Origin of the sequence: Burkholderia sp. Ac-20365 (assembly GCF_017104715.1) — a bacterium.
GTDB lineage: Bacteria > Pseudomonadota > Gammaproteobacteria > Burkholderiales > Burkholderiaceae > Paraburkholderia.
In genome coordinates, this window is record NZ_JAAGPI010000033.1 from 1 (window position 1) to 57,115 (window position 57,115).

Sequence of the window (57,115 nt, forward strand, 5' to 3'; positions counted from 1 at the left end):
TCCGGTACCGGCGCCCGTGGTGGTTGCGCCGCCTCCGCCGGCTGCCGTAGTGGTCGCGCCGGCTCCCGTCGTCGTGCCGCCGCCGCCCGCGCGTGTCGTAGTCGTCGCTCCGCCGCCCCCGCCGCATGTCGTGTATGTCGCGCCGAAGCCGCGCATCGCGGTGTACGTGCCGGGACACTGGATCGGCCGCGTGTGGGTTCCCGCGCACTGGGCGTGAGGCATACGCCAGAAGCAGAACGACAAACGGCGCATGACGCGCCGTTTGTGTTTTGTGGGAAGCGAACGGTCAGCCCGGTTTCATGCCCGGCCCGACCGTCACGGAGGGATCGGCAGGTGCAGGCTCTGCGATGACGCTCGCCGGTGCGAGCGTTTTGCTGCGAAAGCGCGCACGAATGCGCCGGCGCATCGGCTCTTCGAAATACCGGAACACGACGACGCTGAACAGCAGCGTGAACGCGAGCGGAATCCAGCCGTTGCTCATGCGAAAGCCCGCCAGCCACGCAACGTTCGCGATCGGCACGTGAATCAGGAAGAGCGCATAGCTCGCTTCGCCGAGGCGCACCAGCCAGCGCTGATTCAGCAGGCCGAGCACAGGCCTTTCGAGCAGTGCGAGACCGAGAATCAACGCCGCAAAGAACGGGCTTTGCACGTAGAACACAGGGTTTGAAGGCTGCCATAGCGCGAGTACGATCAGCGCGACAACAGAAGCGAGTACCAGCGCGATGCCGCGTCCGTGCATCGACACGCCGCGTGTGCGCAGGCCCTGAAACGCGAGCGCCGCACCGATCCCCAGCGTGAACTCGGCGATCCGGCACAAGGGCAGCGTACCGGCGAGAAAGTGGCTGCGCTGCAGCGGCAGGGCAAGCGCGAAGAGCACCATCATCAAACCTTGCGCGATCCAGACAGCGAGCAGCGTGAGCGCGAGCGTCGACGCGCGCATCTTCACGAAGCGCGTGAGGATCAACGGAAAGAGTGCGTAGAAAAAGGCCTCGCACGATACGCTCGACGCCGGTCCGTTCCATGGCTGATTGATCGACGCGAACGGAAACCACGCGGTCATCAGCAACAACTGGCAGACGAAGCTCACAACGATCGCGAGATTAATCGACGACTTCAGCGCATACCACTTGAGCAGCATCGCATCGTTGTGCGTGACGAGCAGCCAGGCCATCGCGATCGACGCAATCGCCAGCGCGAACAGAACATTCGGATAGATGCGCGCCACCCGTGCGACGTAGAAATTGTGCGGGCTTTGCGTCGCGAGTTCGTCGCGATAGGTGTAGGTGAGAATGAAGCCGGAGAGCACGAAGAACAGCGACACAGCCGAGCGGCCGCCATCGACGAAACTGAAGAATGCCGCGGGCGTATCGAGCAGTTCAAGCTCGCGGTAATGCGACAGAACGACGGTCAGTGCCGCAAGAAAGCGGATGCTCGTCAGCGCGGGAACGATGCCGTTGGCCTTAGTGGTCGTCGCGTGCATTCGGCCTCGTTTTTGCAATGAAGCGCCAAGGGTTTGTGCATCGACATTGGAGTCTAATGGTCCACTCACGCCTTGTTTGTGAATGCATCCTGCAGTGTCGGAAAACACAGAGACATTGGCCGACCGATCCCCGTTATTCGTTGCGCATGCGCAGCGGACGTCTGCGAGTCAGGCCAGCCGGTCGCGAAACGCCATTGCCTCGCGATGCCCGTTGCATCGCCTCCTCCGACAGGCCGGATCCGATCCAGACAAACCCTGATTGCTGCGCCAAAAGCCCCGCTGATATCGTGCGCAGGTCATGTGGAAGCGCTTCCACTCCGGCTTCCATCCGTCCGACCGATTCGTTCAAACACGCATCCAACATACAGCGAGGGAGGTTCCGTGGCCTACGATGCAGTAGCACCCGGCAGCAGTCAGCAAAGCGACCCGTTCACGCCGTCCGCCGATTCCGTGCTCTGGCGCAAGGACTTTCTGCTCGGCGCGGCAACGGCCTCGTATCAGATCGAAGGCGCCGTCAGCGAGGACGGCCGCCTGCCGTCGATCTGGGACACGTTTTCGGCGACGCCGGGCAAGGTGCTGGCGGGCGACACGGGCGCCGTGGCCTGCGATCACTATCACCGCTGGGAAGGCGATCTCGACATCCTGTCGCGCCTGAATTTCGAGGCGTACCGTCTTTCCGTCGCCTGGCCGCGCGTGATGGACGAAGCAGGGCGTCCGAACCAGAAGGGCCTCGACTTCTACAAGCGGCTGCTCGGCAGGCTCAAGGAAAAGGGCTTGCAGACCTTCGTCACGCTGTATCACTGGGACTTGCCGCAGCATCTCGAAGATCGCGGCGGCTGGCTCAACCGCGAGACGGCGTACCGCTTCGCCGATTACGCGGACCTGATGAGCCGCGAACTGTCGGGTCACGTCGATGCCTGGATGACCCTCAACGAGCCGTGGTGCTCGGCGTTCCTCGGTTACGGCAACGGCCATCATGCGCCGGGCCTCGCGAATCTGCGCTATGCGACGCAGGCGATGCATCATCTGCTGCTCGCGCATGGACTTGCTACGCAAGTGCTGCGCAGCAACGATCCGTCATCGATGAAGGGTATCGTCGCGAATGTGGGGCGTGGCACGGGTGAATCGTCGAGCGAAGCGGACCAGCGCGCGGCGCACCTGTTCGAAGTCCAGCACAACGCATGGGTTCTCGATCCGTTGCTCAAGGGCGAGTATCCGGTCGATCTGTGGGAACTCTGGCCGGGCGCCGAGCCGCTGGTGCTCGAAGGCGACCTGCAGACCATTACCGCGCCGCTCGACTTTCTCGGCATCAATTATTATTTCCGCACCAACGTGAAGAGCGATGGCGCGCATGGTTTCATCGAGGTGCCGCTGGCGGATGTCGAACGCACGCAGATGGGCTGGGAAGTCTATCCGGACGGCCTGCGCGATCTGCTGACGGGCTTTCACCAAACGTATCCGAACCTGCCGCCCATCTATATCACCGAGAACGGCATGGCGTCGGATGACAAGGTGCAGAACGGCCGCGTCGAAGACCCGCAGCGCATCGCGTTCCTGAAGCGCCATCTGGCTGCCGTCGATCAGGCCGTGAAGCAGGGCGTCGATATTCGCGGCTACTTCGTGTGGTCGCTGCTCGACAACTTCGAATGGGCGTTCGGCTACGAACGGCGTTTCGGTGTCGTGCATGTCGATTACGACACGCAGCAGCGCACCGTGAAGCACAGCGGCGAACTGATCGCGAAGTTCATCGAGGCGCGCAAGACACAGCGCTGATACTCGCGCGCAGATACGCAGTCACAGTCACAAGAAGCTGATAAGCAGTCGACCTGATAAATCGGGCATCCAGCCCGAAGGAGACGGAATGAACAGCAGAAAACAGTGGGCTTTGAAAAGCGGTATCGCACTGGCATTGGCCATCACGGGCGTCATCGCGCACGCCGAGCCGTTGAAGGCCAATGTGATTCACTGGTGGACCTCGGGTGGCGAATCGGCAGCCATCCGGCAGTTCGCCGACGCGTACAACCAGGCGGGCGGCCAGTGGGTCGACAACGCCGTGGCCGGCGCGGACCAGGCGCGTGCGACCGCGATCAACCGCATTGTCGGCGGCGATCCGCCCACGGCTGCTCAGTTCAATACGTCGAAGCAGTTTCACGACCTGATCGATCAGGGCCTGCTCAACAACGTCGATGCCGTGGCGACGAAAGAGAACTGGCCCGCCATCTTTCCGCAATCGATACTCGACAGCATCAAGGTCAACGGCCACTACTACGCGGCGCCTGTCGATATCCACATGCCCGCGTGGTTCTTCTATTCAAAGCCCGTGTTCGCCAAGGCGGGCATTTCGGGCGATCCGAAGAGCTTCGATGAATTCGTCTCCGATCTCGACAAGCTGAAGAAGGCGGGCGTGATTCCGCTCGCGTTAGGCGGCCAGCCGTGGCAGGAAAAGATCACGTTCGATGCGGTATTCGCGGATGTGGGCGGCCCCGATCTGTATCTCAAGGTGTATCGCGACCGCGACCAGAATGCAGTGAAGTCGGATGCATTCAGGAAGGTGCTCGCATCGTTCAAGAAGCTGCACGATTATGTCGATCCCGGCTCGCCCGGGCGCAACTGGAACGACGCGACGGCGCTCGTGATCTCGGGCAAGGCGGGCGTGCAGATCATGGGCGACTGGGCAAAGGGCGAGTTTTCCGCGGCGAAACAGGTGCCCGGCAAGGACTTCGGCTGCTTCCCGGGCTTCGGGCCGCGCTCGCCGTATCTGGTAGCAGGCGACGTATTCGTGTTCCCGAAGACGGACAACGCGAACGCGATCAAGGCGCAGAATCTGCTCGCGACCGTGATGACCTCGCCGCAGGCGCAGGTCGCGTTCAGCGCGAAGAAAGGCTCGATTCCGATCCGGCCCGACGTCGACGTGAATCAACTGGACATCTGCGCGAAGGAGGGCATTGCGATCATGAAGGACAAGTCGCGTCAGTTGCCGAACCCCGAAATGCTGCTGTCGCCCGATATGCAGGGCGCATTGACGGATGTCATCACGAACTTCTGGAACAAGAACCAGTCGGTCGACGATGCGCAAAAGGCCTTTGCCAGTGCACTAAAAGGCTGATCCGCGATGGGCACGCTCAAGTCGCACGCATTGCCTGAGATCACGTCTGGGTCCGACAAGTCACGGCGGCCCGTCGCGAAGACGCGCGGGCGGCCGCTGCGCAAGCGCTGGTCGCTCGCCGCGTGGATCGCGCTGATCCCGATGGTGCTGACGGTGATCTGCGCGTACCTCGGCACGATGCTGTGGACGGCGCGCGTGTCGCTCAGCAACTCGCGCACGTTTCCGTCGAACGATTTCGTCGGCTTTACGCAGTACGTGCGGCTCTTTCATAACGACCGCTGGCTCGTGTCGTTGCAGCATATTGCCATTTATGGCGTGTGCTTCATCGTCGCGTGTCTTGTGATTGGCATGCTGCTGGCCATTTTTATCGATCAGCGTGTGATGGCGGAAGGCGTGTTGCGTACGGTGTTTCTTTATCCGTATGCGATGTCGTTCGTTGCGACCGGGCTTGTGTGGCAGTGGATTCTCAATCCCGAACTCGGCGCGCAGTCTCTGCTGCACAAGATGGGCTTCACGCATGCGCGCTTCGACTGGATCGTCGATCAGGACTGGGTGATCTACACGATCGTCATCGCAACCGTCTGGCAGGCGTCGGGCCTCGTGATGGCGGTGATGCTCGCGGGTCTGCGCGGTATCGACGACGAGTTGTGGAAGGCGGCGCGCATCGACGGCATTCCGCGCTGGCGCGTGTATCTGAGCATCGTGATCCCAATGCTCGGGCCGTCGATATCGACCGCATTCGTGCTGCTGTTCGTCGCCGTGGTGAAGCTGTTCGATGCCGTTGTCGCAATGACGCAAGGCGGACCCGGCACGGCGAGCGAAGTGCCCGCGAAGTTCATCATGGACTATCTGTTCGGACGCGCGAATATCGGGCTGGCGTCTGCCGCTTCGATCGTGCTGCTCGCAACGGTGCTCGCGATTCTCGCGCCGTTCCTGTACGCGCGTAGCCGCGCCGCAGCGCGCAAGGAGGTGTGATGAGCACCACGTTCGACTCTCCGGCGCGCTCTGGGCGCGGGCGGCATGCGCGCAGGAAGCGCTTTTCACCGTCGCGTCTGGGCATCTACGGCTTTCTGATCATCGCGGCGTTGTTCTTTCTATTGCCGCTTTACGTGATGCTCGTGACGTCCGTGAAGCCGATGGACGAAATCCGCCTCGGCAATCTGCTCGCGCTGCCCGCACATTTCACACTGCAACCGTGGAGCGACGCGTGGCAGTCGGCCTGTACAGGACTCGATTGCAACGGTATTCGCGTCGGCTTCTGGAACTCAGTGCGTATCGTCGTGCCGAGTACGGTGTTCTCGATCGTGATCGGCGCGATCAACGGTTATGCGCTGTCGTTCTGGCGGCCGCGTGGGGCGGGCGTGTTCTTCGGCGTGCTGCTGCTGGGCGCGTTCATTCCGTATCAGGTGATGATCTATCCGATGGTGCGCGTGCTGGCGAGCGTGCATCTGTTCAGTTCGCTGCCGGGCATCGTGATCATTCATACGATCTTCGGCATGCCCGTGATGACGCTCTTGTTCCGCAACTACTATGCGGGTATTCCGCTGGAACTGTTCAAGGCGGCGCGCATCGACGGCGGCGGCTTCTGGCGCATCTTCTTCCAGCTGATGCTGCCGATGTCGCTGCCGATCATCGTCGTCGCGATGATCCTGCAGGTGACGAACATCTGGAACGACTACCTGCTCGGCCTCGTGTTCGCCGGCACGCGCAATCTGCCGATGACGGTGCAACTGAACAACATCATCAACACGACGACAGGCGAGAAGATATACAACGTCAACATGGCGGCGACGATCCTGACATCCGTGGTGCCGCTCGCCGTGTATTTCATTTCGGGCCGCTGGTTCGTGCGCGGCATTGCATCGGGTGCAGTGAAGGGTTGAAGAGACGATTATGGCAACCGTACCTAATGTGGCAAACGCAAACGTCGCAGTCCGCGATCTGAAAATCCAGCTTGGCGCCAACACGGTGATCGACGCGCTCGATCTCGATGTGCGTGCAGGTGAGTTCGTCGTGCTGTTGGGACCGTCGGGTTGCGGTAAATCGACGTTGCTGCACAGCATTGCTGGCTTGATCGACGTGACGGAAGGCAGCATCGAGATCGGCGGCGAGGATATGACATGGGCCGATCCGAAAGACCGGCGTATCGCGCTCGTGTTCCAGTCGTACGCGCTGTATCCGACGATGAGCGTCGAGCGCAATCTGTCGTTTGCGCTGCGCATCAACGGCACGCCGAAGGCGGAAATCGAACGGCGCGTCGCGCGCGCGTCCGACATGCTTCAACTCGGGCCGCTACTCAAGCGTAAGCCTTCGCAACTGTCGGGCGGGCAACGGCAGCGCGTGGCGATCGGCCGTGCGATCGTGCGCGAGGCGGACGTGTTTCTGTTCGACGAGCCGCTATCGAATCTCGACGCGAAGCTGCGTACTGAACTACGCCGCGAGCTCAAGCAACTGCATCAGCGTCTGGGCGCCACGATGATCTATGTGACCCACGACCAGGTCGAAGCGATGACGCTCGCCACGCGTATGGCCGTGATGAAGAGCGGTGTGATCCAGCAGTTCGGCACGCCCGCCGAAGTTTACGCGCGGCCCGCGAACCTCTTCGTCGCGACTTTTCTGGGCTCGCCAGCGATGAATCTGCTGAACGGCACACTGTATGCTGACGGAGATCGGATGCGCTTTACGGGCGCGAAGCTCGATCTCGACGTGTCGCAATACGCATTCGCTGCGCCGCCGGAGCGGGGCGCGGCGTGCGTGCTGGGCGTGCGGCCCGAGGATGTGCGTGTGCGGATCGGCGCGGACTCGAATCAGCGTGGGCAAGTGTCGCTTATTGAGCCAATGGGCAACCACCGGGTTATCTGGCTCGATTATCATGGCACACAGATAGCGTCGATCGATCAGGAGAAAACGCCCGTTGCCGTTGGCGACTCAGTGGCGTTCGCGATCGATGACGCACATATATCGCTGTTCGACGAGGCGGGCGGGGCGCGCCTCTGAACGGCAGGCGCAACAACACAAGCGGACGGAGACACCGTGGCGACCCTCAAAGATGTGGCGGAGCTGGCGGGCGTGGGGCTCTCGACAGCCTCGCGCGCCATTTCGGGCAAAGGACCTGTATCGGCGGAAGCAGCGGCGCGCGTGAAGGCCGCGATCGCCGAACTCAACTTCCGGCCGTCGTCGATCGGCCGGGCGATGGCGACGCAACAACTGGGCATCATCGGCCTGTTCGTGCCGACCTTTTTCGGCTCGTACTACGGCACGATCCTCAAGCAGACCGATCTCGAACTGCGCTCGGTGCATCGGCACGTGGTAGTCGCGACGGGTTGCGGCGAGTCGACTCCGCGCGAGCAGGCGCTCGAAGCCGTGCGCTTTCTGATCGGACGTGATTGCGATGGTGTCGTAGTGATCAGCCACGATCTGCATGATGAGGATCTCGATGAACTGCATCAGATGCATCCGAGGATGGTGTTTTTGAACCGGGCGTTCGATGCCTTGCCTGATGCGTCGTTTTGCGCGGACCATCGGCGCGGTGGAGAGATTGCAGCCGAGACCTTGCTCGCGCATGGGCATCGCAAGATTGCAGTGATTTCAGGGCCTTACACGGCTTCCGATAACGTCGAGCGGCTGGATGGTTTCTTCGATGCGCTTGCGCGTCATGGGATTACGCGCGAGTCGGTGCCGTTGATCGAGTCGGACTTTTCGCCGGAAGGCGGGTATTCGGCGACGTGCCAGTTGCTGGAATCGAAAGTGCCGTTTACGGGGCTCTTCTGTGCGAACGACACGATGGCGGTGAGTGCGCTGGCGCGGTTTCAGCAGCTTGGTATTTCGGTGCCGGGCGATATATCCGTGATTGGTTACGACGATGACTATTCGGCTGCTTATTCGGCGCCGGCGCTCACGTCGGTGCATATTCCGACGGGTGAGCTTACGCAGAATGCGGTGCGTTGGCTGATCAATCAGTGTTATGGGACCAAGTGGGAGATCTTTCGCGAGTTTCCGGTGACGGTGACGATGCGGGCGTCGGTGGGGCCGGCGAAAGAAGCTTGAAGGGGACTTGGTTGCTGGCGGCGCCGTTGGATTAGCATGAGGGTTCACTTGCGACAGGAGTTTTCATGCAGCGGCCGCCACTGGACAATCCCTTTCTCGAATCGCTCGCGGTCGAACTGACTGAATGGAAGAGTGGATACGCTGAATTTGTTATGCCGATCCGGCCGGATACGTTGAATCGTCAGCGGGTGTTGCAGGGTGGTGTGATTGCTACTTTGCTTGACGCTGCTGCGGGGTATTCCGGGCTTTATAGTGAAGGTGACCCTGTTCATGCGTTTACTTTGTCGCTGACCATCAGTTATCTCGACAAGGGGCTTGGGGAGAAGGTTATTAGTAAAGGGTTTCTCGAGCGCAAGGGACGGTCGGTGTTTTTTGCTCGCGCTGAGGCTTGGGTGGATTCCAGTTTGTTGATTGCTAGTGCGCAAGGGGTGTTCAAATACGCTTGATGTTTTTTTGTGTTGCCTGCGCGGCGCTGGGTGGTTTGCTTTTGGTTTCGCTGGCATCCGCGTTTTGTTTTGCCTGCCTCACGCGTTGCCCCTGTGCGGGGCGGCACCTACTTTTCTTTGCCGCGGCAAAGAAAAGTAGGCAAAAGAAAGCCGCTGAACAACGCCAGTTCTTGTTCCCGCCTGAGGGCCCCCAACGGGTCCTCCGCTTCACACGGCGTTCTGCCATGCAATGCCCGTTGCCAGCGCTTTGAATCGGCGCATCACCCGCTTCACACTCCCGCGTCGCCACATGCGCGATCGCATCGCCCACGTTCTATAGCGGCAAACTGTGTGTCGGCTGTCGCGGCGTATGCGCTCCACTCCGGACTGAAAAACACGATCGGTGTCGTAAGAGCGCTGAGGTGTGAAGCACTACGACCGACACACAGTTTGCCACCTGGGCGGCCGCAACCATTCGCTGCCGATGGCTGTGCTACGGGTGATTGACGCGGGTGAGGCGCTCATTCAAGGCGCTGGCAACGGGCATTGCATGGCAGAACGCCGTTTGAAGTGGAGGAACTGTTGGGGCCTTCAGGCGGAGGTCAAGAACGGGCGGTGTTAGCCCGCTTTCTTTGCTTACTTTCTTTGCGGCGGCAAAGAAAGTAAGTGCCGCCCCGCACAGGGGCGACGCGTGAAGCAGGCAAGACAAATCGCGGATGCCAGCGACAAGCCAAGCAATCCACCCCAGCGTCGCAAGACAAAACCAAACCAAAACCAAACCCAAACCCAAACCCAAACCCAAAACCAAACCAAAACGAAAACCAGGGCCTCAGCACGCTTCCCGCCAATCAGCTAATATCGACATTCCCCTCAGAATTCCAGCCCGCGCGCGCAGCGCGCAAAAAACCAGGAACACAGCATGGTCACATCGAGCAGCTACACCGACACCCGCCTGTTGATCAACAACGAATGGTGCGATGCCGCCAGCGGCAAAACCATCGACGTCGTCAATCCCGCGACAGGCAAGCCGATCGGCAAGGTCGCGCACGCGGGCAAGGCCGATCTGGACCGCGCGCTGGAAGCCGCGCAAAAGGGCTTCGAAGCATGGCGCAAGGTGCCCGCCAACGAGCGCGCCACCACCATGCGCAAGGCCGCCGGCTTCGTGCGCGAACGCGCCGACAACATCGCGCGCCTGATGACGCAGGAACAGGGCAAGCCGTTCGCGGAAGCACGCATCGAAGTGCTGTCGGCCGCCGACATCATCGAATGGTTCGCCGACGAAGGCCGTCGCGTCTACGGCCGCGTCGTCCCGTCGCGCAACCTGAACGCGCAGTCGCTCGTCATCAAGGAACCGATCGGCCCCGTCGCCGCGTTCACACCGTGGAATTTCCCGGTCAATCAGGTGGTCCGCAAGCTGAGCGCCGCGCTCGCGAGCGGCTGCTCGTTCCTGGTTAAAGCACCCGAAGAAACGCCCGCATCGCCCGCGCAACTGCTGCAGGCATTCGTCGATGCAGGCGTGCCCGCCGGTACGGTCGGCCTCGTATTCGGCGATCCCGCCGAGATCTCGAGCTACCTGATCCCGCATCCCGTCATTCGCAAGGTCACGTTCACGGGTTCGACGCCCGTCGGCAAGCAACTCGCCGCGCTCGCCGGCCAGCACATGAAGCGCGCAACGATGGAACTGGGCGGCCACGCGCCTGTGATCGTCGCGGAAGACGCGGACGTCGCGCTTGCTGTCAAGGCAGCGGGCGGCGCGAAGTTCCGTAACGCCGGCCAGGTCTGCATCTCCCCGACGCGTTTCCTCGTGCACAACAGCATCCGCGAAGAATTCGCGGCCGCGCTCGTCAAGCACGCGGAAAGCCTGAAGGTTGGCGACGGCCTCGCAGAAGGCACGCAACTCGGGCCGCTCGCCAACTCGCGCCGTCTGACGGCCATGGCCAGCATCGTCGAGAACGCGCGCGCAACGGGCGCGAACATCGCCACGGGCGGCGAGCGCATCGGCTCGGAAGGCAACTTCTTTGCGCCGACCGTGCTGACGGACGTGACGCTCGAAGCCGACGTGTTCAACAACGAGCCGTTCGGCCCGATCGCAGCGATCCGCGGCTTCGACAAGCTCGAAGACGCGATCGCCGAAGCGAACCGCCTGCCGTTCGGTCTCGCGGGCTACGCGTTCACGAAGTCGTTCCGCAATGTGCACCTGCTGTCGCAGAACCTCGAAGTCGGCATGCTGTGGATCAACCAGCCCGCCACGCCGACGCCGGAAATGCCGTTCGGCGGCGTGAAGGATTCGGGCTATGGCTCGGAAGGCGGACCGGAAGCAATGGAAGCCTACCTTGTCACGAAGGCCGTCACGGTGATGGCCGTCTAAGGTCTTCTGCGCCTCGAGTCTGAACCTCGAAAGCAGCTGAACCGCCCGCCGCAATGGCGGGCGGTTTTCTTTGTCAGCACGCCGGTTCTTCCGACGAATCGAAAGCTGTTGGTAAAACTCCCGATTGGTGACAGCGCCACGCGCTCCTAGCATGGCGATCGATGCCGCGCGTGCGTGCATCGGAATGCTCATGCCGTTGCTTCGTTTTCAAACGCGGCAAATCGCTCCCGTTCTACTACTCACCGTACTTCCGCTGCAAGCTAGGCGCATGCAGTCATCCCGACGTTGCCCGAGCCGCGCGCGTGACAAGAAAAACGACAACGCACGACACGCAGCAAGGTGCCATTGCACCTGAGCGTCGTCGGTCACGTTACGAGTCACTGGAGAGTTTCGATGATTTTTCACGCGTCCATTCCCACGCAAAATCCTGAGCGCGTCGCGCGCACGCTCGCCGAGCTATGGGGCGGTTTTGCCGCGCCGTTTTCGCCATTTGAAGGCGCCTGGATGGCCGTCGCGGGCGACGATCGCGGCACGATCATCGAGACCTATCCGAGCAACCTGACGCTCACGCCGGGCGATACGCGCGAGCCGGTCGGGAAGCTGGCAACCTCACGCGCGCAATACAGCGGCTTTCATATGGCGGTGGCGTCGCCGTTGTCGGTCGAGCAGGTGATCGCGATCGGCGAACGCGAAGGCTGGCGTGCGGTGCGCTGCACACGCGGCAACAACTTCTTCGACGTGATCGAACTGTGGATCGAAAACAGCACGCTGATCGAAGTCCTGACGCCGGAGATGCAGGCGCAGTATCTCGGCTTCGCGACGCCGGAAAATTTCCGCGCGATGGCGGAGCAAGCTTCCGCTTCTGTTGTTGCACCGCAATGACTACACTGCGGTGATGTGCCATCACCGGAGTACACGATGACTGCCGCAGCGAAATGTCCCGCATCGGTTGCGATGTTCAGGAGCGAGCACGGCTTTTCAGTCACGGTGGCGCGCTTGCGCGGCCTGCTCGCCGACAAGGGCATGACGATTTTCGTCGATATCGATCAGGCCGACGCCGCCGCGCAGGTCGGCATGACGCTGCGCCCGACGCGCCTGATCGTGTTCGGCAACCCCAAGGGCGGCACGCCTGCGATGCAGGCCAATCCGTGCGCGGCACTGCTGTTGCCGCTCAAGGCGCTCGTGTGGGAAGACGAAGCGCGCGCGACATGGCTCGCGATCGACGACATCACGAGTACGCTGGTGGACGGCTATGGACTCGAGGCGGCGCTCGTCGAACCGCTGGCGAAGGCGAAGGCATTGATCCAGATGGCGGCTGCGCGCGATCCTGCGTAAGCACTGGCGCCGACCGTTCGACGCATAAGTGTCACGAAGCCTTGCGTGCGTGAAGCACGCGGGCGCGTTCGCGTCTACCATGACGCGTCGCCGCGCACGGCGCTCACGTTCACCACACTCATGCAGCGGATGCGAATTCCAGGGTTGGCTTTTGCGTTGTCAATTTTCATCGGACTGTCGGGCTGCACGACGAGTCCGGCCGTCGCGCTGTCTCAGACGGTAAGCACGCGTGCTTTGCCCGCCCTGATCGCGCATCGCGGCGGCACGGCCGACTTTCCCGAGAACACGCTGACCGCCATCGAAGGCGCGCTCGCACATCATGCCGATGTGATCTGGCTCACCGTGCAACTGAGCCGAGACGGCGTACCCGTGCTGTATCGCCCGAAAGACCTGTCGGCGTTGACCAACGCGAGTGGTCCAGCGGCGAACCTCACGGCTGCGGAACTGGCGCGTGTCAATGCGGGCTGGCAGTTCGAGACGATGCAGGCGCCTGGCGTCAAGCCGTATCGATCGAAACCCGTCGGCATACCGACACTCGAAGACGCGCTTCGCATCATTCCGCACGACGTACCCGTCGTACTCGACATGAAGGCGCTTCCTGCCGCGCCGCAGGCGGCTGCCGTCGCGCGTGTGCTCGATGCGCTGAACGCGTGGCCGCGCGTTACGCTCTATTCGACGGAAGCCGAATACCAGACAGCATTCGCGCGCTATCCGCAGGCGCGCTTATTCGAATCGCGTGATGCGACGCGCGAGCGGCTCTTTGGCGTCGCGCTGACGGGGCAATGCGACGTGCCGCGAGCAGGAACGCGTGCGGGCTTCGAACTGGGCCGCAAGGTCGAACTGATCGAGCGCTTCACGCTCGGCGAAGGCCGTTCGACGTTCGTTGCGCGCACATGGACACCCGCATCGGTGCAATGCTTTCGACGTGCCGCCGACACCTGGCTGGTCGCCTTCGCCGTGAACGACGAGGCCGCTTATCGCGAAGCTGCGTGTCTGCACATGGATGCCGTGCTGGTCGATTCGCCGCAATCGATGTCGCGCGTGCGGGCCGCGTTGCAGGCCGCCCAGCAGACGCTCGATTGCAGCAGTGCTGACAATGGCGGCGGCACGCACTGATGCGCGTGCGTGTTTACTGTCCGCCGGGATTCGCCGCAATCGCTTTCGCCAGCAACGCTTCGAGCTTGTCGGGGCTCGCCAGCCCCGTAATCGCGCCGACCTTGCGCCCGTTGCCGTCATAGACGACGGTGAACGGCACGGCGCCACGCGTATCGCCTTCGCGCAGCATGATCGCGATGCCGCCCATGCCCGCGATATAGAGCGGGTAATTCATGCCGTAGTCGTGCGCGAACGTACGCACGGCTGCCGCCTCATCGAGCGCGACGCCGATGAACTGCGCCTTGCCGCGATACGCGTTCTGCAGCGCGATGAACTCGGGGACTTCGGTTCGGCACGGCCCGCACCACGGCGCCCAGAAGTTGACGACGAGCACCTGTCCGCGATAGCGATCGAGCGATTCGAGTTTGCCGTCGAGCGGCTGCAACTGTGTCTGATAGATGACAGCGGCTGCGGGCGTAGCGGCGAATGAGGGCGCGGCGGCGCACGAGAAGACCACAGCAATTGACGCGGCAAAGCGCGCGAGCGTCGATGAGACCAACTTCATGTCTGACGAAATCTCCATAACGGAAACGGGAGCGCCGAGGATACGAACGGCTGCGCACGCGGCCTATGCTCAGGCGGCTCATCTTCATGCCCGATCGGCTCATCGGATGATGGCGGCGGCTTCGCCGCGGGCTAATGATCCGATCGAGCATGTTGTCGAGACGGCCCGGCATTCGCGAGGAGGGGGCGTCGCCTCTAAAGTGCGTTCCATCGCGCATCGCAGTCGCAACCGTCTGCGGCGCATGGACGAGGAGAGTGACATGCAAGCGAAGACAAACGATACGGTGATGCCCGCTTCCTTCTTCGGCATTGCCGTTGGTTCACTGGCGCTCGCGAACGCGTGGCGCGTCGCGGCGCGGATCTGGGATGTGCCGCACGGCATCGTCGATACGCTGACGATTGCGGCGCTCGCCGTGTGGGTGATCGTGCTTGCCGCCTATGCGCGCAAATGGGTCGTGCAGCGCGAGCAGGCGCAGGCGGAATGGCAGCATCCGTTGCAATCGTCGTTTATCGCATTGGGGCCGACGTCGAGTTTGCTTGCGGCGCTTGCGCTGGCTAACTATTCGCATACTGCCGGGCTTGTCGTATTTGCTGTGGCTGTTGTCGTGCAGCTTGCGGTCGGGGTTCATTTGCAAGGGCGCGTCTGGCAGGGCGGGCGCAATCCGGAACTGACGACGCCGGCTATTTATCTGCCTGCGGTGGCGCCGAGTTTTGTTGCGGCGACGGCGGCTGCATCGTTTGGCTGGCAGCAGGTTGGGATGCTGTTTTTTGGCGCGGGGATGTTGTCGTGGCTCGCGATCGAATCGGTGATTTTGCATCGTGCGGCTGTGCATACGCCGTTGCCTGAGGCGCTGCGGCCTGTGCTGGGTATCCAGGTGGCGCCGCCTGTGGTTGGGGGTGTTGCATATATGAGTGTCACGCACGGCGTGCCGGATCTGTTTGCGTTTGCGCTGCTTGGGTATGGGATTTATCAGGCTTTGTTGATGTTTCGTTTGTTGCCCTGGATTCGTCGTCAGCCGTTTGCGCCTTCTTACTGGGCTTTCACTTTTGGCGCTGCCGCGTTGCCGACGCTGGCCATGCGGATTGTTGAGCGCGGGGCGACGGGGGAGGTTGAGTGGATTGCTGTTGGGCTTTTTGTTGTTGCTAATGGCGTTGTTGGGGCGATTGCCTGGAAGACGATGAGTGCATGGGTTGCGGGGCGGTTGTTGCCGAGAGTTGAGGTGGTGCCGGTGGCGCGGTGAGGTTTGGGTTTGGGTTTGGGTTTGGGTTTGTCTTGCGACGCTTCGGTTTGCTTGTGTTTTCGCTGGCATCCGCGATTTGTCGTGCCTGCTTCACGCGTTGCCCCTGTGCGGGGCGGCACCTACTTTTCTTTGCCGCGGCAAAGAAAAGTAGGCAAAAGAAAGCCGCTGAACACCGGTAGTTCTTGTTCCCGCCTGAGGGCCCCCGACGGGTCCTCTCCTTCATGCGGCGCCGCTCTTCTCGACGCCCGCTGCCAACGCTTCGAATTGGCTCATCACCCGCTTCACACTCCCGCGTCGCCACACGCGCGATCGCATCGCGCACGTTCTATAGTGGCAAACTGTGTGTAGGCTTTCGCGCCGTATGCGCTGCACTCCGGACTGAAAAGCACGATCGGTGTCGTAAGCGCGCTGACTTGTGAAGCACTACGACCTACACACAGTTTGCCACCTGGGCGGCCGTAGTCATTCGCTGCTGCTGGCAGTTGTACGGGTGTTTGAAGCGGGTGAGGCACCGGTTCGAAGCGCTGGCAACGGGCATTGAGTGGGCAGAACGCCGTGTGAAGCAGAGGACCCGTTGGGGGCCCTCAGGCGGCGGTCAAGAACGGGCGGTGTTAGCCCGCTTTCTTTGCTTACTTTCTTTGCGGCGGCAAAGAAAGTAAGTGCCGCCCCGCACAGGGGCAACGCGTGAACCAGGCAAAACATCACGCGGATGCCAGCGACAACACAAGCAAACCAAACCAAACCAAACCAGCATCACAAGACAAACCTATTGAGTCTTCCGATCCCACCCCTTAAGACTAACAGTCAAAAACTGCGCAAACCCATCCGCCGGCGGCGACAACGACCGATCGACGGGTCGATAGATACACACCTGACGAATGGTTTCAGGCTCAACAACCCGCCGCATCGCAAGCCCAAACGTCTGCGCGAGCGGCTTGACATAGAGAGGCGCGAGCGTCACAGCAAGCCCTTGCGCAGCAAGCCCAAACGCGGTAGTCACATTATCGACCACCTCAACAGGCGCGATACGCGAATCCGAAGGCTGATCGGCCAGCATCTGCGCGACGCTAGCTTCATGATCCCGACCCGTCGCAATGATCGGCGTGCCGCGCAAATCGGACCATCGCAAGCGTCGTTTGCGAGCCAGCGGATGATGCTCCGCACACCACAGCACCCACGGGCTGCTAAAAACCGCTTCGCGCTGTACGCGGTCCCCCGTCGCGCGATCGGGGCCCACAGCAAGATCGACGTCGCCGCTTGCCACGCGCTCCACCAGCTGCTCGACAACCGTATCCACCACACGCACCACGACCTTCGGCTTCTGCGCAGCATAAGCTGCAATGGCGAACGGAATAGCCGTGCTCGCAAGCACCAGCGGCGCGCCCACCCGCACGATGCCCGCCGCGCGGTTGCGGATGTCGCTCGCGGTCTGCTCCGCGGCGCGGAGGTATCGCAGCACGGATTCGGCAGAAGAGAGAAAATCACGGCCAGCCGTCGAAAGACTCACGCGCCGCGTGGTGCGATCGAACAGCCGGAAGCCAAGCTCGCGCTCCAGCTCCGCCAGCAACTGGCTCACAGCGGACGAGGTCAAGCCCAGCCGCTGCGCTGCCGCAGCAATGCCGTTCTGATCGACGATCGCGAGAAACGCCTCGAATTGGCGTATGGTGACGCGGGTAAGAGCCATCCGTCGATTCTAAAGCGAAACTTACGAATCATCCAAAATCGATTGATTGTGACTGCGCGCGCTTTTCGACACACTGTTTCGCACACGCCGGCTTTTGCCAGCATGACCTCTCGCAGCATCGAGCAACATCCAGCACATATAGATAGAGACAACATCATGTTCGAACACATTCCTGCCTATCCCGGCGACCCGATCCTGAGCCTCAACGAAGACTTCCAGCGCGACCCGCGTACCAACAAGGTCAATCTGAGCATCGGCATCTACTTCGACGAAAACGGTAAGCTGCCCATCATGTCGGCAGTGCGCGAGGCTGAGGCGGCCATCGTCGCGCAAGGTACGCCGCGCTCCTATCTGCCGATGTCGGGCCTGCCGCAATACCGCGATGCCGCACAGGCACTCGTGTTCGGCGCAGACAGCGCAGCGCGCGCGGCAGGGCGTATCGCCACCGTGCAGACTGTCGGCGGTTCGGGCGCATTGAAGGTCGGTGCCGATTTCCTGAAGCGCCACTTCGCGGGCTCGCAAGTGTGGCTGAGCGACCCGAGCTGGGAGAATCACCGTGTCGTGTTCGAAGCGGCCGGGCACACCGTCAACACGTATCCGTATTACGACGACGCAACCGGCGGTCTGCGCTTCGACGCGATGCGCGACACCATCGATGCGCTGCCCGAACGCAGCATCGTGCTGCTGCACGCGTGCTGCCACAATCCGACGGGCGTCGATCTGACGGCCGACCAATGGCGCGAACTCGTCCCCGTGCTGCAGCGTCGCAAGCTGATCGCATTCGTCGATATGGCCTATCAGGGTTTCGGCGACGGTCTCGAAGAAGATGCCGCGTGCGTGCGCTTGCTCGCCGACGCCGACGTGCCGATGATCGTCGCGAACTCCTTCTCGAAGAACTTCTCGCTGTATGGCGAACGTTGCGGTGCGCTGAGCGTCCTCTGCAAGGATGCCGCCGAAGCGCAACGCGTGCTCGGTCAACTGACCTTCACGATCCGCGCGAACTACAGCAATCCGCCGATGCACGGCGCGCGGCTCGTCGCAGGCGTACTCGGCGATGCGAAGCTGCGCGCGTCGTGGGACGACGAACTGCGCGTGATGCGCGACCGCATCCACGAGATGCGTCATGCGATCCACGAAGGTCTTGCGGGACGCGTCGATGAAGTCATGCGCGCGCGTTATATCGCACAGGTCGGCATGTTCACGTACACGGGCCTGTCCGCGGAACAGGTCGAAACGCTGCGTGTCGAGCACGGCATCTATCTGCTGCGCTCGGGCCGCATGTGCGTCGCAGGGCTGAATCGCAACAACGTCGCGTACGTGGCGTCGGCGATTGCGGCCGTGGCCGGTCCCGGCGCGCGTCAGTAAGGAGATGCGACATGGAGATCATGGAGCGAGACGAACAGGCCGCCGATACGACGGCTACGATGCATCCCGAAGAATGGAAGGCACGCGTTCAATTGGCCGCCTGCTATCGCGTCTTCGATATGCTGGGCTGGACCGAACTGATCTACAACCACATCACGGTGCGCCTGCCCGAAAGCGTGACGGACGGAGCGAAGCAATTCCTGATCAATCCATTCGGCCTGCATTACAGTGAGGTGACCGCGCGCAATCTGGTGAAGATCGATGCGCAAGGGAACATCCTCGATGGCTCGACGTATCCCGTGAATCCCGCTGGCTTCACCGTGCACGCGGCACTGCACGAAGGCATTCCCGACGCGCATTGCGTGATGCATACGCATACCACGGCGGGCGTCGCCGTCGCGTGTTCGGAAGAGGGCTTGCAGCAGACGAATTTCTACAGCGCGCAGTTGCACGAACGCATTGCGTATCACGACTTCGAAGGCATCACGATTCATGCGGAAGAAGGGCCGCGCCTCGTCGAGCATATCGGCGACAAACAGGCGGTGATTCTGCGCAATCACGGCTTGCTCGCGTGGGGCGAAACCTTGCCGCAAGCATTCGCAATTTTGTGGACGTTGAACCGCGCCTGCGAGATTCAGGTCGCAACGTTTGCAATGGGCCGCGCGCGGCCCGTGCCCGAAGCGATTGCCGAGCAGTGCTCGCGCGATGCGCTGCAGTTCGACGTGCGCTACGGCGCGGGACAGGACGTGTTCGATGCGCTGGTGCGCAAGGTCGATCGGATCGACGCGAGCTATAAAGACTGAGGAAGAACAACGATGAAGGTATGCATTTACGGCGCGGGCGCGATCGGCGGATGGATGGGCGTGAAGCTCGCGCAGGCGGGCTGCGGGGTGAGCGTGGTCGCGCGCGGCGCGACGCTCGACGCATTGCGCGAACACGGTCTGCGCCTCGTCGAAAACGGCGAGACGCACTCGGTCCGTGTGCAGGCGAGCGACAAGCCGGAAGCGCACGGCGCGCAGGATCTCGTGATCGTCGCGGTGAAAGCGCCCGGCATGGCGGATGTCGCGAAGCACATCGGGCCATTGATTGGCGCGAATACGCTCGTGCTGACGGCAATGAACGGCGTGCCGTGGTGGTTCTGCGACGGCCTGCAAGGCGAATTCGCAGGCGCGCGTCTCGCTTCTGTCGATCATGACGGCTCGATTGCTGCCGCGATTCCCGCCGAACGCACGCTCGGATGCGTCGTGCATGCAAGCTGCCGTGTCGATGCGCCCGGCGTGATCGGACATCATCAGGGGCGCGGGCTGATCGTCGGCGAAGCGACAGGGCGCACGAGCGAGCGCGTGGCGTCGCTGGTCGAACTGCTGCGCAAGGCCGGTTTCGATGCCAGCGCATCGGATCAGATCCAGCGCGACGTCTGGTACAAGCTGTGGGGCAACATGACGATGAACCCCATCAGCGCAATCACGGGCGCGACCACCGACAAGATCCTCACCGATCCGCTCGCCCGCGATTTCGTCACGCGCGTGATGCTAGAAGCGAAAGCGATCGGCGCACGTTTCGGCATTCCGATCGAGCAGGCGCCGGAAGACCGCCACGCCGTCACGCTCAAGCTCGGCGCGATGCGCACGTCGATGCTGCAGGACGTCGAAGCGGGCAAGACGGTCGAACTCGACGCGCTGGTCGGCGCGGTGTGCGAACTGGGCAAGCTGACGGGCGTCGACACGCCGTATGCAAACGCGCTATTTGGGCTCGCCCGTCTGCACGCTCAGGTGCGTGGGTTGTATCCTTCCGAATGACGCAGCACCTTCAATAACTTAAAGCCCCACGTATCAACGCATGAATTTCTCCGACCTGTCGTCGCCAGCCTATTTCGACAACCCGTATCCGCTCTATGAAGGCATCCGCAGCGAGGGTGCCTTCGTGCCGCTCGCACCCAGCATCATGCTGACCGGGCGCCACGCCGTCATCGACGCGCTGCTGCCCGATCGCCGCATGGGCAAGACCTATATGCCGAGCGTGGTCGCGCGCTACGGCGAGAGCGCGCGTGAGCAGCCGGTGTTTCAGGCGCTCGAACGCACGTTCCTGATGATGAACCCGCCCGCGCACACGCGTCTGCGCGCGTTGCTGATGAAGGCATTCAATGCGCGGCAGATCGAAACGCTGCGAACCATCGCCGAAGAAACGACCGATAGCCTGATCGACGCGATGCAAGGCAAGCCGGAAGTCGATCTCGTCAGCGAGTTTGCGATGCCGCTGCCGTTGCAGATCATCTGCCGGCTGCTGGATGTGCCCGTCGAAGACGGCGTGCGTTTCGGCGAAGCGGCGAGCCTGCTGGTGTCGGCGTTCGATCTCGCGCCTTTATCGCCCGATGCGCTCGCGCGTGCGAATCAGGCGGCGCTCGATCTCGAGCAGTATTTCCGCAGCGTGATCGCGCAACGGCGCGCGGCGCCCGGCCACGATATCGTGTCGTCGCTGATCCAGGCGGAAGAGGGCGGCGAACGGTTGTCGGAAGATGAGATCGTGTCGAACGTGATCTTGCTGTTCGTCGCGGGGCATGAAACCACGTCGAATATGCTCGGTAACGCGCTGATCGCGCTGCATCGGCATCCGGCGCAACTGGAGCGGCTGCGCGGCGATCTTTCGCTGGTGTCGAAGGCCGTGGCGGAATGCGCGCGTTACGACACGGCCGTGCAGATGGTCGTGCGCACCGCGTTCGACGATATCGAAGTAGAAGGGCAGACGCTGCCGCGCGGCTCGATTGTTTTCATGCTGCTTGGTTCGGCCAATCGCGATCCGCAGCGTTTCGACGCGCCGGATACGCTCGATATCGGCCGCGAGCCATCAGGCCATCTGCTGACGTTCGGCGCGGGCATTCACTATTGCCTCGGCGCGCGCCTCGCAATGATGGAACTCGAAATCGCGCTGCACAAGCTGATGACGCGTTTGCCGCAACTGCGCCTCACGAATCTCGACGCGCTGCAATGGCGCAGGCGGAACAATCTGCGCGGCGTCGAATCGCTGATCGCCGCGCTGTGATCTGATCGCGGGAAAGGCGTGACGTCGTGACGACGCTCACGCCATCTCGCGATGCCAGCGCTCCAGTTGCTCGATGGTCGTGCCCGCGCCGCCGCACACGATCACGAGCACGCTTTCGAAGCGCTGCAACGCTTCCGTCTGCTTGTACACGAGCGCCAGACTCGCGCCGCACGCGGGCTCGACCAGCACGCGATGATCGTCGACGAAACGGCGTGACGCATTCACCGCTTCCGCATCCGACACCACCACGCATTCGACGGGATGTGTTTGCGTGAGCGCAAACGCCTGCTCGCAGACCTGTTTCGCGCCCAGCGACGTCGCCACGCTGGTGATGCCGGGCAACTCGATCCGCTTGCCCGCGCGCACCGATTGCGCCAGCGACGACGCACCTTCCGTCTCGACCGCAATCACCGGCACATCGTCAAGACCGTTGCGCCGCAAGCCTTCGATCACGCCCGACATCAGTCCGCCACCGCCCACGGACAGCACCACGGCATCGAATTTCGCACCCGCGCGCACGACCTCGTCGATCATCGACCCATGTCCGTGCCACAGCAGCGGGTCGTCGAACGGATGGATGAAGGCGTCATCGGGGCCGACCTGTTCGAGCGCGAAGGCGTTCGCTTCCTGCCAGGTCGCGCCATGCACGATCACTTCCGCGCCTTGCATGCCGATCAATTCCTTCGCGCGTTCGCCCGTGCTTTGCGGCACGACGACCGTGACGGGAATCGACAGCGCGCGGCCCGCGTACGCGACCGCGATCCCCGCATTGCCACCCGACGACGACACGAAGCGGCGCTTGCCGCGTTTCGCATGCTCTTCGCACGCATAGCCGATGCCGCGGATCTTGAACGAGCCAGGCGGCTGCAACGCGTCCATCTTGAGCAGCACGCGGCGGCCCAGATGCTGGCCCAGCGGTTGGGATTCGAGAAGCGGGGTGTCGATGTGCAGTGTCATGGCGATGGTCTTGCCCGAAGCGGCGCGAAGTGGTTTTCGCTGAATCGATGATCTGAATCGCTGATGATAGCAAGCCTCGCCCGCACGCGGAGGGCGCCATGACGGCGCCCTCCGAAACCACGCGAACGCGCCCTTATCTGACGGCGAACAGCAGCACCGCGAACGCACCGTACAGGCATCCGACGTAAGCCAGCCTGCGGCTCAACACCTGGCGCGCACTGAAGACCCACTGCAGCACGACGATAGCCAGCGCGGTGACGACGGCCGCGAGAATCGACGGCGTAGCCAGATGCCAGGGCGTGAAAAACAGGCCGAACGCGGTGGGGATCGTCGCCTGAATCATCATCGCGCCGCTGATGTTCGCGAGCGCGAGGCGCTCTTTCCCTTGGCGCACCCAGATCACCGCGTTCATGATTTCGGGCAGTTCGGTCGCGATCGGGCTGAACAGCAACGCCGTCAGTTGTGGATCGATGCCGAGCCACGGCCCGACCACCTCGATCTGGCCCACGAACAGATGCGACGCGAAGAAGATCACAACCAGCGCGCCCACCGTCTGCACGACGATCCAGAACATCGCGGGATTCGCGTCGCGCGGACGCAGTTTCAGCGGTTCGAGCGCTTCATGGTCGCCCGTGTCGCCTTCGGCCGTCAGTTCCTTCCAGCAATAGAACGCGTAGGCGGCGAGAAACGCGAGGCCGAGTACGGGCTTGTAGCTGAAGACCACGAGGCCGAGCGCGATCTTGACGACGAAGATGGCGAGAAACCAGATCTGGTCGCGGCGCAGACGGCGCGTATCGGCATCGACTGCGCTGGCGCGCATGCGGCCGACGCGCTTTGCGGTGGCCAGCAGCGCGATGCCGACGACGGCATAGGCAATGGTACTGAGCGCGAGCGGTCCGCCGATCGCAGCGCCGATGCCGATTTCTTTCGTTGCGGGTGAGTTGCCGAATGCCACCGCGACGAGCGTCACGACGCTCTCGGGCAGCGCGGTGCCGAACGCGGCGAGGATCGTGCCCGTGGCCGTCTGTGTCATGTTCAGCTTGTTGCCAAGCCACTCGACACCGTTGACGAAGGTTTCGCAGGAAACGTAGATGACGCCGGCAGAGGCGATGAGCAGGGCGAAGGTCCAGATCATGACGGACGCCCCGTTGTGCGGGATGGGGGAATAGTAGACAACTTGTTATCTCCACGAGCCGGGCACGTAACCAATGACGCATCCTTCGCCCGGCTCGGGTGGAAAGGACACGTCAAAGGTCTCGTCAGGCCGTGGGACGGCTGCCGGCGCCATGGCACGAATGCCAAATATGTTGACGACGGCGCTGCACCGCAAACGGCGCAGCAGACTACTCCCCTAAGACAACGCGATTATAACGCACCGTCAGCGATGCGAAAGCAAAAAGGGGCGCGACAGATGCGCGCCCCTTCGTCCACCTACAGCTGCGAGTTTATTTGCCCGCGATCAGACTCGGATCGCCGGCAAAGCGCTCGTTGCCGCGCACGGCGCCATCGTCGAGCAGACCTTTGGTCAACTCCAGCGCCTGGCGTTCGAACAAGCGCCGGTACACGCCGTTGTCGATACGGATCAACTGCTCGTGGCTGCCTTCTTCGACCACGCGACCCTTGTCGAGGACAAGCAAACGGTCGAGCGCTCGCACCGTCGACAGCCGGTGCGCGACCACCAGCGTCGTGCGTCCGACCATCAGCCGTTCCATCGCCTGCTGGATCAGCACCTCGCTTTCGCTGTCGAGGCTCGACGTCGCTTCGTCGAAAATCAGGATCGGCGCGTCGGCAAGGAACGCACGTGCAATCGCCACCCGCTGGCGCTCGCCGCCCGACAGCTTGACACCGCGTTCGCCGACCAGCGTGTCGTAGCCCATCGGCAGCGCGGAGATGAACTCGTGCGCGCTGGCGAGTTTCGCGGCCTGCACGATGTCATCGAACGATGCACCGGGCCGCGCGTACGCGATGTTCTCCGCGAGCGAGCGGTGGAACAGCACCGGCTCCTGCTGCACGATCGCGATGTGCTGGCGCAGCGACGCCTGCTGCACGTCGGCGATGTTCTGCCCGTCGATCGTGATGCGGCCTTCGTCGATGTCGTACAGACGCTGGATCAGCTTGATGAACGTGGTCTTGCCCGAGCCCGAATGCCCGACCAGCCCGATCCGCTCGCCCGGCGCGATACGCAGCGAGAAGTCCGTGTACAAGGGCTTGCGCTGCGCGCCATAGCGGAACGTCACGTGCTCGAAGCGGATATCGCCTTGCTGGATATCGATCCCGCGTGCACCGGGTTTGTCTTCGATGCCAAGCGGCTCGCGATCCAGCGCGACCAGTTCTTCCATATCGTTCACCGAGCGTTGCAGGTTGCGCACGTGCATGCCGACATCGCGCAGATAGCCTTGCAGCACGAAGAACGTGGTCAGCGCATACGTGATGTCGCCGACACTCGCTTCGTCGCGCAGCCACAACAGCAACGCCGCGCCGAGAATGGCCGCCTGCATCAGCGCGAGCATGCCGCCCTGCACGCCGCCGTTGGTCGTGCCACGCTGCCACGTACGGCGCGTGCGCAGCCGCCACTTGTCGATCACGCGATCGAGCCGCGCTTCTTCGCGCTCTTCCGCGCCGAACGCCTTGACCACCGCGTTGCAACTGACGGCGTCCGCCAGCGCGCCGCCCATGCGCGTGTCCCACAGATTGCCCAGACGCGCGGCAGGCGCTACATAGCCGAGCGACAGCGCGACCGTGACCGCGACATAGATCAGCGAGCCAAGGCCGACCACCGCGCCCATCACGGGCCAGTGAATGCCGAGCAGGATCGTCGAGCCGGCGAGCATCACCAGCGACGGCAGCAGGGCAATCAGCAGCGTGTCGTTGAGCAGGTCGAGCGCCCAGATGCCGCGCGTGATCTTGCGCACCGTCGAGCCGGCGAAGCTGTTCGCATGCCAGTCGGTCGAAAAGCGCTGCACGCGATGAAATGCGTTCGCGCAGATCTCGCTCATCATCTTGAGCGTCATCGCGATGATCGTGCGGTACACCAGTTGCCGCAGCAACGTGCCGCCGATGCCCAGCGCAATCAGCGTAAAGAACGCCACCAGCGCCGGATGCGACGCGACGTCCTTGCCGAGCGTGCTGCCCGACGCGAGCGCGTCGACCAGACGCCCCGCGAAGAGCGGCGTCAGCACATCGGCGAACGCGGCCGTCAGCGCGAACAGCAACACGCCGGCGATGCGCGCGGGCTGCCGGCGCCAGTGATGGAAAGTGAAGCCAAGAACGCTTCTGAACGCTTGCGCGCCAAAGTCGAGTTTTTTGCTAGCCATGTATGTCAGCGTGCGGCGCGAAACGCGCGCAACGCTATCCGGTCAGGAGAGTCGGAAACGGACGACCGATGCCCGCCAACGCGCGGCGGCGATAAAGAAAACCGGTAGTCGGATAAAGGCGCGGGCTGTTGACTGCCTGCGCGGACGGCAACCTAAGCCAGAGCGCCTGGGAAGCGTCGCGACATCCCGCGAGAGACTGCGATGTACGTCGTGTGCATGGAACGCCTCCCGTGGGTGAATGAGTGGATGAAGAAATACTGCGTTGAGGGTTGAATTCTAGCAGGAAAGCTTGCGAAAGGTGTTCTCAATGTGCATTGCTCCGACGCCAGATGCTGGTTTTATGCGCGCTTCATCGAATGGTCATGAAGCGCGCTTGCGACCCGTTGCAACCCGTTGGACGCGTGCCTGATACATGCCGGATACAATGCGGCAGCGCCGAATAACTCTAACTTCGGGTCTCGTGCTCGCTGAAGCCGGGATTCAACCTGACCGACCTCAACACATGTCCAGTTCCACCCGGGCCTTCCTGCTGGGCCCGTTGCTCAAAGGGGTTTCCCGTTCGTTCTATCTGACGCTGCGCATCCTGCCCGCCGGCATGCGCGATCCCATTGGGCTCGCGTATCTGCTCGCGCGCGCCGCGGACACAATCGCCGATACCGCATTGATCCCGCCGGAGCAGCGTCTTGCGTTGCTGCTCGCGTTGCGCGACCAGGTCAACGGCGCAACCGACAATGGCGAACTCGCACGGCGTCTGGCCGATGAAGTGGCGGGCCAGCAGACGCAATCGGACGAAAAGGTGCTGCTCGAATCGATCGCGCCCGCGCTGGATGTGCTGCAGCAACTCGACGCAAGTGATCGCATTGCCGTGCGCGAGATCGTCACGACCCTGACGACCGGCATGGAATTCGACCTGCGTACCTTCCCCGACGAGCGTTCTGGTCAGATCGTCGCGCTGCGCGAATGGAGCGAACTGGACCGCTACACGTATCTGGTCGCGGGCTGCGTCGGCGAATTCTGGACGAAGATGACCTACGCGCATTTGCCAGGCACGCTGAAGACGGACTCCGCCATCATGCTCGAGCGTGGCGTGCGTTTCGGCAAGGCGCTGCAGATGACCAACGTGCTGCGCGATTGCGGCAAGGATCTGCGTATCGGGCGGTGTTATCTGCCGTCCGTGATGCTGGATCGCCATGGCCTGACGCCGCAGATGCTGATGGAGCCGCAAGCGTCGCAGCGCGCGCAGCCGCTGATGCACGAACTGGTGCGCAAATCGCTCGATCATTTCCGCGCCGCGCTCGACTACACGCTCGCGATTCCGCGCTTTTCGCTGCGTTTGCGGCTCGCCTGCGTGTGGCCGATCGTGATCGGCCTCGAAACCCTGCTGCTGCTCGTCGATAACGCGCACTGGCTGGAGCCGGCGAAAGTGTCGAAGATCCAGCGCAAGCAGGTGTACGGCATTCTCGCGCGCTCGCTGCCTGTGTCGATGTCGGATGCGCTGCTGCGCAACTGGATCGACGGGCTGATCGGCGCGATCGAAGCACGCATCGGCGTTCGATAGACAATTCCCGTCACGCGCCGCGTTATTCCCGATTTGTTGAATCACCGATCAAGCGCCTAAGATGAACATCGCACAACCCGAAGCGAAGGGCGGCCCGAGCCGCAATCGACCATGACGGAAATCGCCAGCTGGCACGCGCATGTGTACTTCGACCAGTCGACGCGTGACGCCGCGTGGACGCTGCGCGAAGCGATCGAAGCGCGTTTTGACGGCAGGTTCCAGATGGGGCGCTTTCACGAGCGGCCCGTCGGCCCGCATCCGATGTGGTCGTATCAGCTGGCGTTCGGCAACGATCTGCTCGCGGAACTGTTTGCGTGGCTCACGCTCAATCATGGCGCGCTCGACGTCTTCATCCATCCGAACACGGGTAACGCGCTGGAAGATCATCGCGATCGCGCGGCGTGGATCGGGCGCTCACATCAGCTGAATCTCGCTGCGCTGGGCGGATAACGCGCGTTCGGCCCGGCGCATCGTCGCGCGCGCGGCGCGCGTGGAGGTCTGGTCATGACGGTCACCAATGCGGTGTCGGGCACCAACGTCCATGAAGTGGCGGACGGCATTTACCGGATCAACACGCCTGTGTATTTCGAAGGCGGCCCCGGTGGCTTTTCCTTCAACCAGTATCTGATCGCCGACGACGCGCCGCTGCTGTTCCATACCGGTCCGCGCAAGATGTTCCCGCTGGTGCGCGAGGCGGTGGCGTCCGTGTTGCCGCCCGAACGGCTGCGGCATATCGCGTTTTCGCATGTCGAAGCGGACGAATGCGGCTCGCTCAACGACTGGCTCGACGCCGCGCCTGAGGCGCTGCCGCTGTGCAGCAGCATCGCCAAGCTGGTGTCCATCGACGATCTCGCCGACCGCCAGCGCGCGGCCTCGAAGACGGCGAGACGGTCGATATCGGCCGCCACCGGCTGCGCTGGCTCGCGACGCCGCATCTGCCGCACGCATGGGAATGCGGGATGCTGTTCGACGAGACGACGCAGACGCTGTTCTGCGGCGACCTGTTCACGCAAGGCGGCGCCGAACTGCCCGTGATGACGGGCGCGGATATCCTCGGTCCGAGCGAAGCGTTCCGCCGCAGCATGGACTACTACTCGCACACGAAACACGGCGACGCGATGCTCGAACGGCTCGCCGCGCTCGCGCCCGGCACGCTTGCGTGCATGCACGGCAGCGCATGGCAGGGCGATGGCGCCGCCTTGCTGCGGGCGCTGGCGGCGTCGCTGCACGAGTAAGCGGGGACACTCGCCGCAGTGCAGCACAAGTTTTTTCGCGCGGGCTGTCGATTCCCGTTGCCGCGACTCGTCGTCTGAGTGAGCGGACATGTCGTCCGCTATCCGCCAGCAAGGACGACGACGATGACCTTGAAGCTCTACGCCCATCCGTTTTCTTCGTATTGCCAGAAGGCGCTCACCGCGCTCTATGAGAACGGCACACCGTTCGACTATCGCCGGCTCGACGAACCCGGCGCGATGGACGAACTGGCCGCGCGCTGGCCGATCCGGCGCTTCCCAATGCTCGTCGACGAAGGCCGCACGATCGCCGAGGCGACCATCATCATCGAGCATCTCGCGCTGTTTCATCCCGGCCCCGTGAAACTGCTGCCCGACGATCCGCGCGCCGCGCTCGACGTGCGTTTCATGGATCGTTTCTTTGACAACTATCTTGCGACGCCGCAGCAGAAGATCGTTTTCGACGGCATGCGCGATGCAAGCGAGCGCGATCCGCGCGGTGTCGCCGATGCGCGCGCGCTGCTCGAAGTCGCGTACGCATGGCTCGACAACACGATGAAAAGCCGCGAATGGGCGGCGGGCGAGCGCTTCAGTCTCGCGGACTGCGGCGCCGCGCCGTTTCTTTTCTATGCGGACTGGACGCACCGGATCGATCCGAAGTTTGAGCATGTGATTGCGTATCGCAAGCGTCTGCTGAAACGGCCGTCGTTTGCGCGCGCCGTCGAGGAAGCGCGGCCTTATCGCCATCTGTTTCCGCTGGGCGCGCCGGATCGCGACTGATTTGCTCGACCATGACTTTCAACCCTGACCTTTACGAAAGGGAGGCAAGGATGTCTTCAGCACCTTCTCTCGTGCCCGCCGCCGAACTTGCGAAGCGCAATGGCCGGCACTATCCGAACGAAAGCGTCGAATACCGCCGCGCGCGCGATGCGCTGCTCGCGGAGGAAATCGAATTGCGGCGCCATATCGAACGCGTTGCCGGGCAGCGGCGTGCGCTGCCGCCGGGCGGCGACGTGACGGGCGACTATCGTTTTGTCGGCGAAGCGGGTCCAGTGGACTTCGCCGGGCTGTTCGGCGACAAGGACACGCTCGTGATCTACAGCTATATGTTCGGGCCGCAGCGCGAGCGGCCGTGTCCGATGTGCACGTCGCTATTGAGCGCGTGGGACGGCGAGGCGCGCGACATCGCACAACGCATCGCGCTGGCCGTCGTGGCGCGCTCGCCGATCGAGAAACTGCTGGCGTTCAGGCGGGAGCGCGGCTGGCGCGATCTGAAGCTGTATTCGGATGCGAACGGCGCGTATAGCCGCGACTTCGGTGCGATTGCGGAGGACGGCGGCGACGAGCCGGCGTGTCAGGTGTTCACGCGCCGCGACGGCGTGATCCGGCATTTCTATGCGGCGGAAATGGGTTTCGAAACCGCCGATCCCGGTCAAGATCCGCGCGGCGCGCCCGATCTGATGCCGATGTGGACGATCTTCGATCTGACGCCGGAAGGGCGTGATCCGAAGTGGTATCCGAAGCTCGATTACGGGAAATGAGAGCGCAGCAGAACGCGCCGCATCGCGCGGCGCGTGTCGGACTTCAGACGCGTTGGACGCTTTAGACGCTTAGTCGGCGAGACGCTTGTCGGCGAGGGCGCGTTCGCAGTCGCCGAGCACGGTCACGACGAGGCGGGCTTGCGCGTCGAGTTCGTCGGTATCGAGGATTTCTTCGACGGCATCGCGCGCCCAGTCGGCTTCGACAAAGGAGGCATGACGCTGCGCGATATCGAGTGCCATGGCGGACAGCCGCGCGATGCACAGCCAGTCGGCGGTGCGCCCGTGCCGGTCGAGCCACTTGTGCGCGGCTTCTACGTGAAAGGACGGTGAGGGCCAGGTCTCGTTCAGATACCAGGCGCCCAGGCTTCCGCACGTGAGCCAGCACAGCAGCTCCACGCGGTCGCGTTGGCTCAGAAGATGGCGTACATCACTCATGGCGACGCTCGCGAAGGTAACGGATATGACGTGAGTTCCGCGTAGCAAAGCTCGAACCCTTGTGTGTACGACAATAACACGACGTTGTGCCCCGCACGACAGGGTTTAACCGGATGCCAGGCCTATCGGGTGATGCTGAATGTGGGCTGGCCGACAATCGTGCTCACGTGCCGCGCTGGATTGCACTCGCACAGTGCAGCGCAAGCTCGCAGTTTCACTGCGCGCACGTGCCGGGCGAAGCAGTCGTATCGTCGAGGCGGATCATCTGGCCGTGATGAAGAACGGTGAACGCATCGTCGGGCAGGCCGGCTTTGCGAGTCGCTTCGGCGAGTTTGCGCGGCGGCTCGTCGAGCGCTTCGTCGGTCAGTTCGAACGTCCCCCAGTGAATGCCGATGCCTTTCTTCGCGTGGATGTCCTCAAAAATCTGCACGGCCTGCTGCGGGTCCACGTGCTGAGGTCCCATGAACCAGCGCGGCTCGTACGCGCCGACGGGAATCAGTGCGAGATCGATGCAGCCGAACGCAGCGCCGATCCGTTTGAAATCGTTCGAGTAGCCGGTGTCGCCCGCGAAATACACCGAGAACGGATGCGCGGCGCCTGCGGGCGTCTTCATCACCCAGCCGCCCCACAGCGTCTCGTTGCGATCGGTGAGGCTGCGCGCCGACCAGTGCGTCGCCGGAACGAACCAGAAGTCGAGGCCCGGCACGCTGGTCGGATCGCCCCAGTCGAGTTCCTGAACATTCGTGATGCCTTTCTCCGCGAGCCACACCTTGATGCCGAGCGGCACGAGAAAGAGCGGCGGTCCACCCGGCTGCGCGTTGAGTGCTTTCACGCTCGCGGTGTCGAGATGGTCGTAGTGACTGTGCGAGATCACCACGACGTCGATATGCGGCAGTTCGTCGAGCGCAAGACCGGGCGGCACGCGCCGTTTCGGACCGGCGAACGTGAGTGGCGACGCACGGTCGGAAAACATCGGATCGGCGATCACGTTGACGCCGTTGATCTGCAGCAGCGCGGTCGCGTGGCCGATCCACGTCAGCGTGTCGTCGCTGCGGTTTGCCTTGAGCCACGCGACATCGGGATGGTCGACGGGGAAAGCGTAGCCGTTCGCGGGCGCGGGCGGCAGGCCATGCGTCCAGCGGTTCCAGCGCCATTTCCACACCGAGCCGCGCGCGAGTGGCCCGTCCATGTTCTCGTAGCCGCTGTCGGTGCGCGGCGCGTGATGGATACCGCTTGCGGCGATCCTGTCAGGCGACGGATCGGGCTGCTGCGCGTTCGCTGCACCATGCGCAGATGCGACGCTCAGGACGAGGGCGGCGCAAGCCACGCGCAAGCGAAACGGAAGTGGCATCGTGTAGTAGATGTGCTGGCGCGACTGTCGCCATAAAATAGAGGATTCGACAGTGTAGACCGGACGACGCCGCCTTCGCCCGCGCCGGAACAGACCGGGCGGTGGCCTCGAGCGCGAGCTTCGGTAAAAAGGTTCATCCTTCCGCCATTTGCCGCGCGCAATCTCGGCCTGCAAGCGAATCAGGCGAATATCCCGATTCCGGAACAATTGTGCTTGTATGGATATTGCAAAGTGCAATGAAATGCCGTTTGTGACGGGGAAAGCGCAGCGATGCAGGGAAAATTCTGCATTTTTTTGCGTTGAAGGCGATTCCGATGGCCCGATTCAAACCGTCAAAATCCAAAATAAGGCAAAATTCGGGGCATTCGCGTCGGCTGTGGCGCTGCCGGCGGCATTTCCCAACCTTTCTCGACCAAGAGCAAAGCGATGAGTACCAAGCAACCTACGATCATCTACACCCTGACCGACGAAGCCCCGCTGCTCGCGACGAGTGCTTTTCTGCCGATCATCCGTACGTTTACCTCTCCGGCTGGCATCAATGTCGAGACCAGCGACATTTCCGTGGCAGGCCGTATTCTCGGCGAATTCCCGGAATTCCTGACGGAAGAGCAGCGCGTGCCGGACAACCTGGCTGAACTGGGCAAGCTCACGCAAGACGCGGACACGAACATCATCAAGCTGCCGAACATTTCGGCGTCGGTGTTCCAGCTGGTCAGCGCGATCAAGGAACTGCAGTCGAAGGGCTACAAGGTGCCGGATTATCCGGAAGACCCGAAGACCGACGAAGAAAAGGACATCCAGAAGCGTTACGCGAAGTGCCTGGGCAGCGCCGTGAACCCGGTTCTGCGCGAAGGCAATTCGGACCGCCGCGCGCCCGCCGCCGTCAAGAACTACGCGAAGAAGCACCCGCACAGCATGGCCGAGTGGAGCATGGCGTCGCGCACGCACGTTGCGCACATGAAGCATGGCGACTTCTACCACGGCGAAAAGTCGATCACGAACGTCGGTGCACGTGAAGTCCGCATGGAACTCGTCACGAAGCGCGGCGAAACCATCGTGCTGAAGCCGAAGGTCAAGTTGCAGGACGGCGAGATCGTCGACAGCATGTTCATGAGCAAGAAGGCGCTGCTCGCGTTTTACGAAGAGCAGATGGAAGACGCGCACAAGACGGGCGTGATGCTGTCGCTGCACGTGAAGGCGACGATGATGAAGGTCTCGCACCCGATCGTCTTCGGCCACGCCGTGAAGGTGTTCTACAAGGACGCGTTCGCGAAGCACGCGAAGCTGTTCGACGAACTCGGCGTGAACGTGAACAACGGCCTCGTCGATCTGTACACGAAGATCGAAGCGCTGCCGGAATCGCAACGCGAAGAAGTGATCCGCGACATGCACGCGTGCCACGAGCACCGTCCGGCGCTGGCGATGGTCGATTCGGCCAAGGGCATCTCGAACCTGCACGCACCGAACGACGTGATCGTCGACGCATCGATGCCCGCGATGATCCGCGCCGGCGGCAAGATGTGGGGCGCCGATGGCCGTCCCGCCGACACGAAGTGCCTGATCCCGGAAAGCACGTTCGCGCGCATCTACCAGGAAATCATCAACTTCTGCAAGACCAACGGCGCATTCGATCCGAAGACGATGGGCACGGTGCCGAACGTCGGCCTGATGGCGCAGAAGGCGGAAGAATACGGTTCGCACGACAAGACGTTCGAGATCGCTGAAGACGGCGAAGCGCGCATCGTCGACAACGCGACGGGTGAAGTGCTGAGCGCGCTCACGCAGCAGGTCGAGCAGGGTGACATCTGGCGCATGTGCCTCGTGAAGGACGCGCCGATCCGCGACTGGGTCAAGCTCGCCGTCACGCGCGCGCGCAACTCGGGCATGCCGGTGGTGTTCTGGCTCGACCCGTACCGTCCGCACGAAAACGAACTGATCCACAAGGTGCAGGCGTACCTGAAGGATCACGACACGGACGGCCTCGAGATCCACATCATGTCGCAGGTTCGCGCGATGCGTTACTCGCTGGAGCGCGTGATCCGCGGTCTGGACACGATTTCGGCGACGGGCAACATCCTGCGCGACTACCTGACCGACCTGTTCCCGATCATGGAACTGGGCACGTCGGCGAAGATGCTGTCGATCGTTCCGCTGATGGCGGGCGGCGGCATGTACGAAACGGGCGCGGGCGGTTCGGCGCCGAAGCACGTGAAGCAGCTGGTCGAAGAAAACCACCTGCGCTGGGATTCGCTGGGCGAGTTCCTCGCGCTGGCGGTGTCGCTCGAAGAGCTGGGCATCAAGACGGGCAACGCGCGCGCGAAGGTGCTGGCAAAGACGCTGGACGCTGCGACCGGCAAGCTGCTCGACAACAACAAGAGCCCGTCGCCGAAGACGGGTGCGCTTGATAATCGTGGCAGCCAGTTCTATCTGGCGATGTACTGGGCGCAGGAGCTGGCTGCTCAGTCCGAGGATGCAGAGCTTGCAGCCAGGTTTGCTCCGTTGGCCAAGGTTCTCACTGACAATGAAGCGACTATTGTTGGTGAGTTGACTGACGTGCAGGGCAAGGAAGTGGATATCGGTGGCTATTACAAGCCTGATTTCGCGAAGCTGGAAACGGTGATGCGGCCGAGTAAGACGCTGAACTCGGCACTGGCAGCTGTCACGGCGTAAGCCTTTTAGGTTGTTGTGATGTGAGCGGAGCCCGCACGTGTTTTTGATGTGCGGGCTTTGTTTTTTTGCTGCGCAAGTGGTTTGGTTGTCTTGCGACGCTGGTTTGGTTTGCTTGTGTTGTCGCTGGCATCCGCGATTTGTTATTGGTTTGCCTGGGTTGCCCCTGTGCGGGGCGGCACCTACTTTTCTTTGCCGCGGCAAAGAAAAGTAGGCAAAAGAAAGCCGCTGAACACCGCTAGTTCTTGTCTCCGCCTGAGGGCCCCCAACGGGTCCTCTCCTTCATGCGGCAACCTCTCAGTCACCGCCCGTTGCCAGCGCACTGAATGAGCGCCTCATCCGCTTCACACTCCCGCGTCGTCACACGCGCGACCAAATCTCCCACGTTCTATAGCGGCAAACTGTGTGTAGGCTTTCCCGGCTTATGCGCTTCACTCCGGACTGGAAAACACGATCGGTGTCGTAAGAGCGCTGACGTGTGAAGCACTTCGACCTACACACAGTTTGCCACCTGGGCGGCAGTGACCATTCGCTGCCGCTGGCGGCGCTACGGGTGAGTGAAGCGGGTGAGGCGTTTATACGCGGCGTTGGTAACGGGCGGTGAATAGCGGGTTTGCCGTTTGAAGCATAAGATCCGTTGGGGGCCCTCAGGCTGAGGTCAAGAGCTGGCGGTGTTAGCCCGCTTTCTTTGCTTACTTTCTTTGCGGCGGCAAAGAAAGTAAGTGCCGCCCCGCACAGGGGCAACGCCTGAAGTACGAAGGCATATCGCGGATGCCAGCGAACAGCGGAACAGCGGAACAGCGGAACAGCGGAACAGCAAAACCAAAACCAAACCATATGCGCGCTCAACACCACGCATTCTTCGCCTCGCTATTCTTCTCCCGCCTCGCGGACCAGATCCTGCTATTCCTCGTGCCGCTCGTCGTCTTCCAGACGACCCAACAAGCGACATGGTCGGGCATCGCATTCTTCATCGAAGCACTCCCTCGCTACATCGTCGTTCCCGTGTGCGGCGCACTGTGCGACCGGATCTCGCCAGTCACGGTGCTGCGCGCGAGCCAGCGTTGTCGCGCGATTGCATGCGTGCTGGGCATCGCGGGCTTTGCGATTGCGGGTGGCATCGGCTGGCTGATCGCGCTGTCGGCTGTCTGCGGCGTGCTGACGAGTCAAGGGCTTGTCGCGCGCGAAGTGCTGCTCCCACAGGTATTCACATCAGAACGCTTCGAGAAAGTACTGTCGTATGCGCAGATCGCCGATCAGGTCGGTGTCGTCGTGGGGCCGATGCTCGCGGGTTTGCTGCTCGGCTGGTGGCGCTGGGAATATGTGGTCGGCGTCGCGGCCGTGCTGTTCTTCGCCGCCGATGGCGCGACGCTAGTCTGGCAGCGCGCGAGCGCATTCGTCTGGACGTCGCACGGGCACGTAAGCGGCAACTGGCTCGCGCCCATCAAAACCGCGCTGGCGCATATCGTGCGGCTGCCGGGTCTCGGCAGGTTGATCGCGCTGGCCGCAGCGGAAAACCTCGTGATCGGTGTAACGCTCGCGACGTCAGCGGCAATGGTGACGGGGCTGCACCGGCGGCCGGATGCGTTCTATACCTTCGTGCAGACCGCAGGCGCCATCGCGACGATCGTCATTCTGCTGCTGATCGCGCGCGTACAGATCCCGCGCAAGGCGCTCGGGCTCGTGTCCTTTCTCGCGATCTTCGCTGGTGGCCTGCTTGCCGGGCTGAGTCCGTCCGTATGGGGTTACGTCGTGGGCTTTCTGCTGATCGTCGGATTCGACAAGATGTTCAGCATCTACATCCGCAGCGTCCGTCAGGCGATCATTCCGGCTAAGGATTACGGCAAGACGCTCGGCGTCGTCATCATGCTAAACAATCTTACGCAGCCGCTCGCGGGGCTACTGGTCGGCGTGTTTTCGGGGAATGGGCGCATGAGCGCGGTCGTGGTCGCGATCTCGCTGGGTATGGGTGCGCTCGGGCTTCTGGTCGTGCTGCTCGGCATCAGCGCAGTCAGGCGGCAGCGCACCGCGGTGCACGCTGCGCCATTGACCGGCCGGACACCGGACAGCGCCGACTGATGCGGTGATGTCACAATACCGCGACCGACTTTCATCCACGGAGCGCAACCGCAATGGAAACGGACGACGAGCTGAAACACTTCGCCTTGCACGGCGCCGAGCCGCTGCCCGAAGCGCAGGATGCGGGTTTCGTGGAAAACGCGGGCGCGCGCATCGCGTGGTACGCGTATGGCGCAGGAAACCCCGTGGTGCTGCTGCACGGCGGGCTCGGACATAGCGGCAACTGGGGTTATCAGGTGCCCGCGCTGGTCGAAGCGGGCTATCGCACGATCCTGATCGACAGCCGCGGCCACGGCCGCAGCACGCGCGACGCGCAACCGTACAGCTACGAACTGATGGTCTCCGACGTGCTCGCCGTGCTCGACACGCTGAACGTGCCGGAAGCGGCCTTCGTCGGCTGGAGCGACGGCGCGTGCACCGCGCTGATTCTCGGCCAGCGCGCACCGGAGCGCGTCGCCGGCGTGTTCTTCTTCGCGTGCAACATGCACCCGGACGGCGCGAAACCCTTCGTGCCGACGCCAGTAATCGACCGCTGCTTCAGCCGGCATCGCGCGGACTACGAGGCGATATCGGCGACGCCCGGCGAGTTCGACGCATTCGTCGCCGCCGTCAGCGAGATGCAGCGCACGCAGCCCAACTACTGCGCCGACGATCTCGCGCAAATCGCCGTGCGCGTCGTGGTCGCGATCGGCGAGCACGACGAGTTCATCAAGCGCGAACACGCCGTCTGGCTGGCCGAAACGATTCCCGACGCCGAACTGATCGTGCTGCCGAACGTGAGCCATTTCGCGCCGTTGCAACGGCCGGCGCTATTCAACGGCGTGATCGAGCGGTTCGCCGGAACCGCCTTCGAATCGTCACGCTGACGCCTTACTCGCTCTTCTCGCTCTTCTCACTCTTAGCGCCGACTTTCTCGGTTTTCGCGTCGCTCTCGTCTTTCTCCCATCCGCCGCCGAGCGCGAGGAACAGGTTCACCTGATCGACGGCAACCTGGCCCTCGGCGGCCGCCACCTGCGCGGCGACGGTGGTGAGCGTGCGCGTCGCGTCCAGATCGTCGATGAAGGTCTCGCGGCCAGCCGCATACAAGCGGTGTGTTTCGTCCGCCGACTGCACCGCCGACTTGTACGCGGTGCGCAATGCGTCGGCGCGCGTCGTGTCCGACGCGTAGGTCGACAGGTTCGTCTGCGTTTCGCGCAGCGCGTTCAGCACCACGCCATCGAAGTGCGCGAGTGCGCCGCCGGTTGCCGCTTCGGCTTCGTGGACCCGCGCGCGCTGGCCGTTGATCGGGAACGTCCAGCTGATCAGCGGGCCGAACGCCCAGCGGTTGGTGGTCGGGCCGAACAGGTCGTCGACGACGCCGACCGACCCAACCGACGCACCGATGCTCACCGAAGGATAAAGCGCCGCCGTCGCCACGCCGATGCGCGCCGTCGACGCCGCCAGCAGTCGCTCGGCCTGGCGCACGTCGGGCCGGCGCTTGAGCAGCGCGGCACCGTCGCCGACGGGAATCGGCTCTTTCAGATGCGGCAGGCGGCTGCAGGTGAGGGCGGCGGGCGGCAGATCGTTCGGCGCCCGCGCAAGCAGCATCGCGAGCCGGTACTGCGCGGCGCGACGGCGTGCGATGAAGCGCGGAATATCGGCGGCGAGCGTGTCGGCCTGAGTCTGTCCGCGCGTCACGTCGGGCTGGTTGCCGCGGCCCGCGTCGCGCAGGCGCTGCGAGAGCTTGACGCGCTGCCGTTGCAACGCCAGCGACTTCTGCGCGATCTCCAGTTCTTCACCCGCCGAACACGATTCGACGTACGCACGCGCGACATCGGCGACGACGGTGATGCGCGCCAGATCGCTCGCGGCTTCGACGGCTTCGTCGTCCGCCTTCGCAGATTCAACGCCGCGTCGCAGCTTGCCGAACAGATCGATTTCATACGACACGCTCAGATCGAGCGCGCCTTCGTTGACGACAGGAATCTTTTCCGACAGCAGATACTGTTCGGCCGATTCCTGCGCGCGCTGGAACGCCGCCGACGTCTTGCCGGAGAAGCCGCCCTGTTCGTTCGCGAAGTCGACTTGTGCACGCGAGCGTGCGAGATTGGCCGCTGCGACGCGCAGGTCGGTGTTCGACGTCAACGCCTCGCTAACCAGTTGATCGAGCACGGGGTCGTCGTACAGGCGCCACCATTTCGACGGCACGGGTTGTTGCGAGACCGGCGCCTTGTCCGCGCCGTCGATGGTCGCATTCGCGTAGGGCGCATTGACGGCGGCGTTCTCGGGCAGCTTGTAGTTCGGGCCGACCGTCATGCAGCCGTTCAACGCGAGCACGATGGGCAGCAACGCCAGACCGGCGCGTCTGGCCTTCGGGGACATGAAGCCTGACGAAAAGCGTTTCATTGCGATGCGCCCGAAGCCGGATGCGTGGCGCTCGCCGGCGCCGTACCGACGATGGCCGCGCCCGTGGTCGAAGCGCCGGGCGCCGATACCGCAGCGGTATCCGATGCGGCCGTGCGTCGACCGATGGAAGGTCCGATGCCGCGCACCGACACCGTCGCCGTGCGGCCGGCGATCATGCGGAAGTCGGCGGGAATTTCGTCGAGCGCGACGCGCACGGGAATGCGCTGCGCGAGGCGCACCCAGCTGAACGCCGGGTTCACGTTCGGCAGCAGGTTCTGACTTTGCTGGCGGTCGCGGTCCTCGATCGCGGCGACGATGCTCAGCACATGGCCGCGCAGCACGCCCGGCTCGCCCATCACCTTGATGTCGACCTGCTGGCCGATGTCGATGCCGTGCAGCTTGGTTTCCTCGAAGTAGCCGTCGACGCGGAACGAGTGCATGTCCACCACCGACAGCACCGGGCGACCCGCCGCAATGTACTCGCCGACGCGCGGCGCGCGGTCGTTCAGGTAGCCGTCGACTGGGCTGACGATCACCGTGCGTTGCAGGTTCAGGCGCGCGGTATCGATGGCGACTTCGGCGTCGGCGAGCGCGGCGGCTGCCGTTTCGACGCGCGAATGCGTTTCTTCGACCACTTCGCGCGCGACCAGATTGCCGAGCACGCGGTTACGGGCGTCTTCGCGGCGCGCCTGGTCGAGCGTCGCGCGGCGCTGCTGCGCGGTGGCCTGCGCGTTGCGCAGCGCGAGCGTGTAGCGCGCCTGGTCGATCACGAACAGCACTTCGCCGCGCTTGACCTGCTGGTTGTCGACCACCTTGACCTCGGTGATCAGGCCCGACACGTCGGGCGCCACCTGGATGACGTCGGCGCGCACGTGGCCGTCGCGCGTCCATGGCGCGAACATGTAGTAGTCGACCAGCTTCCACAGCACCACGGCTGCAATCGCGACGACGATCAGGGTGAGCAGGATCTGCCCGACGGAGAACCAGGTTTTTTTCACGTTATGAACCGGTGCGAAACGATGACGACAAGCCCCAGCACCAGAACATAGATGCCGAGATCGAAAATGGAACGGTGCCAGATGAAGCGGTACACGCCGATGCGCGCAAGCACATTGCGTATGACCAGATTCACCAGATAGGCGATAAACATCAGCACCAGCACGGCTGGCACGAATACGCCGAGAATGTCGATTTCGCCGATCATGTGCGCCGACAGAATGAAAGAAGTGGGTTGTGCATCATGCCGCCGTCTCCGCTTGAGGCGGCACGCTGCCGGGCGCGGGTTGCGGCGGCGACAGCGACAGGCGCATGCCGACCAGTGCGTGCAATGTGTCGCGCAGCCAGCGCTCGCCGGACGGTGCGGCAGGCGCGGGCGGGGCGGGTTGCGCGCCTTGCGCTTCACCGGGTTGCGCTGCCTCGCCGGGTTGTCCCGCTTGCGCCTGCGCGATATTGAGCGTCGTCACGCGCTCAACGGCTGCATCGATCGAATCGATCAAACCGGCCGGCACCGGCTGCCGCGAGCGGCGCGCAATGCAGTGCTCGAAATGTTGCCGCACGCCTGACAGCACGTCGTCGACGGAACCTTGCAGGTCGCTCGTCAACTTGCGGCGCGTGCGCCGAAGGTCGAGCGCATTCAACGCGACGCGGAAATCGCGAAAGCTTTCGATCGACGGATGGCGGTGCGAATCGGAAGCCGCGTGGCGCGGCAGCAGTTGCATCAGCCGGTCGAGCATGCGTGAGTACAGGTTGCGCTGATCTTCGATGGCGGCTGTCGACACGCATACGACGACGTCGGCCCATGCTGAACGCGTCAGGCGTTCGGCGGCGAGACCCGCGCCGAACGGGCGCGTCGCACGCGTCCAGAGGAAAGCGAACAGCAAGCCCGCGACACCCGCCAGATTGCTGTTGAGGAACACGAAGAAGTCGGCCTCGTAAGCGCTCTGGATGCTGATGAAGGTTGCCGTGTTGACGGCCGTGAGCATCGTCACGAGCGTGAACTGCGGGCGCGGAATCAGCGTGCCGATGATCAGGAACGGCCCGGCGAAGATCAGCACCAGCATCGCGAAATCGTGCACGAGGGGCAGCACCACGAACACGTACAGCCCGGCCAGCACGACGCTCGCGCAGGTCGCGAGGAAGAACTTGAAGACGGCGGGCGCGGGCTCGTCGAGCGCGGCGAAGAAGCAGCAGGAGACGGCCGCAAGCGCTACTGCGGAGGCGCCGTCGTTCCAGCCCGACGAAATCCACAATCCGCACGCGACGATGATCGCGCCGACGGCCGAAGCCGTCGAAAACAGCATCATGCCGTAATCGAAGAAACGCTCCGTGCCGCCGAGCCGCCAGTGGCGAAAGTGCGGGCGCCACAGCACGGTTTCATGGACGATGGCCGCGCGCAGGCAGCGGATATCGCGCCACACGTCGATCACCTGACCGAGGCGCCACAACGCATTCGACAGCAGCGCGCCGTCCCAGCTCGCGAGGGCTTCTGCGGAAGGCCTGAGCGCATCCACGCGGGCGCGCAGCGCTTCCGCTTCATGGTCCGGCTCGTCCGCATGCTTCGCTTCGAGCGCGGGCGACTTGATCCATTTCGCGACGTCGCCGAGCAGCGTCTCGACTTCGGGCACATGCGCGCCGCGCTGCCGGACCAGTTCGATCAGCGGATCGGCCATCGATGAAATCAGCGGCAGGAAAATCTGCATGCGCCCCTGCAATGCACGCGCGCGGCGCACGATATCGGGCCGCGTGTGATCGTAGGTCAGCTGGCTCAACAGGAATTCGAGGCCGTTGACGGTGGCGGCTAGACGCTGGCGCGACGCCGAGATCGGCGCGCCCGCGACGCGGCCCGACAGCGTCTCGCTTGCGTAGAAGGCGGCATCGCGGAACCACGCATCGGTGCGCTCGATCAGCGTCGGCGCGAGACGGCTCGGAAACACCGCGCTGCCGACGATGCTCGCCACCACGATGCCAAGCAGAATCTCTTCCGTACGGGTGATGGCCAGATCGAAGATGGTGGTCGGATTCGTGACGGCGGGCAGGGCGATCAGCGGCAGCGTGTAGCCGGCAAGCAGGAACACATAGCTGCGCGCCGTACGGTCGTTCATCGACAGATACAGCAGCGTGCCCGTCCATACCGCAACCAGCACGCTGAACAGGAACGGCGACTCGACGAAAGGCGGCACGATCACCACGGCGGCCGACGCGCCCAGCGCGGTGCCGAGCGCGCGGTACAGCGCTTTCGAGCGGGTTGCGCCGACGAACGGATTCGAGACGATATAGACGGTCGCCATCGCCCAGTACGGGCGCGGCAGTTCGAGCGCAAGGCCGATGTAAAGCGCAATCATCGCGGCCGCGAACGTCTTGGCGGAAAACAGCCAGTCGCGGACTGAGGGATAGACCATGGCGGTTATGCCTTGCGTTGGCTGCCGGATCGGGAGGATGCGGCTGGCTCGTCGGATGCGCCCCTGTCGGGAGTGACTGTAGCATCCAGCGACGCGTTGAACGCATTGAGCACCCGCAGCGTCGTCTCCAGGTCCTCGCGGCTCACGCCTTTGAGCACGCGCGCGCGCAGCTCCATCAGGCGCTCTTCCATGCGGGCGGTGACGGCGCGGCCTTCGTCGGTGAGGGTGATGGTCTTGGCGCGCCTGTCGTCGGGGTCTTCGTCGCGGCGCACGAGACCGGCCGCGCACAGCTGGTCGAGCAGACGCACGAGCGACGGGCCTTCGATCCCCACATGCTCGGCGAGCGTGACCTGGCGCACGGCCTCGCCGAGGCGGTTGGCCGTGAGCAGCGGGCCGGCACACGCTTCCGACACGTTGTAAGCAGACAGCACGCTATGACTCGAGCGGCGCCAGCGGCGCGCGGCGACGACCAGCGTGCTGCTGACGGAGCGGCGCAAAAGGTGGAGATTGACCATGGGCCGGGATTGTATGTCGATTTTTATTCGTTAGCATCCTATCGACCTACATTTTTTAAGGGAATGCTACAAAGTTCACTTACGGTGTGTTTCAGCGGCGGGCTGCCGGCCGCTTTCGTGGGGTGAGAGCCGGCCTACTCGTCGTTCAGGCCCTTGCCTTCGAGGATCAGCGGCAAGCATTTGTCGATCCGCGCTTCGCGGGTTTTCGACTGTTTCGCCGACGAAAAATGCAACAGGTAGGCGCGTTGCCGTCCGGGCGTCAGCGCTTCGAAAGCCTTTTTGAGTTTGGGCAGTTTGTCGAGCCTGGACTGGAACTCCTCGGCCACTTCGAATTCATCCGTCGATTTGCGTTGCACTTTCAGACCGGCTTTTTCGACGTCGATGGCGGCGCGGACGTACGTCTTCAGTGTTGCTCGCAGCTTGACGATTTCCTGAAGACTCGTGAAGCGCACTTGCCGCGCGGACTGCACGTTCTCCGTCTGCTGCACGAGGATGCCTTTCGGGTCTTTCATCAGCGCGCCTTTGACGAACAGCAGCGCGCAGTATTCCTTGAAGCCGTGAATGAGCACGACGTTTTTATCGTCGACCGTGTAGCAGGGGACGCCCCATTTCAGCACTTCCGTGACGGGGCATTCGAGCACGATCGCGCGGAGTTTCTCCGTCTCTTCATGCCATTTGTCGAGTTTGCTGATATAGGCGTCGACCTTGGGATTCATCGTTGTCCCTCAGGAAAAAGGCGAGCCTATGGTACAGCCCGCCGCCTGGCGCAGCAAACCCGGTTAGAAGCGGTCCGCGCGGAACGGGCGCGGGTCGGCAATGGTCGCGGCGCCCGTCATCATCTCGGCCAGCAGCCGTCCCGTCACAGGTCCGAGCGTCAGCCCATGATGCGCATGGCCGAACGCGAACCACAGATCCTTGTGGCGCGGCGCCTGGCCGATGATGGGCATCATGTCCGGCGTGCACGGCCGCCTGCCTAGCCACGGGCGCTCATCCAGCCGCGCGCCGAGCGGAAATGTCTCGCGCGCGATCGGTTCGATGGCGTCCAGTTGCACGGGCGTCGCGGGCGCATCGCACGCGGCGAGTTCGGCGCCCGTCGTGAGCCGGATGCCGCGCGCCATCGGCGTGATCATGTAGCCGATCTCGGTGTCGAGCACGGGTTGATTCAGCCGCGCGCCGTTCTGCGTCGCGTAGTGCATGTGGTAGCCGCGCTTGACCGCGAGCGGCAGCCGGTAGCCAAAGCGCGCGCTGACGGTGTCCGACCACGGCCCGAGCGAGATCACGGCCGAATTCGCTTCGATGCGGCCTGCATCGGTATCGACGCTCCAGTGCGGTTGCAGCGTCGCCGCATCGCCGATGAAGATACGGCCGCCAAGTTGCTCGAAGTAACGCGCATAGGCCGTGACGAGCGCGTTGGGATCGCTGACGGTATCGGCGTCGGTGTAGCGCAACGCGCCGAGCAAAGCGTGGCTCAGCGAAGGCTCGTCGCGGCGCAGTTGGGCTGCATCGAGTGTGTCGAACGACACGCCGTATTCGGCTTGCCAGCGCTCGGCGTCGCGCAACGCGGCGTCCTGCTTGCGCGCGCTGCGGAACACCTTCAACCAGCCGCCCGTGCGCAGCAGCGCCTGCGCGCCCGATGCATCGATCAACGCGCGATGCTCGTCGACGCAATGCTCGATCAGCGTCGCATACGAGCGCGCAATTGCCGCATGACGATCGGCGCGCGAATAGTGCCAGTAGCGGTACAGAAACGGCAGCAGCTTAGGCATCGCGCTGACGTGATAGCGCACATCGAGCGAACGGTTGCGTGCATAGCGCAGCAGCGTGCCGGCGTCGCGCGGAAACGCATATGGATAGACACCTTCGCGCTGGATCAAGCCCGCGTTGCCGAACGAGGTCTCGTTGCCGGGCGCCTTGCGATCGACGAGCGCGACCGACAGCCCGCGCTTTTGCAGATGCACGGCAACCGACACACCCACCATGCCGGCACCGAGTACGACAGTATCGAACTTCATTGCCGCGTGTCCTCGCGCGATGGCATCAGGCAAGCGCCGTCACGGCGATTTCGACATCCAGTCCCGCTCGCATCAGCAGGGCCTGCACACAGGCGCGCGTCGGTGCGTGACCGGCGGGCACCCAGGCATCCCACACGGCGTTGAATTCGTCGAAGTGCTTCGGGTCGCTTAGCCACACGTTCGCGGTGAGCACGCGCGTTTTATCGACATTCGCCGACGCGAGCAACGTATCGATGCGCGTGAGGATTTCCGTTGCCTGCACAGTGATCGATGCGCCCGCCGTGTCGGGCACCTGGCCGGACAGATAGACGACGCCATTGGCGATCACTACCTGGCTCATGCGGGCATTGGTTTGCAGTCGTTTGATCTCGTTGGACATGATGATTGCAGATGAGTTAGACGGATGACATGCCGGCCTGGATTTCGCCGGTCGAATCGAAAATGGGCGGCGCGGTGACGATCGACTTCAACGCCGGGTTCGGCTGTGTAAGGCGCGAGAGATCGGGGCGCGGGCGGCGCAAGGCGGTGTGGCGCTCGAAAGCCTGTTCCATCGCGCGCGCGACGGCCAGCGTCTTGAGATCGCCATGAAACGGTCCGACGATCTGCAAGCCGAACGGCATGCCCGCATCGTCGACGCCGCACGGCAGCGACAGCGCGGGATGCGTCGTCAGCGTCACCACATAGGTGAGCGCGAGCCAGCGGTAGTAGTTTTCCTGCGCGCGTCCGTTGATCTGCGCGGCATAGAGCTCGCGCCATGGGAACGGCGAGACGGGTGTGGTCGGCGAGAGGATCACGTCGTAACGCTCGAGCGCGGACTGGAAGCGCCGGTAAATACGTGTCTGTTCGGCTTGCGCCCATGCGCTGTCGGCGAGCGTCATTGCCGCGCCCATTTCGTAGTTCGCGCGCGTGTTCGGCCCGAGTGCGCTGGGGTCGCGCGCGTACGCGTCGCGCAAACCCGCGACGAAGCTCTCCGCGCGGATCACGTCGAATGCGCGGTGTGCATCGCCGAGATCGAACTGGACCGGCTCGCAGGTTTGCACCATCGGCGCGAGTGCAGCCATTCGCGAGCGGAAGAGGGCCCGGATGCCGTCATCGACGTCGCAGCAGCCGAAGTCTTCCGTGTAGCCGACGCGCAGCGTCGCGAGATCGAGCGGCGGAATCGCTGAAAAACCGGCTGCGTCGACTTCGTAGCTCAGCGGATCGCTGGTGGACAGGCCAGCCGTTGCCGCGAGTTGCAACGCCGTCTCTTCGACGTCGCGCCCCATCGGCCCGACGACGGAAATCGGCGTCCAGCCGAGCAGCCGACGCGCGTTCGGCACGAGTCCCGCGGATGGCCGGAAGCCGACCACGCCGCATTTCGAAGCGGGAATGCGCAGCGAGCCGCCCGTGTCGGAGCCTGTGCACACGGGCAGCATGTCGCACGCGAGCGCCGCTGCCGATCCGCCCGACGAACCGCCCGCATTCAGTTCCGTGTTGAACGGATTGCCCGTCGCGCCCCACACGGGGTTGCGCGTGTTCGCACCCGCGCCCAGTTCAGGCACGTTGGTCTTGGCGACGAGAATCGCGCCCGCCGCGCGCAGCCGTTCGACCAGCACGACATCGCGCGATGGCACGTGGCCGCGCGACATCGGCGAGCCATAAGTGGTCAGCAGGCCCGCCGTGTCTTCGAGATCCTTCACGCCTAGCGGCAGACCATGCAGCAGTCCGAGCGGCTCGCCGTTCAGCGCCTTGCGCTCGGCCGCCTTCGCGGCCTTGCGCGCGTCGTCGTAACAGGTCGCCGTGATTGCGTTGACGGCGGGGTTGATCGCTTCGATCCGTTCGATACAGGCGTCGAGTAGTTCGACGGGCGAAATCTCCTTCGCGCCGATCATCCGTCGCAACTCGACGGCGTTCCGGGCGACGAGTTCGTCGTGATCAGACATGGTCCAGGTTCCCGTTGGTCCTGCGTCTTGCTGATTGCATAAGAAGTCAGTTGAGTGCTTCGCCGGTGCGGTCGCGCAGCCAGATCACGGGCACGAGCGACACCGCGCAGGCGGCTGCAACGTACCACGCGGGCGCGAGCGGATTGCCTGTCAGCGCGACCAGCCAGCTCGCGATGAACGGCGAGAACCCGCCGAAAAACGATGCACTCACCACATAGGTTAGCGCGATGCCCGTTGCGCGCACATGTTTCGGGAACAACTCGGGGATCATCACGAGCACAGGCACGATCTGTCCGGCGACGAACAGCGCGAGAAAAGCGGACACCGCGCACAGCATGAACGTAGAAGGTTGCGCGGACAACCACGCGAACGCGGGATACACGGTCAGCAGCAGTGTGACACGCGATATGACGAGTACGCGCTTGCGGCTGAAACGATCGGCGAGCTTGCCAGCAATCGGCGCGGCCACGAACAGCACGAGCGAACTGATGACACCCGACGCCACCGATGCCGTCGACGATAGATGCAGCGTGCGCACCGCATGGCTCGGCAGAAAGAACGCGGTGATGTAGACGGACACAGAGCCGCCGAGTTCGGCGAAGGTGCCGAGTATCGTCAGCTTCAGATGGGTGGTGAGCGCGGCTTTCAATGCGCCGTGACGATGCGTGCCGGCGTGCGACGCGTCGCTGAGCGTCTCTTCGAGCCGGCGACGGATCAGCATGCCGACGGGCGCCGCGACGATGCCGAGCACGAACGGAATGCGCCAGCCCCACGCGAGCACGGCGTCCTTCGGCAGCGCGACGTTGACGAGCGTCGCGACGGCCGCACCGAGCGCGAGACCGAGCGCCGTCGCCGCGAAGTTCCAGCTCGCAAAGAATGCGCGCGTCGAGTCCGACGCGTATTCGACGAGCAAGGTCGTACCGGGGCCGAACTCGCCGCCGGCCGCGAACCCCTGAATCAGCCGCGCGGCGAGCACGATGAACGGCGCAGCCATCCCGGCCACCGCGTAAGGCGGCGCGCAGGCAATCAGCGCGCAACTCAGCGCCATCAGCATGATGGTCAGCACCATTGCCTTCTTGCGGCCCGCGCGGTCCGCGTAGGCGCCGATCACGATGCCGCCCAGCGGTCGCACCACGAAGCCGACGCCGAATACGCCAATCGACAGCAAAAACTGGTTCACGGGCGACGCGGACGGGAAGAACAGCTGCCCGATCTGGATCGCGAAGAAGCTGTAGATGGTGAAGTCGTAGAACTCCAGCGCCGTGCCGAGCGTAGTCGCGGCAATGACCTGGGTCTTCGACAGACCGGCTTTTTCCAATGCAAGCGTTGACACGTCGTGCGCTCCTGAATGGACTGCATGGGACTGGCATCGATGCGAGTTATCATATACGAGAAAAAATAAATTCTCGTATACGACAAAACCCTCGATCATCCAGAGCAATCTCATGGCCAGATCCGCTGCACGCAAGGAAGCCGAAACCGTCGACGCTTCGTCACAGATCGATCACAAAGCGGTCGGCGCGCGGCTGCGCGACGCGCGCAAGGCACGCGGGCTGACGCTGATGCAGTTGTCGGAGCAGTCGGGCATTGCGGTATCGACGATCTCGAAGGCCGAGCGTGGCGACATCGCGCTGACCTACGACAAGTTCGCGGCGCTCGCGCATGCGCTGCAACTTGAGTTCGATGCGATTTTCGGGCGTGCGAAGCGGGCAGCCGCGAGCCCGATCGAGCCGACCTTTACGGCCTCGGGCGCGCAGATGATCTACGACACGCCCAACTACGAATACGGGATGCTCGCCAACGATCTGACAGGCAAACGCATGGTGCCGATGCGCGCGCACGTGCGGGCGCGCAAGCTTTCCGATTTCCCCGATTACATCCGTCACAGCGGCGAAGAGTTCGTGTTTCTGCTCGACGGAACGCTGGAACTGCGCTTCGAGACGGGCAAAGTGTTCCAGTTGAAGCAGGGCGATAGCCTGTACTTCGACAGCTCGGTTGGGCATGTGTATCTGAGCACGGGGAAGAAGCCCGCCGAAGTGCTCGTGTGCTGCGTGGACACCGACACGCATCGTCCCGCCGACGCCATCTGAGCGCATCGCCCGACGCGGGTAACATGGCGGCTTGAGCGATCGGCAGCGAGGGCGTCGTCATGAGCGGGAGCGATCTTGCAGCGGTTTATCGAGGCTATATCGACTGCCTGAACCGGCAGGACTGGGCGACGCTCGGACAGTTCGTCGGCGATGACGTGACGTATAACGACGAGAAGATCGGCGTGTCGGGTTATCGCGCGATGCTGGAGCGCGACTTTCGCGAGATTCCCGATTTGCGCTTCGAGATCGCGTTACTCGTTGCCGGGCCGTCGATGATCGCCAGCCGTTTGCAATTCAACTGCTCGCCGAAAGGCACGTTTCTTGGCCTGCCCGTCAATGGCAGGAAGGTCGCGTTCACCGAAAATGTGTTCTACGCGTTTCGCGACGGGAAGATCGATCAGGTGTGGTCGGTGATCGACAAGGCGGCCATCGAGGCTCAACTCGCGTAGCGCTCACGTCACTCAAGGAGATTTCATGTTGCGGTCGCCTCGTCCCGTGCGCGGGTTCCTGCAGATATTGATGATCGGCGCGCTCGCGCAGCTATATGGTTGCGCGTCGAGCAGCCCGGCAGCGGATACCTCGCCCATCGCGTTGAATGGCGTGCGGCCCAACGGCGTCGCCGTCGATACGAACGGCGCAATCTATCTGACCGACGACGCGAAGAGCAATGTGCTCAGATCGTCCGATGGACGTGCGTTCGCGCCGTACGCGGCGATTGCCCAGCAATCCGGGCAGGGCATCAGCCTGAGCCAGTTGAGCTTCGACAATGACGGAAATCTGCTCGTCGTCCGTTTCGGATTCGGCAGCGCCAGCGCGGTTTTCGCCGTCAAGAGCGCCGAGGGTGCAACGATGCTATCCGGGCCGAATCCCGCGCGCCGCAGGCTTGGCATTGCGGCGATCGGCGCGCATCAGGCGCTGTCGACGTGGTTCGTCAAGGAAGGCAGCGCGCCCGCGTCGGGCGGCGTGAGTCTGCTGACCTACGACACAAGCGCGGGGCGTGCGACGGAACGCGATCTGATCACAGGCATGGGCAAGCCGGTGGGCGTCGTCGTATCGGGCGATACGGTGTTCGTGTCGGATCAGGCGCGCAGTGTGATCGTGCGCGCGTCGCTGGCAAGCTTGATGGCGGCTGCGCAACCCGTCACTGTTGGCGACACGTTCGCGAAGATCGAGAACCCCGATCTGATGGTGGGAGATGGGCGGGGTGCGCTCTATACGCACTGCAAGAGCACGTCGGTGTGCAAGATATCGTCCGATGGCAGCGTGAACGAAATCGCCACCGACTTTCATGACGCGCGCGGCGTCGCAGTGGATTCAGCACGACACCGGGTATATGTAGTTGATCGCGCAGCGGCGGGTGGAACCAGCTATATGCGGATTCTGCCGCTGCACTGAGTTGGCGTTTTCCGCGCGAATTACGCGTCGACGCCGATAATCACGCTCGACGCCTTGAAGATCGCCGTAGCAGCCGAGCCGCTCGACAGCCCGAGGCGATCGACGCTCTCATTCGTGATGATGGCCGCGATCTCCGCACCGCTTGCGGCCGCAACGATCACTTCGCTGTTCACGGCGCCCTTGGTGACAGCCGTGACCGTGCCCGCGACGCGGTTGCGCGCCGATACCTTGTCTGTCGCATCGACCATCACGATCACCGACGACGCCTTCACCAGCGCGAAAGCCGGCTTGCCCGCCGCGAGGCCGAGCGAGGTTGCGCTGCCGTGTGTGATGACCGCAACGATATCGAGCCCGTCCTGCGTGCGCAGCGTGACTTCGTCATTGACGGCGCCCGTCTTGACTTCGGTGATCTGGCCGTTGAAATGATTGCGCGCGCTGGTTCGCATGATGTTGTTTCTCCTTGAATGGGGCCGCGTTCGTGCTGCGAAACCCGTGGTGTTGAATCGAACCCGCAGTTTAGCGTTTATACCTATTTTCAACCGCCCGTGTTTACGCGGTGTGTAAGCCGCTATATCGCGCGATCTGGGCTAACCGATTCCAAACGCGTTATATTTACGGCGACATATCGATGACATAACGGGGAACAGCAACTTGAATTCGACACGTAAAGAAGCCGTCGGCGAAGCCTATTCACTGGACGCGATGCAGCACGCGAGCGCGATGACGTGGAAAGCCGTCGATGCCATCGCCGCCGAAGTCCGGCCGGGCATGCTGGAATCACAGGCGAATGCGCTGGCGCTGCGCATCCTGAAGGATCTCGGGATGGACCGGATCTGGCATCCCGTGCTGGTGCGCTTCGGCGAGAACACGCTGCGCACGTTCAAGCAACGTTCGAACGGCGACCCGGTGCTGGAGGACAACGACATTTTCTTCGTCGACCTGGGCGCTGTGTGGACAAAGCATGAAGGCGACGCGGGCGCGACCTTCGTCTGCGGCGACGATCCGGACATGCATGCGTGCGCGCAGGCGGTCCGCACGATTTACGACGAAGTCGAGCAGCACTGGCGCGCGACGGGCTGCGCGGGCGTCGATCTGTACGTGTATGCCGCACAGCGGGCCAATGCGCACGGCTTTCGCCTGAACGTCGACATCAAGGGACATCGCGTGAGCGACTTTCCGCACGCGATCTACAAGGCCGGAGACCTCGGCGATTTCGACGCGACACCCGCCGCCGGCCTGTGGATCCTGGAAATTCAGATCGCGCATCCGACGCGCCCGTTCGGCGCGTTCTACGAAGACCTGCTGGTCTGATCGCGCATGTTCATCCGCCAGCTCGAGTACCTCGTCACGTTGGCGCGGGAAAAGCACTTCGCGCGTGCCGCCGATGCCTGCCATGTCTCGCAGCCGGCGTTGTCGTCGGCTATTCGTGCGCTCGAATCGGAACTCGGGCTGACTATCGTCAATCGCGGGCGGCGTTTCGTCGGCTTCACAGAAGACGGCGAGCGCGTGCTCGGCTGGGCGCGGCAAACGCTGGCGACGTTGCAGAACATGCGCCAGGACGCGTTCGCCGCGCAGGACCGGCTGGTTGGCAAGCTGCGCGTCGGCGCGATACCGACCGTGATTCCCGTCGCGTCGCGCGTGCTTGCGCCGTGTCTGCTCGAACATCCGGATATCCGGTACGACGTGCATTCGCTCAGCTCCGAAGCGATACACCGGCAACTCGACGAGCTTGAACTCGATATCGGTCTCACGTATCTGGACTCGGGCGTGCAGGCAGGCTTTGCCGTGCTGCCGCTCTACCGCGAGCGCTCGATTCTGCTTTCGCCGCCAGCCGATCACGCCGAACTCGTGGAAGGCGCATGCAGCTGGCGCGAACTCTCTGGCCAGCCACTCGGCCTGCTGCCCCTGGCGATGCAGAACCGGCAGGTGATCAATGCCGCCTTCCGGCGCGAGCAGGTTCAGCCGGAAGTGCTGATCGAATGCGACTCGCTGCTCGCGTTGTACGGGCATGTGTTGCACGCGGGCATGTCCAGTATCTTTCCGCACAGCCTGTTGAGCGTGCTGCCTGCCGGCGACGGCGTGCGCCGCGCGTTGCTGATGCCTGAACTGACGCGTGAAATCGGTCTGGTCGCGCGCAATCGCGAGGCCATGCAACCGCTCGTCGCCGCATTCTGGCGCTGCGCCGAAGGCTTGCGTTTGCAGGACGAATTCGACGCGCTGCTTCCCGTCAACTGAACCGCTTCGACGACTCGACGCGGATCGTACGCACTTCCTGATAAGCGACGCTTATCAAACCATTCGTCCAAACGATTGGACGCTGCTCATCGCGCCATAGACACTGCTTCACATCGTATGTGATGTATCACGTCGATATGTCGATAGAGCGCCGGCATGAAAATGCGCTCGACCAGACTGGAGCGAGACGAATGGCTAAGGTTCTTTGTGTGCTGTATGACGACCCCGTCAATGGAATGCCGAAACAGTACGCCCGCGATGACGTACCTGAAATCACGCACTATCACGATGGTCAGACGGCGCCCACGCCGAAAGCAATCGACTTCACGCCGGGCGAACTGCTCGGCAGCGTATCGGGCGAACTGGGTCTGCGTAAATATCTCGAGTCGCAAGGTCATACGCTGGTCGTGACGTCGGACAAGGACGGTCCGAACTCGACGTTCGAGCGCGAACTCGCCGACGCTGAAGTCGTGATCTCGTAACCGTTCTGGCCTGCGTATCTGACGGCCGAACGCATCGCGAAGGCACCGAAGCTCAAGCTCGCGTTGACGGCGGGTATCGGCTCCGATCACGTCGATCTGCAGGCCGCCATCGAGCGCAAGATCACGGTTGCCGAAGTGACGTATTGCAACAGCATCAGCGTGGCCGAGCATGTCGTGATGATGATTCTCGGGCTGGTGCGCAACTATCTGCCGTCGCATGAATGGGTGAAGAAGGGCGGCTGGAATATCGCCGATTGCGTCGAGCGCGCCTACGATCTCGAAGCGATGAATGTTGGCACAGTGGCCGCGGGCCGGATCGGTGCGGCTGTGCTGCGCAGACTCAAGCCGTTCGACGTGAAGCTGCACTACACGGACCGTCACCGTCTGCCGCTCGATGTCGAAAAAGAACTCGGCGCGACGTGGCACCCGAACGTCGAATCGATGGCCAAGGTTTGTGACGTCGTGACGATTAACTGTCCGCTGCACCCCGAAACGGAAAACCTCTTCAACGAACAGCTGATCGCGAAGATGAAGCGCGGCGCGTATATCGTGAATACGGCACGCGGCAAGATCGTCGATCGCGACGCAATTGTTCGCGCACTCGAATCGGGTCAACTGGCGGGCTATGCAGGTGACGTGTGGTTCCCGCAGCCGGCGCCGCGCGATCATCCGTGGCGCACGATGCCGCACAACGGCATGACGCCGCATATCTCGGGTACGACGCTGTCGGCGCAGGCGCGCTATGCGGCCGGTACGCGCGAGATTCTCGAATGCTGGTTCGAGAAGCGGCAGATCCGGGACGAGTATCTGATCGTCGATGGCGGCAAGCTGGCGGGCGTCGGCGCACATTCGTATAGCGCGGGCAATGCGACGTCAGGATCGGAAGAGGCGGCGCGGTTCAAGGCAGCGTAATTGGAGTGGCATTGAAGGGCACCTGAGTGGTGGCCTTCAATGCGATAGGTATGCGTACAACCGGTGGCGTGTCTCGAACCAGGGCCGCCACCGTTATCGAATCAGCCGGCCTTGCGCTCGTAGGCTCTAATGGGTTCAAGCCACTCGATGCGTCGCTCGGACTTCAACATATCCGCGAGCTTGTCCTCGTAGTCGAGCCGATAGTCCTTCTTCAAATGATGGTTCACGAAGTATTCCGCGCTGCAGGCCCAGGTTTCATAGAGCACCAGGGTATCGGGATCTTCCGTCGATCGATTGAGCCACGTGTTCACAAAATCGGGTTCATGAGACATCGCGTCGAGCACCTTCACGAGACTCGAATAGAGTTCATCGCGTGCTTCAGGTTTGCCGGGCAGGCGAACCACAAAAGATATCGTTTCAGGCATGGTGATGCTCCCCGGTGATGGAAAGAGAAGTAGTCGATGAAGCAAATTATGGACTGACCGGTTTTGAATGCCGTTCGAAGATTCCGATGGAAATATTCGATCGCATCGAACGAGATAGCGCATCTCTTACGCGACAATGGACGAGCAGATTTAGGGACCATCCGGTCTACAATATCCGCTGACAAAGGGAATTGACATGGCGCGTCCACGCGAATTCGACGAAGACTACGTTATCGGGCAGGCCCTGCATGTATTCTGGGAAAAGGGCTACGACTCGACTTCGCTAGCCGATCTCCAGCAAGTGACGGGACTCACGAAATCCAGTTTGTACAAGGCATTCGAGAGCAAGGAAGGCTTGTTCCGGCGAGTCGTCGAGCGCTACCACCGCGACTATCTGGGTTTTCGCGTGCATGCGCTTGCGCAACCAACGCCGAAGCGGGTTGCGCAAGCGTTACTCGATGGCATGGTCGAGCTTCATACGGGCAAAAACACGCCGCCCGGTTGTCTCGTGACATTGGCGGCACTCGCATGCAGCGCGGATGCACGGCCGCTTGGCGACGAACTGTCGGAAAGCCGCAGTGATTTCGAGCGCCGTCTACGCGCCCGTTTCGAAACATTGAAAGATGCCGGTCCGCTACCGGCAGGCATGACGAACCACGATGCGGCCGCTTTCGTGTCCACGCTGATTCAGGGTCTCGCCGTGCAGGGGAGAGGCGGCGCGACGCGGCGCCAGCTTCGTCAACTGGTGGCAGCCGTGCTGAACAGCTGGCCAGACAATGAACCCGGCGCGCCGAAGCGCGCCGTTGCACGGGCTAAAAGCGCTAACCGGCACCGGGATTGACGCTTACTCAGCCGGCACGACCGACACCGACGCCTCGCTCGTCAGCATCAGGAAGGTCAGCGTTTCGCGCAGATAGAGGCGCACAGATGAATCCGTGTGGCTCTGATAGCCGATCGACACGTCCTGCCCGAGGTGCAGTTCATAGTCGCCGCCGCGCATCGACAGCACACTGCCGCCTTCCAGTGCAGGCGCCCAGATGATCTCCGTGTTCACGATCCGCTTGATGTGCCCGAGCACCGGATAGCCCTGATCGCTCGCTTCGCCGAGCGCGGTGTACGCGTCGGCGCCGAGCAGCACGGAGTAGGGACCGTCGACGCCCGCGAGGCGCAGTTGCTGCAGCGCGCCGGCGATCGCATCAGGATAGTCGGCCACATCGGCGGGCAGCGCGATCGACGTATTGGACGAGCCCTCGCGAATCCCGGTGATGCCCGCCGCCTTGTAGCCGTCGAAAATCGCGCGGTCTTCGGCGTAGGCGAGTTCCTTCGCGGCGTCCTTGGCGGGTTGCCAGTCCGCGTCGTTCGCGCCGCGTTCGACCGCGTCGATCTGCTCGCGCGACAGCTCGAACGGCACGGTCAGCTGGACGAGCGCCTTCACCTCGGACAGCTTCGCGCTCACGCCATTGTGCGGCGCGGCGATTGCCGTCTGATGGCCGGTTCCGACACCCGACAGATCGACGCCGCCCGGACCTTTCACATCGACTACGCGGCGCCCCGCGACCGAGCGCTTGAACGTGCGCGCCACTTCTTCTTCGATCTGCGCCCAGGCTTCGCTGGAGATCGGGGCAAGCTCGCGATGCAGGTTATTCATATTGGGAAGTTCCTTTCAAAGAGCCAATATTCAGCGAGCCGTCGTGGGCCGGCTCGGCAGGTGCGGGGAGGTTGGCGGGCGTGGCCGGACTTGCTTCGTCGGCCGGGTCCGCCGCTGGCGGAGTGCGGTCTGCGAGTTCTTCGAGCAGCGTCGCCGACGGTACGAAGAACAGCCCGCCCGTGGCCGCGCGGCTATAGTCCAGCAGCCGGTCGTAGTTGCCGGGCGGGCGTCCGACGAACATGTTTTCGAGCATCTTTTCGATCGGATCGGGCGAGCGCGCATAGCCGATGAAGAACGTGCCGAACTCGCCGGAACCCGGGCGCCCGAACGGCATGTTGTCGCGCAGGATCTTCACTTCCTGGCCGTTCTCGACGAGCGTCGTCAGCGAACTGTGCGACGAGGTCGGCTTGACGGCTTCGTCCAGCTCGATGTCGGAGAGCTTCGTGCGGCCGATGATGCGCTCCTGCGTTTCGACCGACAGCGCGTTCCAGCCCGTCATATCGTGCAGATACTTCTGGACGAGCACGTAGCTGCCCGAGGTGAATTCCGGATCTTCATCGCCGATCATCGTGAAATCGACGGCTTCGCGGCCCTCCGGATTTTCGGTGCCGTCGACGAAGCCCACCATGCTGCGCAGGTCGAAATAGCGAAAGCCATGTACTTCGTCGACCACCTGCACGGACTCGCCGAGCCGGGTCATCAATTGCGTGGCGAGCTCGAAGCACAGGTCCATCTGATCGGCGCGGATGTGCAGCAGGATGTCGCCGGGCGTCGCGATTGCGCGGCGCTCGCTCGGGCCGAACTCGCGAAACG

Annotated in this window: 52 protein-coding genes, 3 pseudogenes and 1 riboswitch (1 of these 56 cut by a window edge); of the genes and pseudogenes, 33 read left to right on the top strand and 22 right to left on the bottom strand. The window is 63.0% G+C overall.

The features are described 5' to 3' along the window. A pseudogene (locus tag G3O01_RS35150) lies at positions 1–217 on the top strand (hypothetical protein); the annotation flags it as partial. A gap of 69 nt (positions 218–286) precedes the next feature. Here G3O01_RS35150 and G3O01_RS35155 read toward each other — a convergent pair. Beyond that, positions 287–1,480, bottom strand: a complete 1,194-nt coding sequence (locus G3O01_RS35155; RefSeq protein WP_205811608.1) for an acyltransferase — start codon at positions 1,478–1,480, stop codon at positions 287–289. Positions 1,481–1,861: 381 nt separating this feature from the next. Between G3O01_RS35155 and G3O01_RS35160 the strand changes: the two genes are divergently transcribed. The 11 genes from G3O01_RS35160 to G3O01_RS35210 all read left to right on the top strand — a co-directional run bounded on the left by G3O01_RS35160 (position 1,862) and on the right by G3O01_RS35210 (position 13,877). After that, on the top strand, positions 1,862–3,253 hold the full coding sequence (locus tag G3O01_RS35160; protein ID WP_205811609.1) for a GH1 family beta-glucosidase: 1,392 nt from the start codon (positions 1,862–1,864) through the stop codon (positions 3,251–3,253). A gap of 88 nt (positions 3,254–3,341) precedes the next feature. Further along, complete coding sequence (locus tag G3O01_RS35165) at positions 3,342–4,586, top strand: ABC transporter substrate-binding protein (RefSeq protein ID WP_205811610.1); 1,245 nt, start codon at positions 3,342–3,344, stop codon at positions 4,584–4,586. A 6-nt stretch (positions 4,587–4,592) separates the two neighbouring features. Beyond that, positions 4,593–5,561: a sugar ABC transporter permease gene (locus G3O01_RS35170; protein WP_205811611.1), complete on the top strand. Its 969-nt coding sequence runs from the start codon at positions 4,593–4,595 to the stop codon at positions 5,559–5,561. Continuing rightward, entirely contained in the window at positions 5,561–6,469 is a 909-nt protein-coding gene (locus G3O01_RS35175; protein WP_205811612.1) for a carbohydrate ABC transporter permease, read from the top strand. The genes G3O01_RS35170 and G3O01_RS35175 overlap by 1 nt, the downstream gene beginning before the upstream one ends. Positions 6,470–6,479: 10 nt before the next feature. After that, entirely contained in the window at positions 6,480–7,583 is a 1,104-nt protein-coding gene (locus G3O01_RS35180) for an ABC transporter ATP-binding protein (protein WP_241024546.1), read from the top strand. 36 nt (positions 7,584–7,619) lie between these two features. After that, positions 7,620–8,633 carry a substrate-binding domain-containing protein gene (locus G3O01_RS35185; RefSeq protein ID WP_205811613.1) on the top strand — a complete coding sequence of 338 codons (1,014 nt, stop codon included), beginning with the start codon at positions 7,620–7,622 and terminating at the stop codon, positions 8,631–8,633. A 65-nt stretch (positions 8,634–8,698) separates the two neighbouring features. Continuing rightward, positions 8,699–9,079, top strand: a complete 381-nt coding sequence (locus G3O01_RS35190) for a PaaI family thioesterase (RefSeq protein ID WP_205811614.1) — start codon at positions 8,699–8,701, stop codon at positions 9,077–9,079. 898 nt (positions 9,080–9,977) lie between these two features. Continuing rightward, positions 9,978–11,426 carry an NAD-dependent succinate-semialdehyde dehydrogenase gene (locus G3O01_RS35195; protein ID WP_205811615.1) on the top strand — a complete coding sequence of 483 codons (1,449 nt, stop codon included), beginning with the start codon at positions 9,978–9,980 and terminating at the stop codon, positions 11,424–11,426. Positions 11,427–11,819: 393 nt separating this feature from the next. Next, a complete protein-coding gene (locus G3O01_RS35200) occupies positions 11,820–12,308 on the top strand; it encodes a hypothetical protein (protein WP_205811616.1) in 489 nt (162 codons plus the stop codon). A 36-nt stretch (positions 12,309–12,344) separates the two neighbouring features. Next, a complete protein-coding gene (locus G3O01_RS35205; protein ID WP_205811617.1) occupies positions 12,345–12,761 on the top strand; it encodes a DUF302 domain-containing protein in 417 nt (138 codons plus the stop codon). A gap of 129 nt (positions 12,762–12,890) precedes the next feature. Then, positions 12,891–13,877 (top strand): glycerophosphodiester phosphodiesterase family protein, encoded by a 987-nt coding sequence (locus G3O01_RS35210; protein WP_205811691.1) that lies wholly within the window; start codon positions 12,891–12,893, stop codon positions 13,875–13,877. A 13-nt stretch (positions 13,878–13,890) separates the two neighbouring features. On the opposite strand, the gene G3O01_RS35215 is transcribed toward G3O01_RS35210, so the two are convergent. Continuing rightward, positions 13,891–14,421 carry a TlpA disulfide reductase family protein gene (locus tag G3O01_RS35215; protein WP_205811618.1) on the bottom strand — a complete coding sequence of 177 codons (531 nt, stop codon included), beginning with the start codon at positions 14,419–14,421 and terminating at the stop codon, positions 13,891–13,893. Positions 14,422–14,680: 259 nt separating this feature from the next. Here G3O01_RS35215 and tehA point away from each other — a divergent pair, with 259 nt between their 5' ends. Beyond that, positions 14,681–15,661, top strand: a complete 981-nt coding sequence (tehA, locus tag G3O01_RS35220) for a dicarboxylate transporter/tellurite-resistance protein TehA (RefSeq protein ID WP_205811619.1) — start codon at positions 14,681–14,683, stop codon at positions 15,659–15,661. Between the two features lie 766 nt (positions 15,662–16,427). On the opposite strand, the gene G3O01_RS35225 is transcribed toward tehA, so the two are convergent. Further along, on the bottom strand, positions 16,428–17,345 hold the full coding sequence (locus G3O01_RS35225) for a LysR family transcriptional regulator (RefSeq protein ID WP_205811620.1): 918 nt from the start codon (positions 17,343–17,345) through the stop codon (positions 16,428–16,430). A gap of 156 nt (positions 17,346–17,501) precedes the next feature. Between G3O01_RS35225 and G3O01_RS35230 the strand changes: the two genes are divergently transcribed. From G3O01_RS35230 to G3O01_RS35245, 4 genes are read left to right on the top strand one after another with little or no spacing between them, the layout of a single operon-like run. Then, positions 17,502–18,710: an amino acid aminotransferase gene (locus G3O01_RS35230; protein WP_205811621.1), complete on the top strand. Its 1,209-nt coding sequence runs from the start codon at positions 17,502–17,504 to the stop codon at positions 18,708–18,710. Positions 18,711–18,721: 11 nt separating this feature from the next. Then, positions 18,722–19,513 carry a class II aldolase/adducin family protein gene (locus G3O01_RS35235; RefSeq protein ID WP_205811622.1) on the top strand — a complete coding sequence of 264 codons (792 nt, stop codon included), beginning with the start codon at positions 18,722–18,724 and terminating at the stop codon, positions 19,511–19,513. 12 nt (positions 19,514–19,525) lie between these two features. Continuing rightward, positions 19,526–20,509 carry a 2-dehydropantoate 2-reductase gene (locus tag G3O01_RS35240; protein ID WP_205811623.1) on the top strand — a complete coding sequence of 328 codons (984 nt, stop codon included), beginning with the start codon at positions 19,526–19,528 and terminating at the stop codon, positions 20,507–20,509. Between the two features lie 40 nt (positions 20,510–20,549). Further along, entirely contained in the window at positions 20,550–21,749 is a 1,200-nt protein-coding gene (locus G3O01_RS35245; protein ID WP_205811624.1) for a cytochrome P450, read from the top strand. 36 nt (positions 21,750–21,785) lie between these two features. Here G3O01_RS35245 and G3O01_RS35250 read toward each other — a convergent pair whose 3' ends face one another. The 3 genes from G3O01_RS35250 to G3O01_RS35260 all read right to left on the bottom strand — a co-directional run bounded on the left by G3O01_RS35250 (position 21,786) and on the right by G3O01_RS35260 (position 26,020). Further along, positions 21,786–22,706 carry a pyridoxal-phosphate dependent enzyme gene (locus G3O01_RS35250; RefSeq protein ID WP_205811625.1) on the bottom strand — a complete coding sequence of 307 codons (921 nt, stop codon included), beginning with the start codon at positions 22,704–22,706 and terminating at the stop codon, positions 21,786–21,788. 133 nt (positions 22,707–22,839) lie between these two features. Beyond that, on the bottom strand, positions 22,840–23,841 hold the full coding sequence (locus G3O01_RS35255; RefSeq protein ID WP_205811626.1) for a sodium:calcium antiporter: 1,002 nt from the start codon (positions 23,839–23,841) through the stop codon (positions 22,840–22,842). Positions 23,842–23,895: 54 nt separating this feature from the next. Beyond that, positions 23,896–24,070, bottom strand: a riboswitch (yybP-ykoY riboswitch). Positions 24,071–24,151: 81 nt separating this feature from the next. Then, positions 24,152–26,020 carry an ABC transporter ATP-binding protein gene (locus G3O01_RS35260; RefSeq protein WP_205811627.1) on the bottom strand — a complete coding sequence of 623 codons (1,869 nt, stop codon included), beginning with the start codon at positions 26,018–26,020 and terminating at the stop codon, positions 24,152–24,154. Between the two features lie 502 nt (positions 26,021–26,522). Here G3O01_RS35260 and G3O01_RS35265 point away from each other — a divergent pair. The 5 genes and pseudogenes from G3O01_RS35265 (at position 26,523) to G3O01_RS35285 (ending at position 30,351) form a co-directional block, all read left to right on the top strand. Next, entirely contained in the window at positions 26,523–27,578 is a 1,056-nt protein-coding gene (locus tag G3O01_RS35265) for a phytoene/squalene synthase family protein (protein ID WP_205811628.1), read from the top strand. Between the two features lie 111 nt (positions 27,579–27,689). Beyond that, entirely contained in the window at positions 27,690–28,028 is a 339-nt protein-coding gene (locus G3O01_RS35270) for a DOPA 4,5-dioxygenase family protein (RefSeq protein WP_205811629.1), read from the top strand. Positions 28,029–28,082: 54 nt separating this feature from the next. Beyond that, positions 28,083–28,813: pseudogene (locus G3O01_RS35275) on the top strand (FprA family A-type flavoprotein). Positions 28,814–28,936: 123 nt separating this feature from the next. After that, complete coding sequence (locus G3O01_RS35280; protein ID WP_205811630.1) at positions 28,937–29,590, top strand: glutathione S-transferase family protein; 654 nt, start codon at positions 28,937–28,939, stop codon at positions 29,588–29,590. Between the two features lie 50 nt (positions 29,591–29,640). After that, the gene (locus G3O01_RS35285; protein WP_205811631.1) at positions 29,641–30,351 is read left to right on the top strand and encodes a DUF899 family protein; all 711 of its coding nucleotides are present in this window, start codon (positions 29,641–29,643) and stop codon (positions 30,349–30,351) included. Positions 30,352–30,420: 69 nt separating this feature from the next. Here the strand turns inward: G3O01_RS35285 and G3O01_RS35290 are convergent, their stop codons facing one another. Together G3O01_RS35290 and G3O01_RS35295 are read right to left on the bottom strand one after the other, a co-directional pair. Further along, a complete protein-coding gene (locus G3O01_RS35290; RefSeq protein ID WP_205811632.1) occupies positions 30,421–30,786 on the bottom strand; it encodes a hypothetical protein in 366 nt (121 codons plus the stop codon). A gap of 214 nt (positions 30,787–31,000) precedes the next feature. Further along, positions 31,001–32,137 carry an MBL fold metallo-hydrolase gene (locus G3O01_RS35295; RefSeq protein WP_205811633.1) on the bottom strand — a complete coding sequence of 379 codons (1,137 nt, stop codon included), beginning with the start codon at positions 32,135–32,137 and terminating at the stop codon, positions 31,001–31,003. A gap of 217 nt (positions 32,138–32,354) precedes the next feature. On the opposite strand from G3O01_RS35295, the gene G3O01_RS35300 reads away from it, so the two are divergent. The 4 genes from G3O01_RS35300 (at position 32,355) to G3O01_RS35315 (ending at position 37,749) form a co-directional block, all read left to right on the top strand. Then, positions 32,355–32,567: a hypothetical protein gene (locus G3O01_RS35300; RefSeq protein WP_205811634.1), complete on the top strand. Its 213-nt coding sequence runs from the start codon at positions 32,355–32,357 to the stop codon at positions 32,565–32,567. Continuing rightward, on the top strand, positions 32,564–34,807 hold the full coding sequence (locus tag G3O01_RS35305; protein WP_205811635.1) for an NADP-dependent isocitrate dehydrogenase: 2,244 nt from the start codon (positions 32,564–32,566) through the stop codon (positions 34,805–34,807). The genes G3O01_RS35300 and G3O01_RS35305 overlap by 4 nt, the downstream gene beginning before the upstream one ends. Positions 34,808–35,641: 834 nt before the next feature. Further along, positions 35,642–36,883 carry an MFS transporter gene (locus tag G3O01_RS35310; protein ID WP_205811636.1) on the top strand — a complete coding sequence of 414 codons (1,242 nt, stop codon included), beginning with the start codon at positions 35,642–35,644 and terminating at the stop codon, positions 36,881–36,883. Positions 36,884–36,936: 53 nt separating this feature from the next. Next, complete coding sequence (locus G3O01_RS35315) at positions 36,937–37,749, top strand: alpha/beta hydrolase (RefSeq protein ID WP_205811637.1); 813 nt, start codon at positions 36,937–36,939, stop codon at positions 37,747–37,749. Between the two features lie 4 nt (positions 37,750–37,753). Here the strand turns inward: G3O01_RS35315 and G3O01_RS35320 are convergent, their stop codons facing one another. From G3O01_RS35320 to G3O01_RS35365, 10 genes are all read right to left on the bottom strand, one after another. Beyond that, positions 37,754–39,268, bottom strand: coding sequence for an efflux transporter outer membrane subunit (locus G3O01_RS35320; protein WP_205811638.1), 1,515 nt, complete (start codon positions 39,266–39,268; stop codon positions 37,754–37,756). After that, positions 39,265–40,266: an HlyD family secretion protein gene (locus tag G3O01_RS35325; RefSeq protein ID WP_205811639.1), complete on the bottom strand. Its 1,002-nt coding sequence runs from the start codon at positions 40,264–40,266 to the stop codon at positions 39,265–39,267. Before G3O01_RS35325 ends, G3O01_RS35320 begins: the two co-directional genes overlap by 4 nt. After that, positions 40,263–40,472 carry a DUF1656 domain-containing protein gene (locus tag G3O01_RS35330; RefSeq protein ID WP_205811640.1) on the bottom strand — a complete coding sequence of 70 codons (210 nt, stop codon included), beginning with the start codon at positions 40,470–40,472 and terminating at the stop codon, positions 40,263–40,265. Before G3O01_RS35330 ends, G3O01_RS35325 begins: the two co-directional genes overlap by 4 nt. A 34-nt stretch (positions 40,473–40,506) precedes the next feature. Then, entirely contained in the window at positions 40,507–42,666 is a 2,160-nt protein-coding gene (locus tag G3O01_RS35335; RefSeq protein WP_205811641.1) for an FUSC family protein, read from the bottom strand. A 5-nt stretch (positions 42,667–42,671) separates the two neighbouring features. After that, positions 42,672–43,181 (bottom strand): MarR family transcriptional regulator, encoded by a 510-nt coding sequence (locus tag G3O01_RS35340; RefSeq protein WP_205811642.1) that lies wholly within the window; start codon positions 43,179–43,181, stop codon positions 42,672–42,674. Positions 43,182–43,315: 134 nt separating this feature from the next. Next, positions 43,316–43,897 (bottom strand): DUF1801 domain-containing protein, encoded by a 582-nt coding sequence (locus G3O01_RS35345; protein ID WP_205811643.1) that lies wholly within the window; start codon positions 43,895–43,897, stop codon positions 43,316–43,318. A gap of 63 nt (positions 43,898–43,960) precedes the next feature. Continuing rightward, the gene (locus tag G3O01_RS35350; protein ID WP_205811644.1) at positions 43,961–45,193 is read right to left on the bottom strand and encodes an FAD-binding oxidoreductase; all 1,233 of its coding nucleotides are present in this window, start codon (positions 45,191–45,193) and stop codon (positions 43,961–43,963) included. A gap of 25 nt (positions 45,194–45,218) precedes the next feature. Further along, entirely contained in the window at positions 45,219–45,572 is a 354-nt protein-coding gene (locus G3O01_RS35355; protein ID WP_205811645.1) for a RidA family protein, read from the bottom strand. A 16-nt stretch (positions 45,573–45,588) separates the two neighbouring features. Further along, on the bottom strand, positions 45,589–47,115 hold the full coding sequence (locus G3O01_RS35360; RefSeq protein WP_205811646.1) for an amidase family protein: 1,527 nt from the start codon (positions 47,113–47,115) through the stop codon (positions 45,589–45,591). A gap of 46 nt (positions 47,116–47,161) precedes the next feature. Continuing rightward, on the bottom strand, positions 47,162–48,448 hold the full coding sequence (locus G3O01_RS35365; RefSeq protein WP_205811647.1) for an MFS transporter: 1,287 nt from the start codon (positions 48,446–48,448) through the stop codon (positions 47,162–47,164). 112 nt (positions 48,449–48,560) lie between these two features. Between G3O01_RS35365 and G3O01_RS35370 the strand changes: the two genes are divergently transcribed. Genes G3O01_RS35370 through G3O01_RS35380 form a run of 3 tightly spaced genes read left to right on the top strand, consistent with a single transcriptional unit; the run spans position 48,561 to position 50,600 of the window. Continuing rightward, complete coding sequence (locus tag G3O01_RS35370) at positions 48,561–49,205, top strand: XRE family transcriptional regulator (protein ID WP_205811648.1); 645 nt, start codon at positions 48,561–48,563, stop codon at positions 49,203–49,205. 59 nt (positions 49,206–49,264) lie between these two features. Continuing rightward, on the top strand, positions 49,265–49,654 hold the full coding sequence (locus G3O01_RS35375; RefSeq protein ID WP_205811649.1) for an ester cyclase: 390 nt from the start codon (positions 49,265–49,267) through the stop codon (positions 49,652–49,654). A 25-nt stretch (positions 49,655–49,679) separates the two neighbouring features. Further along, on the top strand, positions 49,680–50,600 hold the full coding sequence (locus G3O01_RS35380) for a hypothetical protein (protein ID WP_205811650.1): 921 nt from the start codon (positions 49,680–49,682) through the stop codon (positions 50,598–50,600). Positions 50,601–50,620: 20 nt separating this feature from the next. Here G3O01_RS35380 and G3O01_RS35385 read toward each other — a convergent pair whose 3' ends face one another. Further along, positions 50,621–51,046 carry a TOBE domain-containing protein gene (locus G3O01_RS35385; RefSeq protein ID WP_205811651.1) on the bottom strand — a complete coding sequence of 142 codons (426 nt, stop codon included), beginning with the start codon at positions 51,044–51,046 and terminating at the stop codon, positions 50,621–50,623. A gap of 205 nt (positions 51,047–51,251) precedes the next feature. Between G3O01_RS35385 and G3O01_RS35390 the strand changes: the two genes are divergently transcribed. From G3O01_RS35390 to G3O01_RS35400, 3 genes and pseudogenes are all read left to right on the top strand, one after another. After that, positions 51,252–51,911 (top strand): M24 family metallopeptidase, encoded by a 660-nt coding sequence (locus G3O01_RS35390; RefSeq protein ID WP_205811652.1) that lies wholly within the window; start codon positions 51,252–51,254, stop codon positions 51,909–51,911. Positions 51,912–51,917: 6 nt separating this feature from the next. After that, entirely contained in the window at positions 51,918–52,835 is a 918-nt protein-coding gene (locus tag G3O01_RS35395) for a LysR family transcriptional regulator (protein WP_205811653.1), read from the top strand. Positions 52,836–53,026: 191 nt separating this feature from the next. Further along, a pseudogene (locus tag G3O01_RS35400) lies at positions 53,027–54,229 on the top strand (NAD-dependent formate dehydrogenase). A 101-nt stretch (positions 54,230–54,330) separates the two neighbouring features. Here G3O01_RS35400 and G3O01_RS35405 read toward each other — a convergent pair. Then, complete coding sequence (locus G3O01_RS35405; RefSeq protein WP_205811654.1) at positions 54,331–54,654, bottom strand: antibiotic biosynthesis monooxygenase; 324 nt, start codon at positions 54,652–54,654, stop codon at positions 54,331–54,333. 196 nt (positions 54,655–54,850) lie between these two features. Between G3O01_RS35405 and G3O01_RS35410 the strand changes: the two genes are divergently transcribed. Beyond that, on the top strand, positions 54,851–55,495 hold the full coding sequence (locus G3O01_RS35410) for a TetR/AcrR family transcriptional regulator (RefSeq protein ID WP_205811655.1): 645 nt from the start codon (positions 54,851–54,853) through the stop codon (positions 55,493–55,495). A gap of 3 nt (positions 55,496–55,498) precedes the next feature. On the opposite strand, the gene G3O01_RS35415 is transcribed toward G3O01_RS35410, so the two are convergent. Next, a complete protein-coding gene (locus tag G3O01_RS35415) occupies positions 55,499–56,302 on the bottom strand; it encodes a family 1 encapsulin nanocompartment shell protein (RefSeq protein WP_205811656.1) in 804 nt (267 codons plus the stop codon). Continuing rightward, on the bottom strand, positions 56,295–57,115 hold the 3' portion of the coding sequence (locus tag G3O01_RS35420; protein WP_205811657.1) for a Dyp-type peroxidase. It continues 256 nt past the right edge of the window; 821 of the gene's 1,077 nt are visible here — the last part of the coding sequence; its start codon lies beyond the right edge, outside the window — the gene reads right to left on this strand; it ends in the stop codon at positions 56,295–56,297. The genes G3O01_RS35415 and G3O01_RS35420 overlap by 8 nt, the downstream gene beginning before the upstream one ends.

Coding starts and splice junctions, on each gene's coding strand:
- G3O01_RS35155 (WP_205811608.1), bottom strand. CDS start 1,480: ATGCACGCGACGACCACTAAGGCCAACGGCATCGTTCCCGCGCTGACG.
- G3O01_RS35165 (WP_205811610.1), top strand. CDS start 3,342: ATGAACAGCAGAAAACAGTGGGCTTTGAAAAGCGGTATCGCACTGGCA.
- G3O01_RS35170 (WP_205811611.1), top strand. CDS start 4,593: ATGGGCACGCTCAAGTCGCACGCATTGCCTGAGATCACGTCTGGGTCC.
- G3O01_RS35175 (WP_205811612.1), top strand. CDS start 5,561: ATGAGCACCACGTTCGACTCTCCGGCGCGCTCTGGGCGCGGGCGGCAT.
- G3O01_RS35180 (WP_241024546.1), top strand. CDS start 6,480: ATGGCAACCGTACCTAATGTGGCAAACGCAAACGTCGCAGTCCGCGAT.
- G3O01_RS35190 (WP_205811614.1), top strand. CDS start 8,699: ATGCAGCGGCCGCCACTGGACAATCCCTTTCTCGAATCGCTCGCGGTC.
- G3O01_RS35195 (WP_205811615.1), top strand. CDS start 9,978: ATGGTCACATCGAGCAGCTACACCGACACCCGCCTGTTGATCAACAAC.
- G3O01_RS35200 (WP_205811616.1), top strand. CDS start 11,820: ATGATTTTTCACGCGTCCATTCCCACGCAAAATCCTGAGCGCGTCGCG.
- G3O01_RS35205 (WP_205811617.1), top strand. CDS start 12,345: ATGACTGCCGCAGCGAAATGTCCCGCATCGGTTGCGATGTTCAGGAGC.
- G3O01_RS35210 (WP_205811691.1), top strand. CDS start 12,891: ATGCGAATTCCAGGGTTGGCTTTTGCGTTGTCAATTTTCATCGGACTG.
- G3O01_RS35215 (WP_205811618.1), bottom strand. CDS start 14,421: ATGAAGTTGGTCTCATCGACGCTCGCGCGCTTTGCCGCGTCAATTGCT.
- tehA (WP_205811619.1), top strand. CDS start 14,681: ATGCAAGCGAAGACAAACGATACGGTGATGCCCGCTTCCTTCTTCGGC.
- G3O01_RS35225 (WP_205811620.1), bottom strand. CDS start 17,345: ATGGCTCTTACCCGCGTCACCATACGCCAATTCGAGGCGTTTCTCGCG.
- G3O01_RS35230 (WP_205811621.1), top strand. CDS start 17,502: ATGTTCGAACACATTCCTGCCTATCCCGGCGACCCGATCCTGAGCCTC.
- G3O01_RS35235 (WP_205811622.1), top strand. CDS start 18,722: ATGGAGATCATGGAGCGAGACGAACAGGCCGCCGATACGACGGCTACG.
- G3O01_RS35240 (WP_205811623.1), top strand. CDS start 19,526: ATGAAGGTATGCATTTACGGCGCGGGCGCGATCGGCGGATGGATGGGC.
- G3O01_RS35245 (WP_205811624.1), top strand. CDS start 20,550: ATGAATTTCTCCGACCTGTCGTCGCCAGCCTATTTCGACAACCCGTAT.
- G3O01_RS35250 (WP_205811625.1), bottom strand. CDS start 22,706: ATGACACTGCACATCGACACCCCGCTTCTCGAATCCCAACCGCTGGGC.
- G3O01_RS35255 (WP_205811626.1), bottom strand. CDS start 23,841: ATGATCTGGACCTTCGCCCTGCTCATCGCCTCTGCCGGCGTCATCTAC.
- G3O01_RS35260 (WP_205811627.1), bottom strand. CDS start 26,020: ATGGCTAGCAAAAAACTCGACTTTGGCGCGCAAGCGTTCAGAAGCGTT.
- G3O01_RS35265 (WP_205811628.1), top strand. CDS start 26,523: ATGTCCAGTTCCACCCGGGCCTTCCTGCTGGGCCCGTTGCTCAAAGGG.
- G3O01_RS35270 (WP_205811629.1), top strand. CDS start 27,690: ATGACGGAAATCGCCAGCTGGCACGCGCATGTGTACTTCGACCAGTCG.
- G3O01_RS35280 (WP_205811630.1), top strand. CDS start 28,937: ATGACCTTGAAGCTCTACGCCCATCCGTTTTCTTCGTATTGCCAGAAG.
- G3O01_RS35285 (WP_205811631.1), top strand. CDS start 29,641: ATGTCTTCAGCACCTTCTCTCGTGCCCGCCGCCGAACTTGCGAAGCGC.
- G3O01_RS35290 (WP_205811632.1), bottom strand. CDS start 30,786: ATGAGTGATGTACGCCATCTTCTGAGCCAACGCGACCGCGTGGAGCTG.
- G3O01_RS35295 (WP_205811633.1), bottom strand. CDS start 32,137: ATGCCACTTCCGTTTCGCTTGCGCGTGGCTTGCGCCGCCCTCGTCCTG.
- G3O01_RS35300 (WP_205811634.1), top strand. CDS start 32,355: ATGGATATTGCAAAGTGCAATGAAATGCCGTTTGTGACGGGGAAAGCG.
- G3O01_RS35305 (WP_205811635.1), top strand. CDS start 32,564: ATGAGTACCAAGCAACCTACGATCATCTACACCCTGACCGACGAAGCC.
- G3O01_RS35310 (WP_205811636.1), top strand. CDS start 35,642: ATGCGCGCTCAACACCACGCATTCTTCGCCTCGCTATTCTTCTCCCGC.
- G3O01_RS35315 (WP_205811637.1), top strand. CDS start 36,937: ATGGAAACGGACGACGAGCTGAAACACTTCGCCTTGCACGGCGCCGAG.
- G3O01_RS35320 (WP_205811638.1), bottom strand. CDS start 39,268: ATGAAACGCTTTTCGTCAGGCTTCATGTCCCCGAAGGCCAGACGCGCC.
- G3O01_RS35330 (WP_205811640.1), bottom strand. CDS start 40,472: ATGATCGGCGAAATCGACATTCTCGGCGTATTCGTGCCAGCCGTGCTG.
- G3O01_RS35335 (WP_205811641.1), bottom strand. CDS start 42,666: ATGGTCTATCCCTCAGTCCGCGACTGGCTGTTTTCCGCCAAGACGTTC.
- G3O01_RS35340 (WP_205811642.1), bottom strand. CDS start 43,181: ATGGTCAATCTCCACCTTTTGCGCCGCTCCGTCAGCAGCACGCTGGTC.
- G3O01_RS35345 (WP_205811643.1), bottom strand. CDS start 43,897: ATGAATCCCAAGGTCGACGCCTATATCAGCAAACTCGACAAATGGCAT.
- G3O01_RS35350 (WP_205811644.1), bottom strand. CDS start 45,193: ATGAAGTTCGATACTGTCGTACTCGGTGCCGGCATGGTGGGTGTGTCG.
- G3O01_RS35355 (WP_205811645.1), bottom strand. CDS start 45,572: ATGTCCAACGAGATCAAACGACTGCAAACCAATGCCCGCATGAGCCAG.
- G3O01_RS35360 (WP_205811646.1), bottom strand. CDS start 47,115: ATGTCTGATCACGACGAACTCGTCGCCCGGAACGCCGTCGAGTTGCGA.
- G3O01_RS35370 (WP_205811648.1), top strand. CDS start 48,561: ATGGCCAGATCCGCTGCACGCAAGGAAGCCGAAACCGTCGACGCTTCG.
- G3O01_RS35375 (WP_205811649.1), top strand. CDS start 49,265: ATGAGCGGGAGCGATCTTGCAGCGGTTTATCGAGGCTATATCGACTGC.
- G3O01_RS35380 (WP_205811650.1), top strand. CDS start 49,680: ATGTTGCGGTCGCCTCGTCCCGTGCGCGGGTTCCTGCAGATATTGATG.
- G3O01_RS35385 (WP_205811651.1), bottom strand. CDS start 51,046: ATGCGAACCAGCGCGCGCAATCATTTCAACGGCCAGATCACCGAAGTC.
- G3O01_RS35395 (WP_205811653.1), top strand. CDS start 51,918: ATGTTCATCCGCCAGCTCGAGTACCTCGTCACGTTGGCGCGGGAAAAG.
- G3O01_RS35405 (WP_205811654.1), bottom strand. CDS start 54,654: ATGCCTGAAACGATATCTTTTGTGGTTCGCCTGCCCGGCAAACCTGAA.
- G3O01_RS35410 (WP_205811655.1), top strand. CDS start 54,851: ATGGCGCGTCCACGCGAATTCGACGAAGACTACGTTATCGGGCAGGCC.
- G3O01_RS35415 (WP_205811656.1), bottom strand. CDS start 56,302: ATGAATAACCTGCATCGCGAGCTTGCCCCGATCTCCAGCGAAGCCTGG.